Origin of the sequence: Variovorax sp. CF313, from assembly GCF_000282635.1 — a bacterium.
GTDB lineage: Bacteria > Pseudomonadota > Gammaproteobacteria > Burkholderiales > Burkholderiaceae_C > Variovorax.
The window spans coordinates 1-56,890 of record NZ_AKIW01000108.1 but is presented as its reverse complement, the minus strand read 5'-3'; the positions used below and the strand labels follow the sequence as shown (position 1 = coordinate 56,890).

At 67.3% G+C, this 56,890-nt stretch carries 49 protein-coding genes; 29 read left to right on the top strand and 20 right to left on the bottom strand.

From position 1 onward, the window contains the following. Positions 1 to 22: 22 nt before the first annotated feature. From upp to PMI12_RS24525, 3 genes are read right to left on the bottom strand one after another with little or no spacing between them, the layout of a single operon-like run. Entirely contained in the window at positions 23 to 652 is a 630-nt protein-coding gene (gene upp / locus PMI12_RS24535) for a uracil phosphoribosyltransferase (protein WP_007837874.1), read from the bottom strand. A 35-nt stretch (positions 653 to 687) separates the two neighbouring features. Further along, on the bottom strand, positions 688 to 2,097 hold the full coding sequence (locus PMI12_RS24530) for a URC4/urg3 family protein (protein WP_007837872.1): 1,410 nt from the start codon (positions 2,095 to 2,097) through the stop codon (positions 688 to 690). After that, positions 2,094 to 3,404 carry a GTP cyclohydrolase II gene (locus PMI12_RS24525; protein WP_007837869.1) on the bottom strand — a complete coding sequence of 437 codons (1,311 nt, stop codon included), beginning with the start codon at positions 3,402 to 3,404 and terminating at the stop codon, positions 2,094 to 2,096. Before PMI12_RS24525 ends, PMI12_RS24530 begins: the two co-directional genes overlap by 4 nt. Positions 3,405 to 3,517: 113 nt before the next feature. Between PMI12_RS24525 and PMI12_RS24520 the strand changes: the two genes are divergently transcribed. Together PMI12_RS24520 and PMI12_RS24515 are read left to right on the top strand one after the other, a co-directional pair. Beyond that, complete coding sequence (locus PMI12_RS24520) at positions 3,518 to 4,108, top strand: sigma-70 family RNA polymerase sigma factor (protein ID WP_007837861.1); 591 nt, start codon at positions 3,518 to 3,520, stop codon at positions 4,106 to 4,108. Then, positions 4,105 to 4,746: an NrsF family protein gene (locus tag PMI12_RS24515; RefSeq protein WP_007837859.1), complete on the top strand. Its 642-nt coding sequence runs from the start codon at positions 4,105 to 4,107 to the stop codon at positions 4,744 to 4,746. Before PMI12_RS24520 ends, PMI12_RS24515 begins: the two co-directional genes overlap by 4 nt. Before the next feature lie 20 nt (positions 4,747 to 4,766). Here PMI12_RS24515 and PMI12_RS24510 read toward each other — a convergent pair whose 3' ends face one another. Beyond that, entirely contained in the window at positions 4,767 to 6,281 is a 1,515-nt protein-coding gene (locus PMI12_RS24510; RefSeq protein WP_007837857.1) for a helicase HerA-like domain-containing protein, read from the bottom strand. 194 nt (positions 6,282 to 6,475) lie between these two features. On the opposite strand from PMI12_RS24510, the gene PMI12_RS24505 reads away from it, so the two are divergent. The 10 genes from PMI12_RS24505 to fabG all read left to right on the top strand — a co-directional run bounded on the left by PMI12_RS24505 (position 6,476) and on the right by fabG (position 15,982). Beyond that, positions 6,476 to 6,787, top strand: a complete 312-nt coding sequence (locus PMI12_RS24505; RefSeq protein WP_007837856.1) for a phosphopantetheine-binding protein — start codon at positions 6,476 to 6,478, stop codon at positions 6,785 to 6,787. Positions 6,788 to 6,857: 70 nt separating this feature from the next. Continuing rightward, positions 6,858 to 7,436: a hypothetical protein gene (locus tag PMI12_RS24500; RefSeq protein ID WP_235507914.1), complete on the top strand. Its 579-nt coding sequence runs from the start codon at positions 6,858 to 6,860 to the stop codon at positions 7,434 to 7,436. Between the two features lie 16 nt (positions 7,437 to 7,452). After that, entirely contained in the window at positions 7,453 to 9,168 is a 1,716-nt protein-coding gene (locus PMI12_RS24495; RefSeq protein ID WP_007837854.1) for an AMP-binding protein, read from the top strand. Continuing rightward, positions 9,168 to 10,190 (top strand): hypothetical protein, encoded by a 1,023-nt coding sequence (locus tag PMI12_RS24490; protein WP_007837853.1) that lies wholly within the window; start codon positions 9,168 to 9,170, stop codon positions 10,188 to 10,190. The genes PMI12_RS24495 and PMI12_RS24490 overlap by 1 nt, the downstream gene beginning before the upstream one ends. Further along, complete coding sequence (locus tag PMI12_RS24485; RefSeq protein ID WP_042674213.1) at positions 10,162 to 10,788, top strand: LolA-related protein; 627 nt, start codon at positions 10,162 to 10,164, stop codon at positions 10,786 to 10,788. The genes PMI12_RS24490 and PMI12_RS24485 overlap by 29 nt, the downstream gene beginning before the upstream one ends. Beyond that, entirely contained in the window at positions 10,788 to 13,181 is a 2,394-nt protein-coding gene (locus PMI12_RS24480; protein ID WP_007837849.1) for an MMPL family transporter, read from the top strand. Before PMI12_RS24485 ends, PMI12_RS24480 begins: the two co-directional genes overlap by 1 nt. Next, positions 13,181 to 14,020 carry a polysaccharide deacetylase family protein gene (locus PMI12_RS24475; protein WP_007837848.1) on the top strand — a complete coding sequence of 280 codons (840 nt, stop codon included), beginning with the start codon at positions 13,181 to 13,183 and terminating at the stop codon, positions 14,018 to 14,020. Before PMI12_RS24480 ends, PMI12_RS24475 begins: the two co-directional genes overlap by 1 nt. Continuing rightward, entirely contained in the window at positions 14,017 to 14,784 is a 768-nt protein-coding gene (locus tag PMI12_RS24470; RefSeq protein ID WP_007837847.1) for a class I SAM-dependent methyltransferase, read from the top strand. The genes PMI12_RS24475 and PMI12_RS24470 overlap by 4 nt, the downstream gene beginning before the upstream one ends. Continuing rightward, positions 14,781 to 15,254 (top strand): hypothetical protein, encoded by a 474-nt coding sequence (locus PMI12_RS24465; RefSeq protein WP_007837846.1) that lies wholly within the window; start codon positions 14,781 to 14,783, stop codon positions 15,252 to 15,254. The genes PMI12_RS24470 and PMI12_RS24465 overlap by 4 nt, the downstream gene beginning before the upstream one ends. After that, positions 15,251 to 15,982, top strand: a complete 732-nt coding sequence (fabG, locus tag PMI12_RS24460) for a 3-oxoacyl-ACP reductase FabG (RefSeq protein ID WP_007837845.1) — start codon at positions 15,251 to 15,253, stop codon at positions 15,980 to 15,982. Before PMI12_RS24465 ends, fabG begins: the two co-directional genes overlap by 4 nt. Positions 15,983 to 16,004: 22 nt before the next feature. Here the strand turns inward: fabG and PMI12_RS24455 are convergent, their stop codons facing one another. From PMI12_RS24455 to PMI12_RS24440, 4 genes are all read right to left on the bottom strand, one after another. Further along, on the bottom strand, positions 16,005 to 16,697 hold the full coding sequence (locus PMI12_RS24455; protein WP_007837844.1) for a hypothetical protein: 693 nt from the start codon (positions 16,695 to 16,697) through the stop codon (positions 16,005 to 16,007). A gap of 64 nt (positions 16,698 to 16,761) precedes the next feature. Further along, on the bottom strand, positions 16,762 to 18,054 hold the full coding sequence (locus tag PMI12_RS24450) for a type II toxin-antitoxin system HipA family toxin (protein ID WP_007837843.1): 1,293 nt from the start codon (positions 18,052 to 18,054) through the stop codon (positions 16,762 to 16,764). Beyond that, a complete protein-coding gene (locus tag PMI12_RS24445; protein ID WP_007837842.1) occupies positions 18,051 to 18,365 on the bottom strand; it encodes a helix-turn-helix domain-containing protein in 315 nt (104 codons plus the stop codon). Before PMI12_RS24445 ends, PMI12_RS24450 begins: the two co-directional genes overlap by 4 nt. 72 nt (positions 18,366 to 18,437) lie before the next feature. Continuing rightward, the gene (locus PMI12_RS24440) at positions 18,438 to 19,208 is read right to left on the bottom strand and encodes a hypothetical protein (protein ID WP_042674209.1); all 771 of its coding nucleotides are present in this window, start codon (positions 19,206 to 19,208) and stop codon (positions 18,438 to 18,440) included. A 113-nt stretch (positions 19,209 to 19,321) separates the two neighbouring features. Between PMI12_RS24440 and smc the strand changes: the two genes are divergently transcribed. From smc to def, 5 genes are all read left to right on the top strand, one after another. Further along, positions 19,322 to 22,837 carry a chromosome segregation protein SMC gene (smc, locus tag PMI12_RS24435; protein WP_007837838.1) on the top strand — a complete coding sequence of 1,172 codons (3,516 nt, stop codon included), beginning with the start codon at positions 19,322 to 19,324 and terminating at the stop codon, positions 22,835 to 22,837. A 14-nt stretch (positions 22,838 to 22,851) separates the two neighbouring features. After that, the gene (locus PMI12_RS24430; RefSeq protein WP_007837837.1) at positions 22,852 to 23,955 is read left to right on the top strand and encodes a cell division protein ZipA C-terminal FtsZ-binding domain-containing protein; all 1,104 of its coding nucleotides are present in this window, start codon (positions 22,852 to 22,854) and stop codon (positions 23,953 to 23,955) included. 25 nt (positions 23,956 to 23,980) lie between these two features. Next, complete coding sequence (gene ligA / locus PMI12_RS24425; protein WP_007837836.1) at positions 23,981 to 26,068, top strand: NAD-dependent DNA ligase LigA; 2,088 nt, start codon at positions 23,981 to 23,983, stop codon at positions 26,066 to 26,068. Between the two features lie 116 nt (positions 26,069 to 26,184). Beyond that, entirely contained in the window at positions 26,185 to 26,613 is a 429-nt protein-coding gene (locus PMI12_RS24420) for a hypothetical protein (RefSeq protein WP_007837832.1), read from the top strand. A 36-nt stretch (positions 26,614 to 26,649) separates the two neighbouring features. Beyond that, complete coding sequence (def, locus tag PMI12_RS24415) at positions 26,650 to 27,189, top strand: peptide deformylase (protein ID WP_007837830.1); 540 nt, start codon at positions 26,650 to 26,652, stop codon at positions 27,187 to 27,189. Between the two features lie 6 nt (positions 27,190 to 27,195). On the opposite strand, the gene PMI12_RS24410 is transcribed toward def, so the two are convergent. Then, entirely contained in the window at positions 27,196 to 27,591 is a 396-nt protein-coding gene (locus tag PMI12_RS24410) for a DoxX family protein (RefSeq protein WP_007837829.1), read from the bottom strand. A 173-nt stretch (positions 27,592 to 27,764) separates the two neighbouring features. Here PMI12_RS24410 and PMI12_RS24405 point away from each other — a divergent pair, with 173 nt between their 5' ends. From PMI12_RS24405 to PMI12_RS24390, 4 genes are all read left to right on the top strand, one after another. Then, positions 27,765 to 28,799, top strand: a complete 1,035-nt coding sequence (locus PMI12_RS24405; RefSeq protein ID WP_007837828.1) for an amino acid ABC transporter substrate-binding protein — start codon at positions 27,765 to 27,767, stop codon at positions 28,797 to 28,799. Further along, entirely contained in the window at positions 28,796 to 29,794 is a 999-nt protein-coding gene (locus PMI12_RS24400; RefSeq protein WP_007837826.1) for an amino acid ABC transporter permease, read from the top strand. The genes PMI12_RS24405 and PMI12_RS24400 overlap by 4 nt, the downstream gene beginning before the upstream one ends. Further along, positions 29,791 to 30,846 carry an amino acid ABC transporter permease gene (locus PMI12_RS24395; protein ID WP_007837825.1) on the top strand — a complete coding sequence of 352 codons (1,056 nt, stop codon included), beginning with the start codon at positions 29,791 to 29,793 and terminating at the stop codon, positions 30,844 to 30,846. Before PMI12_RS24400 ends, PMI12_RS24395 begins: the two co-directional genes overlap by 4 nt. 271 nt (positions 30,847 to 31,117) lie before the next feature. Beyond that, complete coding sequence (locus PMI12_RS24390) at positions 31,118 to 32,479, top strand: homoserine dehydrogenase (RefSeq protein ID WP_007837824.1); 1,362 nt, start codon at positions 31,118 to 31,120, stop codon at positions 32,477 to 32,479. Between the two features lie 72 nt (positions 32,480 to 32,551). On the opposite strand, the gene pgm is transcribed toward PMI12_RS24390, so the two are convergent. After that, positions 32,552 to 34,216: a phosphoglucomutase (alpha-D-glucose-1,6-bisphosphate-dependent) gene (pgm, locus tag PMI12_RS24385; RefSeq protein WP_007837821.1), complete on the bottom strand. Its 1,665-nt coding sequence runs from the start codon at positions 34,214 to 34,216 to the stop codon at positions 32,552 to 32,554. Beyond that, positions 34,213 to 34,890, bottom strand: a complete 678-nt coding sequence (locus PMI12_RS24380) for an HAD family hydrolase (RefSeq protein WP_007837819.1) — start codon at positions 34,888 to 34,890, stop codon at positions 34,213 to 34,215. Before PMI12_RS24380 ends, pgm begins: the two co-directional genes overlap by 4 nt. 187 nt (positions 34,891 to 35,077) lie before the next feature. Here PMI12_RS24380 and PMI12_RS24375 point away from each other — a divergent pair, with 187 nt between their 5' ends. Continuing rightward, positions 35,078 to 35,422 carry a hypothetical protein gene (locus PMI12_RS24375; RefSeq protein WP_007837817.1) on the top strand — a complete coding sequence of 115 codons (345 nt, stop codon included), beginning with the start codon at positions 35,078 to 35,080 and terminating at the stop codon, positions 35,420 to 35,422. A gap of 122 nt (positions 35,423 to 35,544) precedes the next feature. Then, positions 35,545 to 36,894, top strand: coding sequence for a putative bifunctional diguanylate cyclase/phosphodiesterase (locus PMI12_RS24370; RefSeq protein ID WP_007837815.1), 1,350 nt, complete (start codon positions 35,545 to 35,547; stop codon positions 36,892 to 36,894). A gap of 19 nt (positions 36,895 to 36,913) precedes the next feature. Here the strand turns inward: PMI12_RS24370 and PMI12_RS24365 are convergent, their stop codons facing one another. From PMI12_RS24365 to map, 3 genes are read right to left on the bottom strand one after another with little or no spacing between them, the layout of a single operon-like run. Continuing rightward, a complete protein-coding gene (locus tag PMI12_RS24365; protein ID WP_007837812.1) occupies positions 36,914 to 37,951 on the bottom strand; it encodes a sensor domain-containing diguanylate cyclase in 1,038 nt (345 codons plus the stop codon). Between the two features lie 43 nt (positions 37,952 to 37,994). Continuing rightward, on the bottom strand, positions 37,995 to 40,601 hold the full coding sequence (locus PMI12_RS24360) for a [protein-PII] uridylyltransferase (protein WP_007837810.1): 2,607 nt from the start codon (positions 40,599 to 40,601) through the stop codon (positions 37,995 to 37,997). 22 nt (positions 40,602 to 40,623) lie between these two features. Next, entirely contained in the window at positions 40,624 to 41,448 is an 825-nt protein-coding gene (gene map, locus PMI12_RS24355; protein WP_007837809.1) for a type I methionyl aminopeptidase, read from the bottom strand. Between the two features lie 156 nt (positions 41,449 to 41,604). On the opposite strand from map, the gene purL reads away from it, so the two are divergent. Then, positions 41,605 to 45,573, top strand: a complete 3,969-nt coding sequence (purL, locus tag PMI12_RS24350; protein WP_007837807.1) for a phosphoribosylformylglycinamidine synthase — start codon at positions 41,605 to 41,607, stop codon at positions 45,571 to 45,573. A gap of 161 nt (positions 45,574 to 45,734) precedes the next feature. On the opposite strand, the gene PMI12_RS24345 is transcribed toward purL, so the two are convergent. The 6 genes from PMI12_RS24345 to PMI12_RS24320 all read right to left on the bottom strand — a co-directional run bounded on the left by PMI12_RS24345 (position 45,735) and on the right by PMI12_RS24320 (position 50,437). After that, entirely contained in the window at positions 45,735 to 46,520 is a 786-nt protein-coding gene (locus PMI12_RS24345; RefSeq protein WP_007837804.1) for a peptidylprolyl isomerase, read from the bottom strand. 71 nt (positions 46,521 to 46,591) lie between these two features. Further along, a complete protein-coding gene (locus tag PMI12_RS24340) occupies positions 46,592 to 46,864 on the bottom strand; it encodes a BolA family protein (RefSeq protein WP_007837802.1) in 273 nt (90 codons plus the stop codon). Beyond that, the gene (locus PMI12_RS24335; protein WP_007837800.1) at positions 46,864 to 47,406 is read right to left on the bottom strand and encodes a septation protein A; all 543 of its coding nucleotides are present in this window, start codon (positions 47,404 to 47,406) and stop codon (positions 46,864 to 46,866) included. The genes PMI12_RS24340 and PMI12_RS24335 overlap by 1 nt, the downstream gene beginning before the upstream one ends. Next, on the bottom strand, positions 47,403 to 47,813 hold the full coding sequence (msrB, locus tag PMI12_RS24330) for a peptide-methionine (R)-S-oxide reductase MsrB (RefSeq protein WP_007837799.1): 411 nt from the start codon (positions 47,811 to 47,813) through the stop codon (positions 47,403 to 47,405). Before msrB ends, PMI12_RS24335 begins: the two co-directional genes overlap by 4 nt. After that, a complete protein-coding gene (locus PMI12_RS24325; protein ID WP_007837798.1) occupies positions 47,810 to 49,291 on the bottom strand; it encodes a protein adenylyltransferase SelO in 1,482 nt (493 codons plus the stop codon). Before PMI12_RS24325 ends, msrB begins: the two co-directional genes overlap by 4 nt. Positions 49,292 to 49,354: 63 nt before the next feature. Beyond that, the gene (locus tag PMI12_RS24320) at positions 49,355 to 50,437 is read right to left on the bottom strand and encodes an AraC family transcriptional regulator (RefSeq protein ID WP_007837797.1); all 1,083 of its coding nucleotides are present in this window, start codon (positions 50,435 to 50,437) and stop codon (positions 49,355 to 49,357) included. Between the two features lie 230 nt (positions 50,438 to 50,667). Here PMI12_RS24320 and PMI12_RS24315 point away from each other — a divergent pair, with 230 nt between their 5' ends. The 5 genes from PMI12_RS24315 to PMI12_RS24295 all read left to right on the top strand — a co-directional run. Next, positions 50,668 to 52,311, top strand: a complete 1,644-nt coding sequence (locus PMI12_RS24315; RefSeq protein WP_007837796.1) for a 3-(methylthio)propionyl-CoA ligase — start codon at positions 50,668 to 50,670, stop codon at positions 52,309 to 52,311. Between the two features lie 140 nt (positions 52,312 to 52,451). Continuing rightward, positions 52,452 to 53,681, top strand: a complete 1,230-nt coding sequence (locus tag PMI12_RS24310) for a branched-chain amino acid ABC transporter substrate-binding protein (RefSeq protein WP_007837795.1) — start codon at positions 52,452 to 52,454, stop codon at positions 53,679 to 53,681. A gap of 199 nt (positions 53,682 to 53,880) precedes the next feature. Next, positions 53,881 to 55,113, top strand: a complete 1,233-nt coding sequence (locus tag PMI12_RS24305) for a branched-chain amino acid ABC transporter substrate-binding protein (RefSeq protein WP_007837794.1) — start codon at positions 53,881 to 53,883, stop codon at positions 55,111 to 55,113. 79 nt (positions 55,114 to 55,192) lie between these two features. Then, complete coding sequence (locus PMI12_RS24300; protein WP_007837793.1) at positions 55,193 to 56,146, top strand: branched-chain amino acid ABC transporter permease; 954 nt, start codon at positions 55,193 to 55,195, stop codon at positions 56,144 to 56,146. A 4-nt stretch (positions 56,147 to 56,150) separates the two neighbouring features. Further along, a partial coding sequence (locus PMI12_RS24295; protein ID WP_007837791.1) for a branched-chain amino acid ABC transporter permease occupies positions 56,151 to 56,890 on the top strand: 740 nt, incomplete at its 3' end.

Below are 56,890 nucleotides of genomic sequence, written 5' to 3'. Positions count from 1 at the left end.
GCGCGCAGCCTGGGGGCGAGCCTTACTTCGTGCCGAAGATCCGGTCGCCCGCGTCGCCGAGGCCGGGCAGGATGTAGCCGTGGCTGTTCAGCTCGCGGTCGATCGCGGCCGTGTAGATCGGCACGTCCGGATGGGCCTTCTGCATGGTTGCGACGCCTTCGGGGCAGGTCAGCAGGCAGACGAACTTGATCGACTTGGGGTTCAGCTCTTTCAGGCGCTCGACTGCGGCCACGGCCGAGTTGCCGGTGGCCAGCATCGGGTCGACCACGATCACGTCGCGGTTCTCCATCTCGCCCGGCATCTTGAAGTAGTACTCCACGGCCGTCAGCGTCTTGGGGTCGCGGTACAGGCCGATGTGGCCGACGCGCGCGCCCGGCACCACGGTCAGCATGCCGTCCAGGATGCCGGTGCCGGCACGCAGGATCGACACCAGCACCAGCTTCTTGCCGTCGATGACCTTGGCCTGCATGGTCTCGAGCGGGGTCTCGACTTCGATGTCCTGCATCGGCATGTCGCGCGTGACCTCGTAGGCCATGAGCATGCTGATTTCATTGAGGAGCCGGCGGAAGCTGTTGGTGGACGCGTCCTTGCGGCGCATCAGGGTGAGCTTGTGCTGGACGAGGGGGTGGTTGACGAGGTGGACGTTGCTCATTGGAATTTTTTCTATCGTTGCTGAAAACCGGGAGTCTAGAAGACAGTGCCGTCGCTCTCGATCAGCAGAGGCGGAGCACCGTCACGCAAGCGCTGTGCCAGAGCCCGGCCCGCCGCCCAGGTGCCGCCTTCCAGAACGCAGGCCAGCGGCAATTCTTCCTCGGTGCGGTCGAGCACCTTGCGCACGCGCGGCGCTACTTCGTCGAGCAGCGCCACCGTGAGAGCGCGCCATTCGACGATGAACTCATCGCCCACCTTCCAGCGGCGCTCGAGGAAGGCGGGGTCCTTCGGCACGATCACGCCGCTGTCGATCAGCAGGCCGCCGTTGCGGTACTCGGGCAGGGCCGTGAGCGCGTCGAGGTGCCGCACCTTCACTCCGGCCCACTCGAAGGGCTCGAGCAGCGAGTACGTGAGCCACTGCGAAAGCTTGTGGAAGGGCATCCAGCCATTGGTGAGGCCGGGTCCGCGCACCGCGCTGTGGCGCCAGCAGTCGCCCAGCGCCAGCGCCGGGTCGCCCGAGCCGATGCCGCCTGCACTGTCGCTGCCGTCGGCGGCAATGCTGTCGACCGCGTTGGCCGCAGGCCAGATGCGCGAGAGCGTCTCCAGCAGCAGCGAAAGAATCTGGTGCGCGGTGATCTCGGCGGTGGGCGGCGTGGCGGCGCCGAAGGGCGCCACGAGGGCGTCGAACATGCCGGCGGGGCGGCCGTCCTCGCCGAAGGTCTCGGGCTGCTCGCTCATCGCTTCGCCAAGCCGGCGCAGCAGCACCGCGCGGCCCGCGAGGCCCACCAGCGGATTGACTTCGCTGACCTGGAACGCGTCGCCGAGCCGGTCGGTGACGAGGCCGCGCAGGCCGGCCGCATCGGCCTGGCAGGGATGGTCGGGGTTCGACGAGAAAAGTCCGCTGGTGAAGGCGTGGAAGCTCGCCACGCCCAGCCCTTCGGAACGCGTGAAGCGCGCGCCCGTGGCCGGCTCGGTGTAGCCCCAGTCGGGGCCTGCGCCGGCGTCGAGCAGCACGCTCACCAGCACGAGGTCGATGTGCGCGCGGGCGCGCTGCCGTGCATCGATGCGCGGACCGAGCAACTCGTCCAGCTGCTTCAGCCGGTCGGCGCCCCCCGCCTCGAAATGGCGCCAGCGGCTGTGGTACGGGATGGTGTCCCACGGATAACGCTCGCGCGTGACCTCCGCGACGGTGCGTGCGGCGTCTTCGAGCGTGTCGTCGCCGCCGATGCGGAACCACTGCGATTCGCCCCGGCGCGCGCGCGCCAGCAGGGCGCCCGCGCGCTGCCGGATGGCGGCTGTGGTGCGCAGCAGGCTGGCAGCGCCGGCAGGGTGCGCGGTGTCGGCCGTGAATTCGATGGACGGGTCGATCTCGCCCGCGCCGCCCGGCGGCAAGCTGCCCGATCCGTCGACCGGCATGTTGTCGAATTGGTCGTGACTGTTGCTCATTCGGCGAGTCCCCGGCCTTTGGCCTTCTTGAGTTCGTCGGCGTCCGGCACCGGGCCGGGCGTGAAATAGCCGGCGGCCATCTTCGCGTCCATCTCGACGCGGGCGTCCGCTGGAATCAGCTCGTCGGGAATGTTCACCCGCTCGCCGATCTCGATGCCCGAGCCGGTGATCGCGTCGAACTTCATGTTGCTCATCGACACGAGCCGATGGATCTTCTTGATGCCGAGCCAGTGGAAGACGTCGGGCATCAGCTCCTGGAAGCGCATGTCCTGCACCCCGGCCACGCACTCGGTGCGCGCGAAATACTGGTCGGCCGTGTCGCCGCCGACCTGGCGCTTGCGCGCGTTGTAGACCAGGAACTTGGTGACCTCGCCGAGCGCGCGGCCTTCCTTGCGCGAGTAGGCGATCAGGCCGACACCGCCGCGCTGCGCACCCTGGATGCACTCCTCGATGGCGTGCGTGAGGTAGGGCCGGCAGGTGCAGATGTCGGAGCCGAACACGTCGGAGCCGTTGCACTCGTCATGGATGCGCGCGGTGAGCTCAACGTCGGGATTGGCCAGGTCGCGCGGATTGCCGAAGATGTAGAGCGTCTGCCCACCGATGGGCGGCAGGAACACTTCGAGGTCGGAGCGCGTGACCAGCTCGGGGTACATGCCGCCAGTCTCTTCGAACAGCGTGCGGCGCAGGTCGGTCTCGGAGCAGCCGAAGCGCCGCGCCACCTCGGGCAGGTACCACACGGGTTCGATGGCGGCCTTGGTGACCATCGCGGCGCCACCGGCGGTGAGGAACTTGCCATCGGCCTTGAGGCGGCCGCTCTGCAGCGCCTCGATCACCTCGGGCAGGATCACGTGGGCCTTCGTGATCGCGATGGTCGGGCGGATGTCGTAGCCCGCCGCGAGTTCTGCAGAAAACACATCGGCCACCAGTGCGCCCCACGGGTCGAGTGACACGATGCGGCCCGGATCGCTCCACTGCGGATACGGGCCGATCACGTCGGTCGGCGCGGTGTTGGTCAGGTCGGCTTTGTGCTCGCGCTTGAGCGCCCCTGCCGCCACCGCCAACGCGCGGTACACGCTGTATGAACCGCTGTGCGTGCCGATGACGTTGCGGTGCGCGCGCTTGGTGGTGGTGCCGACGACCGGCCCTCGTTCGGTGGCGGTGGCCGCGCCCCACTGGATGGGCAGGGCACCGAAGCCGCCCGCGTGCGAGGTAAGCCGGATGTGGCCGGTCGACGTCGAGGGATGGAGCGGGGGGAGGGGCGTGACGCCGCCGGGGACGGAAGGGATCGTTGTACTGTCTGCAGACATTGGAGGCCCTCAAAAAACACAATGTACCGATGGCGTGTGGCGCTTGCAAGCGGATGGCTTGGGCACAATCAGCCGGAATCTTTTTTTCGACACGGCTGTAACCGGCCGGCCCGATGGCACGAAACACAATAAGCAGCAGGGTGAACCCGAGCGACGCGGAAGCGGCGCTGCGCAGCCTGTTCCTTCGCGGCCTCGACGGCGACGCGAAGGCCTACCGCGACTTCCTGCAGCGACTCAGCGCGCACCTGCGCGCCTTTCTGGGCAAGCGCCTCTTTGGCTGGCCCGATGAAGTGGAAGACCTCGTCCAGGAATGCCTGCTCGCCATGCACAACCAGCGCCACACCTACCAGAGCGACCAGCCGCTGACGGCCTGGGTGCATGCGATTGCGCGCTACAAGATGATCGACCTGCTGCGCGCCAAGTCGGTCCGCGAAGACCTGCATGACCCGTTGGACGACGACCTGGCTGTGTTCACCGAATCGGCCGAGGAGGCCAGCGATGCGAAGCGCGACCTCGGCGGCCTGCTCGAAACCCTGCCCGAGCGCCAGCGCCTGCCGATCGTGCACGTGAAGATCGAAGGCCTGTCGGTGGCGGAAACCGCGAGCCTGACCGGCATGTCGGAGTCGGCCGTGAAGGTCGGTATCCACCGCGGGCTCAAGGCGCTGGCGGCGCGGTGCGGCAGCAATTGGGGAAGTGCGGCATGAAGACCGACGATCTCGTCGCGATGCTGGCGAATGGTGAGGTGGCCGCGCCGCGCCGCCGCGCCGGCCGGCGCATCGGGCTGGCGGTGCTGCTGGGCCTGCCGCTCTCGTTCGCGATCCTGTTCGCCGGGTACGGCGTGCGGTACGACATCGTGCAGGCCATGTTCTGGCCGATGTTCTGGGTCAAGGTGCTGTTCCCGCTGTGCATCGCAGCGGCCGGCTTCGTGGCCGTGGAGCGGCTTGCGCGGCCGGGTGTGGCGCCGCGGCGCGCCTGGGTCGGCGCGGCGCTGCCGGTGCTCGGGGTGTGGGTGCTGGCGGTGGCCGCCTGGTTCACCCTGCCGATGGAAGCGCGCATGCCCTCTCTGATGGGGCAGTCATGGCGCATCTGCGCGCTGAGCATCGGGCTGATGGCGCTGCCGGTGCTCGCGGCCACGCTGGTGGCGCTCAAGGGGATGGCGCCCACGCGGCCGGCGCTGGCGGGGGCCGCGGCCGGGGCGCTGGCCGGAGGCGTTGGTGCCGCGATCTATGCGCTGCACTGCATGGAACTCACCGCGCCGTTTCTCGCAGTCTGGTACGTGAGCGGGATCGCGGTGCCGGTGCTGGCTGGCGCCGCGCTGGGGCCGCGCCTGCTGCGCTGGTAGGCGGCCCCGAGGGGGCATCCTCAGCGCTTCTTGCTGCCGAAGATCCCGCCCAGCACCCCGCGCAGGATCTCCTTGCCTACCGAGGTGCCCATCGTGCGCACCGCCGACTTGGCCATGGTCTGCACCAGCCCGTCGTGCTTCGCGCCGCGCGGCCCGGTGGTGCCGAAGAGCATGTCGTTGAGCATGCCGCCCATGCCGGAGCCGGACGATTCGGCCGCGGGCTTGCCACCCGCGCCAACCGCGGGCGCGTCGGGTGCGCTCTCGGCGCGGCCCTTGAGCTTTTCGTAGGCCGATTCGCGGTCCACCGTCTTCTCGTAGACACCCGCGACCAGCGAGCCCGTGACCAGCGCCTTGCGCTGGTCGGGCGTGATCGGGCCGAGCTGGCTGCCCGGCGGCAGCACGAATACGCGTTCGGTCACGCTCGGGCGGCCCTTTTCGTCGAGGAAGCTCACGAGCGCCTCGCCGACCGCGAGTTCGGTGATGGCGGTTTCGATGTCGAGGCCCGGCTTCTGGCGCATGGTGCTGGCGGCCGCCTTCACGGCCTTCTGGTCGCGCGGGGTGAATGCGCGCAGCGCGTGCTGCACGCGGTTGCCCAACTGGGCCAGCACCGTATCGGGAATGTCCAGCGGGTTCTGCGTGACGAAATACACGCCCACGCCCTTGGAGCGCACCAGGCGCACCACCAGCTCGATGCGTTCCACCAGCGCCTTGGGCGCCTCGTTGAACAGCAGGTGGGCCTCGTCGAAGAAGAAGGCCAGCTTGGGCTGCTCGGGATCGCCGATTTCGGGTAGCTGCTCGAACAGCTCCGACAGCATCCACAGCAGGAAGGTGGCGTACAGGCGCGGCGAGTTCATGAGCTTGTCGGCCGCGAGGACGTTGATGACCCCCTTGCCGCCCACGGTCTGCATGAAGTCGGCGATGTTGAGCATCGGCTCCCCGAAGAACTTGTCGCCGCCCTGGGTCTCGATCTGCAGCAGGCCGCGCTGGATGGCACCCACGCTGGCGGCGCTGATGTTGCCGTACTGGGTGGTGAACTGGCTCGCGTTCTCGCCCACGTACTGCAGCATGGCGCGCAGGTCTTTCAGGTCGAGCAGCAGCAGGCCGTTGTCGTCGGCGATCTTGAACACCAGGTTCAGCACGCCGGCCTGTGTTTCGTTCAGGTCGAGCATGCGGGCCAGCAGCAGCGGGCCCATGTCGGAGATGGTGGCGCGCACCGGATGGCCCTGTTCGCCGAACACATCCCACAGCGTGACGGGGCAGGCGGAGGGCTCGGGCAGATCGATGCCGCGTTCTTTCAGCGTGGCGGCCAGCTTGTCGCCGATAGTGCCCTTTTGGCTGACGCCCGTCAGGTCGCCCTTGACGTCGGCCATGAACACCGGCACGCCGATGCTGGACAGCTTCTCCGCGATGGTCTGCAGGGTGACGGTCTTGCCGGTGCCGGTGGCGCCGGTGATCAGGCCGTGGCGGTTGGCCAGGCTGGGGAGAAGATTGCACTCGATGGCTTCATGCCGTGCGATCAGAAGGGGGTCGGCCATGGGGCGCTCCGGGTCGTATCGAAGCGGGTAGTCTAGGGCCTGTGCACCCTGTGCAAGGGGGTCGCGAAGCTCGCCACAGCCAGCCCCTTTTCGAAGCAACGCGACCCCCTTGCACAGGGCGAACAGGCCCTAAGCGGCCCTCCTATAATCCACGACCCGCACGATAGTTCAGGCAAAAGTTTCAGGAGGTTTTTTTGTCATCGACTGCTCAGCCCCCCATTCCCGCCACTGGCGATGCCTCCGAACAGTCGCCGATCGAAAAAGAGCTGGCCGTGCTGCTCGTGAGCGCGCTGAATCTCGAAGTGGCCCCCGAGGACATCGTGCCGACCGAACCGCTCTATGGCGAAGGCCTGGGACTCGACTCCATCGACATCCTCGAAGTGGCGCTCGAAGTCTCGCGCCGCTATGGGTTCCAACTGCGTTCGGACGACGAACGCAACCAGCAGATTTTTCAGTCGCTGCGCACGCTCGCGACCCACGTCGCCCAGCATCGCGTAGCTTCCTGATCCCATGTCGCGATGGCGAATAGCACTCCTGTTGGTGGTGGGGGTTGCATATGCCGGCCTCTCTCACTGGATGACGCTGTTCCACGCCACGGAGCCATGGGCGGTGGTGGTGCTGCTCGGCCCGCTCTGGCTCGCCGCCATGGGCCTGGCCGCCAGCTGGTTCGGCCGCTGGGGCCTTGCCGCCGTGGCCGTGCTGGGCATTGGCGGTTTTTCGCTCGTCTTCCTTGGTGAGGCGGGCGATCCCAACCGGCTGTACGTGCTGCAGCACGTGGCCATCAACGCAGCCCTGTGCGGCTGGTTCGGCTCGACACTGCGCGGCCGCGGCCTGCCGCTGATCACCCAGTTCGCGCAGCGCGTGCATCCGCTCAAGGGCCACATGCTGGCCTACACCACGCAGCTCACGCGCATCTGGACCGGCTTCTTCGCACTGACGGTGCTGGCGTCGATCCTCATCTACCTGACACGGCCGTTCTCCGAGTGGTCGCTGTTCGCCAATGTGCTGTCGCCGGTGATGGTGACGCTGCTGTTCGTCGGCGAACACCTGCTGCGCTACCGGCTGCATCCCGAATTCGAACGCACGCGCCTCGTGGATGCGGTGCGCGCGTTCTACGGCACATCGTCGGTGGACACCAGCCCCGGCGGCCAATGACACAGGCGCTGCCAGCGTGACGACAGACCTTCGCTTCCTGCCACTGCTCGCGAACCGAGACCCCGACGCCCCCCTGGCCTGGCGCGCCGGTGTCCCCGTGAGCGCGCGGCAGTTCCTGGCCGACGTGGCCCGCTTCGCACCTGGGCTTCCGGGCGAGGGGCCGGCCGTCAATCTCTGTGCTGACCGATACGCCTTCGCCGTGAGCCTGGGCGCGGCGCTGGTGCGCGGCCATGCCAGCCTGCTGCCGCCCGACGCGCGGCCCGACACGCTCGCGCGCCTGCTCGAATCCGGCGGCCCGCATCTTTTTGCGCTCACCGATGACCCGAAGCTGCAGGCCCCGGGCATGCAGCGCGTGCTGTTCGAAAACCGCGCGAGTCCTGGCGACGGTGCCGATGCCGATGGCGCGGTGCCCGCGATCGACGCGGCCATGCACGCAGCCAGCCTGCTCACCTCGGGCTCGACCGGCGTGCCGCAACCGCACGCCAAGACCTGGCGCACGCTGGTGGGCGACGTGGCGGTGGCCGTCAAGCGCCTGTGCCGGGTGCTGGAGCGTCCCTCGCTCGAAGGCCTCACGCTGGTCGCTACCGTGCCAGTGCAGCACAGCTACGGGCTCGAATCGTCGGTGCTGCTCGCAATGCTCGGCGGCGCAGCATTCGAAAGCGGCCGGCCGTTCTTTCCGGCTGATGTCGCGAAAACTCTGGCCTCGGTGCCGCGGCCCCGCGCGCTGGTCACCACGCCGTTCCATCTCAAGACATTGCTGCTCTCGGGGATCGAGCTGCCGCCGGTCGACCTTATTTTGTCGGCCACCGCGCCGCTGTCGCCGCAGCTTGCGCAGCAGGCCGAGCAGGCCATGGGTGGCGTGCTGCTCGAAATCTACGGCAGCACCGAGTCGGGCCAGGTTGCCACGCGCCGCACCACCGACAGTGAAATCTGGGAGACCTTCGGCGAGATTCGCGTGCACGCCGAGCCCGCGGCCGACGGCGGCCCCGAGCGCTTCATCTTCAGCGGCGACTTCATGCCCGAGCCCACGCCGATGGCCGACGTGCTCGAACTGCTGGACGAACGCCGCTTCCGCCTGTTCGGCCGCGCCAATGACCTGATCCACGTGGCGGGCCGGCGCAGCTCGCTGGCGCACCTGAACTTTCATCTCAACAGCATCCCCGGCGTGGACGACGGCGCCTTCTGGCTGCCCGATGAGGTGGCCGACGGGGTCGTGCGGCCGGTGGCCTTCGTGGTCGCGCCCGAGCTCTCGGCGGGCGACATCATCGCGGCCCTGCGGCAGCGGCTCGAACCCGTGTTCGTGCCGCGCAGGGTGGTGCAGGTCAAGGCGTTCCCACGCGAAGGCACGGGCAAGCTCACAGTGCGTGCGCTGCGCGAATTCGCGCTGGCGCAACTCGCCGAAGATGACACACCAGTGCAGATGGCGCACATGGTGCCGGCGGATCACCCCGTATTCGCCGGCCATTTTCCCGGCCAGCCCCTGCTGCCTGGCGCGCTGGTGCTGGCCGAGGTCATGGAGTCGATCCGGCGCGTGCCGGCCCTGGTGGCGCGGCTGGGCGCACATCCCACGCTCGCCGCGGCGAAGTTCCTGTCGCCGGTGCGACCGGGCGCCGCGCTATCGATCGAATTGCACCCGGAGGCCGGACCCGGCCGCGGCGTACGTTTCGACGTTCGCTGCGACGGCGTGGTGGCCGTCACCGGCCGCTGGACGGCCGTGCAAGAGTCCGCGTGATGAAACACGCCGACGTTGAAGCGCGCGCCTTGAAAGAGGCTGCCCGGGCAGGGGAGGCGGCCCCGAATGGCGAGCGCGGTGAAAGTGGGGGCTGGGCGCATGCGCCAGAGCGCAGCAACATGCTTGCGCTGCGTTTCATCGTCGGGATGGCGCTGGTGTGCGGGCGCCACGTCACGCGCCTGCTGCTGCCGCCCATCGCGCTCTACTTCCTGCTGTTCGCACCGGCGCAGCGCCGGCACATCAAGCGCTATCTGTTCAGGGCCATCGGCCCGCAGGCGGGTTGGGTCGACGGTTTCCGCCTGCTGTACGCCTTCGCGTCGACAGTGCTCGACCGCGTCTACTTCCTGCGCGGGCGCATGGACCTGTTCAAGGTCAGCATCGAGGGCAACGTGTCGATCGAGTCGGAGATCGCACAAGGGCGGGGCGCCTTCCTGCTCGGCGCCCACGTCGGCAGCTTCGAGGCGCTGGGCGCCTGCAAGCAGCAGACGCACCAGCGCAACCTGCGCCTGGCGATGCTGATGTACCCGGACAACGCGCAGCGCATCACGGCCATCCTCAACGCCATTGCGGTGCCTGAACTGCGGCCGCACGTCATCGCGCTGGGCCGGCCGCATTCGATGCTCGAACTGCGCGACTGGCTCGACGGCGGCGGCCTGGGCGGCATGCTGGCCGACCGTACGCTGCCGGGCAGCGAAGACCAGCCCGCGCACCAGCGCGGCAACAACATCGTGCTGCCATTCCTCGGGCAGCCGGCGGTTTTCAACGACGGACCCTTCCGGCTGGCGGCTCTGCTGCGCCGCAAGGTGTTCTTCATGGCCGGGCTCTACGGCGGTGGTGCCCGCTACGATGTCCGGTTCGACCCGCTGGCCGACTTCGGCGAGGCGGTCTGCAGCCCCGCGGAGCGCGAAATGCGCATCCGCGCGGCCGTCGAAGCCTATGTGGCACGCCTGGAAGCGCTGTGCCGCGCGTATCCCTACAACTGGTTCAATTTCCATGATTTCTGGCTCGAAGATGCGGCTTGACTGGCTTTGCAGGGCATGCGTGCTCGCGCTGGCCTTCTGCGCCGTGCCGGCCTGGGCGGCGTTCGACCTGCCCGAGCTGATGACGCTGCTGGCCAAGCAGAAGAGCGGGGGGGCCCGCTTCACCGAACAACGCTTCGTGCACGGCCTCGAAGGCCCGCTCGACGCCAGCGGCACGCTGAGCTTCGACGCACCCGACAAGCTGGTGCGCCGCACGCTGTCGCCGCGCATCGAGACCATGGCTGTCGAGGGCAACACGCTGACGCTTTCGCGCGGAGGCCGCACCCGCACGCTGGCGCTGGACAGCATGCCCGAGCTGCTCGGCCTGGTCGAGGCCATGCGCGGCACCCTCACCGGCGACGGCGCCACGCTGCAGCGCTATTTCCGCAGCACCGTGTCGGGCTCGGCTGCCAAGTGGACGCTCGACCTCGTCCCGATGGACAGCCGATTGGCCGCGCAGGTGCGCAGCATGCGCATCAGCGGCCGCGCGAGCGACGTGCAGGGGCTCGAGATGGAGTTCGTCGGCGGTGACCGCTCGGTCATGAACATCACACCGGGCAACGCGGCTCCATCCAGCGCGCCCGGACGCACCACGCCGTGATGCCGCAACAGCAGGCAGGCGGTCCGCCGGGCTGGCGGCGCAGAGCGGTCGTGCTGCTGGCGTGGCTGCTGGTGCTGCTGTGCGGTGCCATCGTCATTGCGCGCACGCAGATCGGCGCGGATCTTTCCGCCTTCCTTCCCAAGAGCCCGGACGTGCGCCAGCGCGTGCTGATCGAGCAGCTTCAAAGCGGCGTCGCCTCGCGCACGCTGATGCTGGGCATCGAGGGCGGCAGCACCGAGCAGCGTGCCGCCGCGTCGCGTGCTGTCGCCAAAGACATGCGCGAGAGCAAGCTGTTCGATCTGGTCCAGAACGGCGACGTCGGCGACTGGAGCGAGGCGGGAGCCTGGGTGCTGCAGCACCGCTACCAGCTGTCGCCAGGCGTAGTGCCCGGGCAGTTCACCGCCGAGGGTCTGCGCGACGCCATCAACGAAACCCTGTCGATGCTTGGCACGCCGGCCGGCAACGTGATCAAGCCGTTTCTCGACCGCGACCCGACCGGCGAGACACAGCGCATTGCGATGGAGCTGGTGCCCGCCAGCGCGCCGCGCAGTGAAGACGGCGTCTGGATGTCGCGCGCCGCGCCGCGCGCGCTGATGATCGCCACCACGCGCGCCGCCGGCAGCGACCTCGACGCGCAGGCCGTGGCCATCGCACGCGTGCACGCCGCCTACGAGGCCGCGACGCGCGGCATGGGCGCAACGGCACCCAAGCTGCTGCTGAGCGGGCCGCCGGTGTTCTCGGTGATGAGCCGCGACAAGATCAAGACCGAAGCGATCCATCTCGCGGTGGTGGGCGGCATCGTCATGGGGGGGCTGCTGTTGCTGGCGTTCGCCTCGCCGCGTGCGCTGGTCATCGCCTTCCTGCCCGTGGCCACGGGCGTGGTGATCGGCACGGCGAGCGTGAGCCTCGTGTTCGGTTCGGTGCACGGCCTCACGCTGGGCTTCGGCAGCACGCTGATCGGCGAGACGGTCGACTACGCCATCTACTACCTCATTCAGGCGCGGGGCGCGGCCGTGGCCGGCACCGGCTGGCAGCGCTGGCGCGACCTGAACTGGCCGACCGTGCGGCTCGGCCTGCTGACCTCGGTGTGCGGCTTTGCGGCGCTGGTGTTCTCGGGCTTTCCGGGACTGGCGCAGCTGGGCGTCTTCTCCATCGCCGGCCTCGTCGCGGCCGCGCTGGCCACGCGCTACGTGCTGCCGGTGCTGGCGCCCGATGGCGCCACCGGCATGGGCATGCGCAGGTACATGGCGCAAATGGCCGGCGCGCTGGTGCGCGGCCTGCCGCGCCTGCGCTGGCCGCTGGCGGCGCTGGGCGTGGCCGCGCTGGCGCTGGTGCTGTGGCAGGGCGGTCACCTGTGGCGCGCCGACCTGGGCGCGATGAGTCCGGTGCCCAAGGCGGCCCAGCAGCTCGACGAGATGCTGCGCAACGACATCGGCGCGAGCGATGGCGGCGTGCTGGTGGTTGCCTACGGCGACGACGAACAGGCCGCCCTGCGCAACACCGAGGCGGCCGCGGCGCGGCTCGATGCGCTGGTGGAGCAGGGCGAACTCGTCGGCTACGAAACCGTGACGCGCGTGCTGCCGAGCGTGGCGGTGCAGACGGCGCGCATCGCGAGCCTGCCGAACGCCGAAACGCTGCGCGCCAATCTGGCCGAGGCGACCAAGGGGATGCCGCTGCCGGCTTCGCGCCTGGGGCCGTTCCTGGCCGACATCGAGGCGGCACGCAAGCTGCCGCCGGTGGAGCGCGCCGAACTGGCCGGTGGGCCGCTCGGTTCGATCCTGAACACGCTCATGTATCAGCGTCCGGGCGGCGGATGGGGCACGCTGGTCGTGCTGCACCCCGGCGCCAAGTTCGACCAGGGCCGCCTCGAAGCAGCCTTGGCCGGCCTGCCCGAAGTGCAGGTGGTCGACGTCGGCCGCGAACTCGCGGGCCTGTACCAGCGCTACCTGCACGAGGCCTTCGTGCAGGTGCTGCTCGGCGCGCTGGCGGTGGTGGTGCTGCTCGGCATCTACCTGCGTTCGTGGCGCCGGCTGCTCGCCGTGTGCCAGCCGCTGCTGTTCGCGGTGGTGCTCACGCTCGGCGGCATGGCCTTGCTGCAGGCGGCGCTCGGCATCCTGCATCTGGTGGGGCTGCTGCTGATCGTGGCGGTGGGGTCGAACTACGCGCTGTTCTTCGACCAGCTGCGCACGACCGGGCGGGCCGACGAAGACACGCTGGCGTCGCTGATGCTGGCCAATCTGACGACGGTGGTGTCGTTCGGTCTGATCGCGATTTCGGACATCCCGGCGTTGTCGTCCATCGGTCGCGTGGTTGCGCCGGGCGCGCTGCTGGCGCTGCTGCTGTCGGCGGCGTTTGCGCGGAGTGTGGCGCCTGCGAAAGCGGCGCGCCCCTGATGGGAAAATCGGCCCCCATGTCTTCCGTTCCTGCGTCCAAAGAATCCTGGCCCTGGCCGCCGGCCATTCGCGCCAGCGCGGCATGGCACGTCGCGGCCATCGGCGCGGGCGTGCTGGTGCCGGGCGCGTTGCCGTGGGCCATCGGCGCGATCGTGCTGAACCATGCGTTGATCACCGGCGCCGGCCTCACGCCGCGCAGCAGCCTGCTCGGCCCCAACGTCACGCGGCTGCCCGAAGCAGCTGCCGCGCGCCGCGAAGTGGCGATCACCATCGACGACGGGCCGGAGCCCGAGGTGACACCGCAAGTGCTTGACCTGCTCGATGTGCACGGCCAGCGCGCCACGTTCTTCTGCATCGCCGAGCGGGTGCTGGCGCATCCTGAACTGGCGCGCGAGATCGTCGCGCGCGGCCACAGCATCCAGAACCACACGGCGCAGCACCGGCACAACTTCTCTTTTCTCGGGCCGCGCGGCTTTGCAGCCGAAATTGCGCGGGCGCAGGACATCCTCGCCGACACCGTCGGCCAGCGCCCGACCTGTTTCCGCGCGCCGGCCGGCCTGCGCAACCCCTTCCTCGAACCCGTGCTGCACCGCCTCGGCCTCTCGCTCGTGAGCTGGACGCGGCGCGGCTTCGACACGCGCGAAGGCGACGCCGCCAAGGTGATGGCGCGCCTGAGCCACAACCTGCAGGCGCGCGACATCCTGTTGCTGCACGACGGCAATGCCGCGCGCACCGCCAAAGGACAACCCGTTTTGCTGGAGGTATTGCCCTTGTTGCTCGAACGTCTGCGCGCCGATGGATTGCGCGCTGTTACCTTGCCCGAAGGGCTGAAAGCATGAGCGCGGTGATGCCCTCGTCGTCGACCGACAACGCCTGGCGCGAGCTGCACGAGGCCGCGACCGTTCCCTACCAGAAGGGCGGCAGCTTCGCCTGGCACTTCGCACGCGGCAAGCTGGGTCGCGATCCGGTGTTTCGCGGCTTGCTCGAACATCGGCTGGTCGGCGCGCAGCACAGCCGCGTGGTCGACATCGGCTGCGGCCAGGGCCTGTTCGCAAGCCTGCTGGCGTCGATGAGCACGATGCAGAAGCAGGGCCGCTGGCCGTCGTCATGGCACGCCACCACGCACGGCGCAGACTACACCGGCATCGAGCTGATGCCGAAGGACGTGGCGCGCGCCGAGGCCTCCATCGGCCATCTGCAGCCTGCGCCGAAGCTGGTCTGCGCCGACATGTGCTCGGCCGCCTTGCCGGACTGCGACCTTGTCGTGATCCTCGACGTGCTGCACTACGTGAACCTTGAAGCGCAGGAAGGCGTACTGCTGCGCGTGCGCGACGCGCTGCGACGTGGCGCCAACCCGCAGGCGCGGCTGCTGCTGCGCGTGGGCGACGCGTCGAGCCGCCGCGGCTTCGCGATCAGCCAGTGGGTCGATCGCACCGTCACGCGCATCCGCGGCCACAAGGTCTCGCCGACCTGGGGCCGGCCGCTGGCCGACTGGACGGCGCTGCTGCGGCGCCTGGGCTTTCGCGTGCAAAGCATCCCGATGAGCGCGGGCACGCCCTTCGCCAACGTGCTGCTGGTGGCCGACCTGGAAGGGGCCGCATGACGGTGCCGCAGACGCTCGACCGTGCCGGCATTGCGCAGCGCATTCCGCACAGCGGCAGCATGTGCCTGCTGGAGCGGCTGGAGAGCTGGGACGCCGAGGCCATTCGCTGCAGCACCACCACGCACGCACAGGCCGACAACCCGCTGCGCACCGAGAGCGGACTGCTCGCGCCCAATGCCATCGAATACGCGGCGCAGGCCATGGCGCTGCATGGCGGCCTGCTGGCTGCCGAGGGCAGCACGCCGTCGGCGGGTTTCCTGGCGAGCGCGCGCAACGTGAAGCTGGCGGTGGCGCGCCTCGACGACGTGCCCGGCGCGTTGCAGGTGGGAGCCCGGCGCCTGTCGGGCGACGACCGCCAGATCCTCTACGAATTCACGGTGAAGGCGGACGATGGCCGCATGCTGGCCGAAGGCCGCGCCGTGGTGGTCCTGAACACACCGCTTGCTGCAGAAAGCATGACATCGCCATGAGTCTCGAAGGAAAACGCGCGCTGATCACCGGCGCCAGCGGCGCACTTGGCGCCGCCATGGCCGAACGCCTTGCGCGGGACGGCGCCACGGTCCTGCTGCACGCCAATTCGCGACCCGAGGCGGTCGAGCAACTGGCCGCATCGATCACGGCGGCGGGCGGCAAGGCGGAGTGCCACGTGTTCGACCTGTGCAGCGACGAAGCCTCGGCGGCGGCGTGCGCGCGCATCCTGGAAGGCGGGGCGGTCCAGATCCTCGTCAATAACGCCGGCGTGCACGACGACGCCGTGCTGCCGGGCATGCGCGCCGAGCAGTGGCACAAGGTGATCGACGTATCGCTTAACGGTTTCTTCCGCGTCACGCAGCCGCTGCTTCTGCCCATGATGCGCACGCGGTGGGGGCGCATCCTGAATATCTCTTCCGTGGCCGCGATTGCGGGCAACCGGGGGCAGGTCAACTACGCCGCGGCCAAGGGCGCGCTGAACAGCGCGACCAAGGCGCTGTCGCTCGAAGTGGCATCGCGCGGCGTGACAGTGAACGCGATTGCACCCGGAATCATTGCATCGCCGATGGCGGATGCGGTGTTCGATCCCGCGGTCATCAACCAGATGGTGCCGGTGAAGCGCGCGGGGACGCCCCAGGAAGTGGCTGCGCTGGCCGCCTTCCTGGCGAGTGACGAGGCGGCCTACATCACGGGCCAGGTGATCTCGATCAACGGCGGGATGATCTGAAGATCTGCCGCCGGGATTTCTTTTACAACGGCAAGGTGTCGAACGCCGCGTAGGCCGTAGCCAGCCAAGACTTCACGCGCTGCCGTTCCAGCAACCCCAGCGCATGCGGGCCTTCGCGGTCGTTCACGGCCTTCCAGAAGCTCGTGTTCTGCGCATCGATCTTGCGCATGCTCGCGTCGTGCAGGCGGGGCAGGGTGATCACGCGTGCGCCGTTCGCCGTCGCCTTCGAGAGCGATTGCGAGGCCAGCAGCATCCCGAAGTCGCTGCCGCGGCCGTAGTTCTGCACCACGATGTAGTTGGGCCGGTTGCCGAAGGTGTCGATGAGTGCGCCGAGCAGGTCGGTCGAGTCCTTGCCGTCGTCCAGCACGTGCCAGAAGTTGACGGTGACACCGATGTCGGCGAACACGTCGAACAGGTCCGACTCCTTGATCCAGCGCGACAGCGGTGCCAGCGTTTGCGCGGCAAGGTCGACGATCACGCTCTGCTGCGGGTTGGTCTCGAAGCCGTTGACGACCGTGTCGAGCCCTTCGAAGCTGTCGACCACCACCTGCGAGGCGAAGCCTTCGTAGAAGCGGGTGAACGAACTGTGCGAGCGGTCGGTGTCAAAGCCCGTGAAAGGGCGGCTGTGGTCGATGAAATACTGCGCCAGCACGCGCGCCGTGACAGACTTGCCGACACCGCCTTTTTCGCCGCCGATGAAATTGATGGAGCTCATGAGTTGCTGCTGCCTCGAATGGGTTGAGGGGTGGAGGGCGGATTCATTCTAGGGGCCAGTTTTTCTACCGGCCGCGTTTTGCCATGGCTTGCAGCAAGGGATGTGCCTGCAAGCGCTGCTGCAGCCGCTTCTTCCACGGCGCCGGCAGCGCCGAGGCGTCGATCATTGCAGGCCATCTGTCGCGGGCCAGCCGCGCGGTGTCGGCGACGACACGGCGCACCAGCGGCTCGTGCAGTCCCGTCGAGAAGCAGAAGGCGCGTACGCTGGCGGGCGTGAACAGGGCGGTGCGCCGGGCCGGGACCGCCGGCTCAGGCAATAGCGGCAGCGCGTGGCCGTCGACACCCTGCAGCGCGGCGTACGCGACGATGTCGTAGGCCGGCGCGAATCGCGGTGCAACGCCGTCGGGGTACAGCACGCCGAAGTTCTTGAGATGCGCGTCGGGGTTGCCGAGCAGGTCGTTTACTGCAAGGCGCCGCAGGAGCTCGAGCACCGCTTCGTCGCCCAGCGACGGAAACGCGCGCATCGCGAGCGCCATGTCGAGGTAGCTGCCGCCGTACTTGCGCATCGGGTCGATCGCCAGCACCTGCGCGAAGTCTTCGAAATGGATGCGGCGTGCGCCGTCGCGGTCGAAGCGCGTGACCGCCAGGAATTCGGGCTCGTCGGGCAGCGCATAGCTGTGCTCCGCGGCAATGGCCGAGAGCGGGGCGAGTTCCGCATGGCAAACCTCGACGCCCGCCGCGCCGGCCATCTGCAGCGACAGCATCTCGAGCTGCGGCATGTGCGGTCGGCCGGCGACCGGCAGCTTGGCGATCACCCGGGTGCTTGCGCCGGCCCGCGTGCGGGCCACGTACCGCCCGCCCTGGCGGCGCAGGCCCAGCTTGGGCTGTACGCCCGAGACCGATATGCCTTGCGGCATCGGCAGTTCGACCACGGACATCTCCAGCGCATCCTGGTCCTGCGTGATGAGGCGCTGCAGCGTGCCGCGGTCCACCGACACGGGCCGGGCACTCACTGCGCCGGGCAGGTCGCCGCCGCAGGCAGCGAGCAGTTCGAAATGATCGTTCTCGCGGCAGCCGCGCAGCTGCGCGATATGGCTGCGCAGCACGCCTTCGGGCAGCAGGTTCTGGAAAAAGCCCGGCAGCTGGCCCCCCTGGGCGTTGAACAGCGGGTTCTTGACGTCGCTCCAGAGTGCCGACTGGGCCGCGGGGTCGCTCGCCACCATCGAGAGCGACAGCACCTCGGCTGGCGGATTGGCGACCAGCTCGGGCTCCGCGACGAAGCGGCACAGGTCGGCGTACTGGAACAGCTTGCCGAAGCGGCGTGTGCCGAGCGAAATCTCGAGGATCTTGACGTTCATGGCGGCGAACGGCGCTTGTTGAGGGGCGCGCCGGGCGCCTGCGCCACTGCATGGCCTACGCGCGTGGCCACGGGGCGATAGCCGGGATCGGTGGCCGTGGTTTCGCCAAAGCCCTTGGGCGCAAGCTGCAGTTCGAGACCCAGCGCATCTACCAGCGCCAGCAGGGACGACAGCTGCGGGTTGCCCTGCAGGCTCAGGGCGTTGCGCACGGAGCGCTCGGTGAGTCCCGAGCGCAGAGCGATTTCAGCATTCGAGATGCCGGCGGCATCGCGGCGAGCGGCCAGGGCGATGATGAGTTCCTGTTTATTCACGGAAATATATTACCGCAAATGAAGTTTTAGGAAATATTTTTCCTAAAACCTTCACCGCTTCTTCCGTCGCTTTCACTTGGGTATCAGCGTGAAGAAGGGCATGACCACGCCCATCACCCAGTTCTGGCCGAAGTCGAGCGCCGCCCGGCGGTATTTCTCGTCGGCCTGCGCAGCCAGCAGGTCGAGCCGCGCCACGACCTTCGACAGTTCGCGGTCGGCCACGAGGTTGCGGCCGCGGTCGCTGATTTCGGTGGCCAGCAGCAGTGGCTGGCCATCGGGGCCGGTCTTGGAGGAAATGAGCCAGAGCGATATCTCGAAGTTGCGCGCGGCCCTGAAGCTGTTCTCGGCATTGATGCCGTCGATCATGGTCTGGTCCCAGGTGTCGCCGTTGGCCTGCTTGAGCATGGTGGCCCAGCCGTACACCAGCGCCGCGACGCGGTCGCCCTGGTAGCCCTGCGGCCCGGTATCGAAGGCCAGGCGGATCGCATCGATGCCGGTGGCGCCCTTCAATTCGGGCAGGGGCGGGCCCTTGAGCACGGCGTCCCAGGCGCGCTGGGCGGCCTCGTCCATGCTGACTGCCGACTTGCGCCATTCGCGCGGGTTGCGCTTGTAGAGTGTGCTTTGCACGCGACGCACCGACTGCAGGTTGTCGCGCAGCGACAGGTTGGCGATGCGGTTGGCGCCGGACTGCATCCATTCGTGGCTGCTGTAGGGCTCGGCGCGCTGGGTGTCGCGCGTCGACGAGCAGCCTGCAAGGCCAAGCAGAACAGCCGTGCCCGCCAAGATGCCTCCAAGGAGGCAGGTACGTCGCATGGCGAGGGGAGAAACCAGGGAATCGCTCATGCCCTGACGTTATCATCCACGGCTGGGGCGGCGGCCTGCTGCAAGCTGCAGGCCCGTGCAATTTTCCTTACAAATCAATACCTTGGCGCTAGAGCCAAGCAGGCCGACAAGTCGTGCGTCTTAATTCCATCAAGCTTTCGGGCTTCAAGTCGTTCGCCGAACCCACCAACTTCCTGCTGCCGGGCCAACTGGTGGGCGTCGTCGGGCCGAACGGTTGCGGCAAGTCGAACATCATGGACGCGGTGCGCTGGGTGCTCGGCGAGTCGCGTGCGTCGGAGTTGCGCGGCGAGTCGATGCAGGACGTGATCTTCAACGGCACGACCACCCGCAAGCAGGCCAGCCGTTCGAGCGTGGAACTGGTGTTCGACAACGCTGACCACCGCGCCGGCGGCCAATGGAACCAGTTCGGCGAAATCGCCGTGCGCCGCGTGCTCACGCGCGACGGCACCAGCAGCTACTACATCAACAACCAGCCGGTGCGCCGCCGCGACGTGCAGGACGTGTTCCTGGGCACCGGCCTCGGGCCGCGTGCCTACGCCATCATCGGCCAGGGCACGATCAGCCGGATCATCGAATCGAAGCCCGAAGAGCTGCGCCTGTTCCTCGAAGAGGCTGCGGGCGTGTCCAAGTACAAGGAACGCCGCCGCGAAACCGAAAACCGCCTGGGCGACACGCGCGAGAACCTCACGCGGGTCGAGGACATTCTTCGCGAGCTCAACGCCAATCTCGAAAAGCTCGAGAAGCAGGCCGAGGTGGCTGCGCGCTACAACATGCTGCAAGGCGACGCTACGAAGAAGCAGCACCAGCTGTGGTTCTTGAAGCGCAGCGAAAGCAACGCCGACCAGGCCAGGATCAAGTTCGATTCCGAAAAGGCGATCAACGACCTCGAATCGCGCACGGCCGACCTGCGCCACATCGAGGCCGAACTTGAAACGGTGCGCCAGGCCCACTACGGCGCCGGCGACCAGGTCAACCAGGCGCAGGGCAAGCTCTACGAGGCGAGCGCCGAAGTCGGCCGGCTCGAGGGCGAGATCCGCTTCGTGGTCGAAGGCCGCCAGCGCGTGGAGCAGCGCCTGGTGCAACTGCGCGAGCAGATGGGCCAGTGGGGCCGCCGCCGCGAAGAGGCCGAGGCCGAGATCGAAACGCTGGCCGGCGCCGGCGTGGACGCCGAGGAGCAGGCCATTTTGCTGGCCGCCCAGCTCGAAGAGCACGACGCGCGCATGCCCGAGCTCGAGGAAGCCGTGCAGCGCGCCCAGGACGAGGCCAACACCCAGCGCACGACCGTGTCGCAGGTACAGCAGCAGATCCAGGTGCTGGCTGCCGACCAGCGCAACATCGAAGAGCAGAGCCGCCAGCTCACGCAGCGCAGCGAGCGCCTGCGCGCCGACCAGAACGCGCTGGCCGCACCTGACGAAGCCCGCCTGCTCGAAATGCAGGAGCAGCACGCGATGGCGCAGGAGGCCGCGAGCGAAGCCGACGCCCGCCTGCATGAGCTGCAGGAAGCCGTGCCGCAACTCGACGACGACCGCCGCGCGAAGCAGCAGGCCGTCAACACCGAAGGCGCCCGCCATGCCGAGTTTTCGGCCCGCCTCGAAGCGCTGCGCGCGCTGCAGGAAAAGGTCAAGACCGACGGCAAGCTGGCGCCCTGGCTCGCCAAGCACGGCCTCGACGGCCTGCAGGGCCTGTGGAGCCGAATCCACGTCGAGCAGGGATGGGAAAACGCGCTCGAAGCCGCGCTGCGCGAACGCCTGGGTGCGCTCGAAGTCAGCCGCCTGGAGATGGTGCGCGCCTTCGGCAACGACGCGCCGCCCGCCAAGCTTGCCTTCTACAGCCCGCCCACCGCCGGAGCGCCCGAAGGCACGGCCGCGCTGCCGCGCCTGTCCAGCCTGCTTCGCCTGAACGATGCCGGCCAGCAAGCCCTGCTGAACGGCTGGCTGCATGGCTGCTACACCGCCGCGAGCTTCGAGGAAGCGCTGGCCCAGCGTGCTGCGCTGCAGCCTGGCGAAGTCATCTACGTGCAGAGCGGCCACGCCGTGTCCTCGCACAGCGTCAACTTCTACGCGCCCGACTCCGAACAGGCCGGCCTGCTGGCCCGCCAGCAGGAAATGGAAAACCTGGAGCGCCAGCTGCGCGCCCAGACACTCATCAACGAAGAAGCGCGTACTGCCTTGGTTCGCGCCGAAGCTGCCTACGCCGATGCCGCACAGCGCCTCGTGACCGCACGTCGCGAAGCCGCCGAGACCCAGTCGCGCGCGCACGAACTGCAGGTCGAGACCCTGCGCATGACGCAGCTCGCCGAGCAGACCCGCGCGCGCAGCCAGCAGCTGGCCGCCGACCTCGGCGAAGTCGATGCGCAGCTCGAAGAACTGCAGGAGAGGCGCATCGCAGCCGAAGGTCGGTTCGAAGAGCTCGACATGCAGCTGGCCGACAGCCAGGAGCGCCACGCGCAGCTCGACGAGCGCGTGATCGAAGCCGGCCGCGCGCTGAGCGCGAGCCGCGAGCAGCACCGCAGCCTCGAGCGCCAGGCGCAGGAAGCGACCTTCTCGCAGCGCACGCTCGAAGCCCGCCGCGGGGAGCTCAACCGCTCCATCGAAACCGCGGCGCAGCAGATCGTGGCGCTGACCGACGAAGACGAGCGCGCCCGGGCCGAACTGGCCCGGCTGTCCGATGCCGCTGCGCAGGCCGGCCTGCAGGATGCCCTGTCGCTCAAGCTCGAACGCGAAGCCGCGCTGGGCTCGGCGCGCAGCCAGTACGACGACCTCACGCTCAAGCTGCGCGCGAGCGACGAGCGCCGCCTGCAGCTCGAACGCGAGCTCGATCCGCTGCGCCAGCGCATCACCGAGTTCCAGTTGAAGGAACAGGCCGCGCGCTTGGGTGTCGAGCAGTACCAGCAGCTGCTCGACGATGCCGGCGCCGACCTCGAAGCCATCGAGCAGTCGATCGAAACCGAAAAGGTCAAGCTCACGGGCCTGCAAGGCGAAATCGACCGCCTCAACCGCGAAGTGGTCGCGCTCGGCGCGGTGAACCTGGCGGCGCTCGACGAACTCGCCATCGCGAGCGAACGCAAGACCTTCCTCGACGCGCAGTCGGCCGACCTGAACGAGGCCATCGGCACGCTCGAAGACGCCATCCGCAAGATCGACGCCGAAACGCGCGACCTGCTGGGCGGCACCTTCAAGGTCGTCAACGAGCACTTCAGCCGCATGTTCCCCGAGCTGTTCGGCGGCGGCAACGCCAAGCTGATGATGACGGGCGACGAAATCCTCGACTCCGGTGTGCAGGTGATGGCGCAGCCCCCGGGCAAGAAGAACCAGACCATCCACCTGCTGTCGGGCGGCGAGAAGGCGCTCACGGCCATTGCGCTCGTGTTCGCCATCTTCCAGCTCAACCCGGCCCCTTTCTGCCTGCTCGACGAAGTGGACGCGCCGCTGGACGACGCGAACACCGAGCGCTATGCCAAACTCGTGACAGCCATGAGCCGCGAAACCCAGTTCCTCTTCATCAGCCACAACAAGATCGCCATGGAAATGGCCGAGCAGCTGATCGGCGTGACGATGCAGGAACAGGGCGTGTCGCGCATCGTTGCGGTCGACATGGAGTCGGCGGTCTCGATGGTCGAAGCCGCGTAAGCCGAGCGGCACCCATGAGCAGCCTCACTCTCGCCCTGACCATCCTCGGCGGCCTCGTTCTCGCGGCCGTCGTTGCCTACAACACGCTGATGTCGCGCCGCAATGCGCCGCGCCAGCCCGACGCGATCGACATTGCGCTCGATGAAGCCGAGCGCGCTTTGGCGGAGAGCGGCGGCGGCATGGAGCCCATGCTGCATGCCGATCCGCACCAGATACAGGGGGCAGACCGCCACGAGCCCCTGTTCGACCCCGATCTGCCGGCGCCCAGCGGCCTGCCCGTGGCGACCGGTGAACGCCGCGGCGGGCTCGACCCGCTGATCGACGTGATCGCACCGATCTCGCTCGACGGCCTCGCCTCGGGTGATGCCGCCATCGCCGCCATGCCGCCGACACGGCGCGCGGGCAGCAAGCCGGTGGCCATCGAAGGCCTGAACGAACACACTGGCCAGTGGGAGCCGCCCGTGGCCGGCCAGCGCTACAGCGCTTTCCAGGTCGGCGTGCAGCTGGCCAACCGCACGGGTGCGCTCAACGAGATCGAGTACTCCGAATTCGTGGTCAAGGCCCAGGCCTTTGCCGACGCCGTCAACGGCGCGCCCGAGTTTCCCGAGATGCTCGACGAAGTGGCGCGCGCGCGCGAACTCGACCAGTTCGCCAGCGCGCACGACGCGCAGCTGGGTTTTGTCCTGCGCGCATTGCATGCGGCCTGGAGTCCGGGCTATGTGCAGCAGAACGCGGCGCGGCTCGGCTTCGTGGCCGGCATCATCCCGGGGCGCATGGTGCTGCCCACCAGCGAAGCCGGCCTGCCGCCGATCCTCGGGCTGGCCTTCGACACGCAGGCGGCGCTGGCCGACGACCCGGCCCAGTCGGCCATCCGCGAACTCAGCCTGAGCCTCGATGTGCCGCAGGTCGACCGCGGCGAAGAGCCGTTCCGCCGCATGCGCGAAGCTGCCGCCACGCTGGCGCGCGAGATGGACGGCGTGGTCACCGACAGCGACGGCCAGCTGCTGCGCGACGAAACCATGGACGTGATCGGCGCCGACCTCGAGCAGCTCTACGACACGCTCGATGCGCGCGACCTCGCTGCGGGCTCGCCGCTGGCACGGCGCCTCTTCAGCTAACAACTCCGACCTCCGGGAGACACCCATGACGACGCGCGACGAAGCGGCACGCGAAGCCGCCGCACTGAGCGAACAGCTCCACCGCCACGCCCATCTCTACTACGTGCTCGACACGCCCGAACTGCCGGACGCCGAGTACGACAGGCTCTTCCAGCGCCTTCAGGCCATCGAAACCGAGTTTCCCGACCTGCGCACGCCCGATTCGCCGACACAGCGAGTGGGCGGCAAGGTGCTCGACGGTTTCGTCAAAGTGCGCCACAGGGTGCCGATGCTGTCGATCCGCACCGAGACCGACATCACGCCCGGCGGCGCGAGCGCCTTCGACGCGCGCGTGCGCAAGGAACTGGGTCTGCCCGAGGACGGACCGCAGGTCGCCTACGTCTGCGAGCTGAAGTTCGACGGCCTTGCCATGAACCTGCGCTACGAGAACGGTGTGCTGGTGCAGGCCGCCACGCGCGGCGACGGCGAGGTGGGCGAAGACGTCACGCAGAACATCCGCACCGTGCGCGAGATTCCGCTGCGCCTCAACGGTACGGCGCCGCCCGTGGTCGAGGTGCGCGGCGAGGTCTACATGAAGCGCGCCGATTTCGACGCGCTCAACGAGCGCCAGCGCCAGAGGATCGCGGATGGGCAAAAGAACGAGAAGGTGTTCGTCAACCCGCGCAATGCCGCCGCCGGCGCGGTGCGCCAACTCGACCCGGCGATTGCCGCGGCGCGGCCCCTGAGCTTCTTTGCCTACGGGCTGGGCGAGGTGACGCCAGCGGCCGAGGGCGGACCCGACTGCCCGACGCAATTCGACTGGCTGCAGCAGTTCGATGCCTGGGGCTTTCCTGTGGCCAGGCAGACGGCGCGCGCGACAGGTGCGATTGAACTCATAGCTTTCCACGAGAACATCGGCCGCCAGCGCGATGCCTTGCCCTATGACATCGACGGCGTCGTCTACAAGGTCGACAGCATCGAACTGCAGCGGCAACTGGGCTTTGTCTCGCGCGAGCCGCGCTGGGCCGTGGCCCACAAGTACCCGGCACAGGAGCAACTGACCGAGGTGGTCGGCATCGAGATCCAGGTCGGCCGCACCGGCAAGCTCACACCGGTCGCCAAGCTCGCGCCGGTGTTCGTCGGCGGCGTGACGGTGACGAATGCCACGCTGCACAACGAAGACGAGGCGCGCCGCAAGGATGTGCGCGTGGGCGACACGGTGATCGTGCGCCGTGCCGGCGACGTGATTCCCGAAGTGGTCGGCGTGGCACCGGACAGCCTGGCCAGGCCCGACGATCAGCGCGGCGCAGTCTTCACCATGCCGCACAAGTGCCCCGTGTGCGATTCGGAAGCCGTGCGCGAGGAGGGCGAGGTCGATTACCGCTGCAGCGGCGGCCTGTTCTGCGCGGCGCAGCGCAAGGAAGCCATCCTGCACTTCGCGGCGCGGCGTGCGGTGGATGTCGACGGACTGGGCGACAAGCTGGTCGAGCAACTGGTCGATGCCAACCTGATCCGCACCTTGCCTGATCTCTACAAGCTGGGTTTCACCACGCTGGCCGGGCTGGATCGCATGGCCGAGAAGTCGGCGAAGAACCTCGTCGACGCGCTCGAGGCCTCGAAGAAGACCACGCTGCCGCGCTTCCTGTTCGGTCTTGGCATCCGCCACGTGGGCGAAACCACCGCGAAGGACCTGGCCAAGCACTTCGGCAAGCTCGACGCGATCATGGACGCGAGCGAGGAGCAACTGCTCGAGGTGAACGACGTGGGTCCGGTGGTGGCGCAAAGCCTGCGCACCTTCTTCGATCAGCCGCACAACCGCGAAGTGGTCGAGCAATTGCGCGCCTGCGGACTGAGCTGGGAGGAGGGCGAGCCCGCCGCCAGGGCGCCGAAGCCTTTGGCGGGTCTGACCTTCGTCATCACCGGCACGCTTCCTACGCTGAGCCGCGACGAAGCGAAGGATAAATTGGAGGCAGCCGGAGCCAAGGTTTCCGGCTCGGTCAGCAAGAAGACCCATTACCTCGTGGCCGGCGAAGAGGCCGGGAGCAAGCTCGACAAGGCGCGTGAAAACGGCGTCGAGATCATCGATGAGGCGCGTATGCTGGAGATACTCGCCAACGGTGTTCCGGCGGAGTAAGCCGCAGAGGTGCCGGACAGGCCCTTTACCGGCCGTTACGCGACTTCATCTGAGCGCAGTCAACAGGGTCTACAACCTGACGTTGAAAACTAATCGAAGGCCACAAGGAGTCCCTCATGCAAAAAATTCGTGTTCTTGGTGCTTGCGCCGCGCTCGGCGGCGTTGCGTTGCTGAGCGGCTGCGTGGGCGTGCCCGCCGATCCCTACTATGGTGGCTACTCGTCGGGGCCTTACTACAGCGAGCCCGCGCCCGTGGTGGTTTCGCCCGCGCCGGTCTACATCCAGGGTGGCGGCTACTACGAGCAGCGGCGTCCGTACTACTACGACCGTCCGTACTACGGCCGACCGGGCTATCCGGCCGTGCGCCCTGTCTATCCGAGTCCCGGCGTGGTCGGACGACCGTCAGGCAACTGGGGCGGTGGCCACCCGGGCGTCGCACCGCGCCCGCCCATTGCCGGTGGAGGACCGGGCTCCATCCCGACGCCGCCGCGCGGCAATGCGCGCCTGTGGACTTCGCCGGACTCCAAGACCCAGACGCCTCCCTGATCGCGGCGGTTGCGGGCCTGTCGCGATAATCCCGCCATGGCCATCCGCGAAATCCTGAAAATGGGCGACCCCCGGCTGCTGCGCGTTGCGCAGCCGGTCGCCGCCTTCGACACCGACGAACTGCACCTGCTGGTGCGCGACATGTTCGAAACCATGCATGCAGTCAACGGTGCTGGCCTCGCCGCACCGCAGATCGGCGTGGACCAGCAGCTGGTGATCTTCGGCACCGATGTCGTGAATCCCCGCTATCCCGATGCGCCACCGGTGCCGCGTACCGTGCTGCTCAATCCCGTCATCACGCCGCTGGACGACGAAGAGGAAGAGGGGTGGGAAGGATGCCTGTCGGTGCCGGGCCTGCGCGGCGTGGTGCCGCGATTCGCCAACATCCGCTATACCGGGTTCGACCCCTACGGCGACCCGATCGACCGGGTCGCCACCGGCTTTCATGCGCGCGTGGTGCAGCATGAAGTCGATCATCTGCTGGGCAAGCTGTACCCGATGCGGGTGCGCGATTTCTCGCGCTTCGGCTACACCGAAGTCCTGTTTCCGGGCCTCGATGCGGCCGATGACGATTGAGCCCGCTCAGTTGTATTTGCTGCTGAGCGCGAAGCGGCCGCCGCCCATGAAGGCGAGGGCGAGCGCCGCGAACAGGAACATGCCCTGCGTTTCCAGCGCCCAGCCGCCTTGCTTGCCGAGCGAGGTCAGGTCCTTCGCGTGGACCAGCGTGAAAGCCACGAGCATGTTGATCGCGACGATCCATGCCGCCGGCCGCGTGTAGAGGCCGATGATCAGCAGCACGGGCGCCACCACTTCCCCGATATAGACCAGATAAGCCAGCGCGCCCGGCAGCCCGTGCTGGGCCAGCATGCCGGAAATGAAGCCGACGCCGCCCTGGAGCTTGGCGATGCCGTGCAGCAGGATCAGGACGCCAAGCGCGACGCGCAGGATGAACTTGCCGGTGTCGTCGGATTTGACCATTTGTGTGGATTCCAGTTGAAGTGATTCGAGGGCCGTATGGTAGTGAACCCGCAGCGTCTTCGGGCACCGGATTTGCGTCGGGCTACGCGCATATGCATCAAACCCGTGGTTCTTTGGCAGAGTCTCGTGTCGGCCCGTACACTGCCTTTTGCCTACTGTTGAGGAGAACACCAATGAACAATCGTTTCCGCCCGGCATTGCTTGCCGCCGCCTCCGTCATCGCACTCGCCGCTGCCGCGCCGGCCTTCGCCGGCAAGACACTCGACGCGGTCAAGCAGCGCGGCACCGTCAAGTGCGGCGTGACCAACGGCGTGGCGGGCTTCTCCGCACCGGACACCCAGGGCAACTGGTCGGGCCTCGACGTCGACACCTGCCGCGCCATCGCGGCCGCCGTGCTCGGCGACGGCAAGAAGGTCGACTTCGTGCCGCTCAATTCGCAGCAGCGCTTCTCGGCCCTGCAGGCCGGCGAGATCGACATCCTCGCGCGCAACACGACCTGGACGCTCACGCGCGACGCCTCGCTGGGCTTCAACTTCACCACCATCACCTACTATGACGGCCAGGGCTTCCTGGTGCCGAAGAAGCTCAAGGTAACGAGCGCCAAGCAACTCAAGAACGCCACCATCTGCACGCAGTCGGGCACCACCAACGAGAAGAACGTGTCGGACTACTTCCGCGCGCAGAACATCCCGGTAAAGACCGTCGTCTTCGAAAGCTTCGAGGCTTCGTTCAAGGCTTTCTTCTCGGGCCGCTGCCAGGCCTTCACGACCGACGCCTCGGCGCTGGCCGGCCTGCGCAACAAGGAAGCGCCGAACCCCGACGACTATGTCATCCTGCCCGAGCTGATCTCCAAGGAGCCGCTCGCGCCGCTGGTGCGCCGTGGCGACGACGAATGGTTCGCCATCGCCAAGTGGGTGCCCAATGCGCTCATCGAGGCCGAGGAGTTCGGCGTCACGCAGGCCAATGCCGACGAACTCAAGGCCAGCAGCAAGGATCCGGCGCAGCAGCGCCTGGTCGGCACCGGTGAAGACCTCGGCAAACTGCTGGGCCTCGACAAGGACTGGTCGTTCCGCGCAATCAAGGCCGTGGGCAACTACGGCGAGATGTTCGAGCGCAATGTCGGGCCGAAGTCGGTGCTCAAGCTGCCGCGCGGCTCCAACAACCTCTGGAACAAGGGCGGCCTGATCTACGCACCCCCGGTTCGATGAGCGCCAGGGCCTCGCGCCGCGGGGTCTGGCTGGCATGGGCCATCCAGGCGCTGCTGGTGCTGGCCGTCGTGGCCGGCGCGGTCTGGGTGGTTCACCATGCACTCGAGGTGCTGCGTGCACGCGGCGTGCGCTCCGGCTTCGACTTTCTCACCGAGCCCGCGGGCTTCTCGATCAGCGAAGGCTGGCTGGACTTCGACGCGGACCAGCCGTTCTGGCGCGCGTTTCTCGCGGGGCTGATCAACACGGTGCGCGCGGCGGTGCCGGCGGCCATCTTCTCGGTCGTGCTCGGCACGCTCATCGGCATCGGCCGGCTGGCGCCGCACGTGCTGCTGCGCGGCATCTGCACCGCATACGTCGAGTTGCTGCGCAACGTGCCGCTGCTGGTGCAGCTGCTGATGCTGGCCTTCGCGATGGCCAACCTGCTGCCCGATCCGACGGAGCCTGTTCGGTTGCTGCCCGGCGTGTGGCTCAGCAAAGGGGGGCTCAGCGTGCCATGGCCCGTGGCAGGCGAGGGCGGCTGGTGGCCCACGCATTTCGAGTTTCCCGAGCGTGGCGATTTCGGTGTGAGTGGCGGCGCTGCGCTGAGCCCCGAGTACGTGACCATCGTGGCGGGCCTGACCTTTTATTCGGCCGCGTTCGTGGCGGAGATCGTGCGCGCGGGCATCCTGTCGGTCTCGCAGGGGCAAGTGCTCGCGGGGCAGGCGCTGGGCCTGTCGCCGGTGCAGCAGCTCCGCATCGTGATCCTGCCGCAGGCGCTGCGGGTGATCGTGCCTTCGCTCACCAACCAGCTGCTGAGCCTCACCAAGAACTCGTCGCTTGCTGTGGCCGTGGGCTATCCGGAGCTGGTGTCGGTGGCCAACACCACCATCGGTTCGAATGGCCGGGCCTTCGAGTGCATCGCGATCATCATGGCGGTCTATCTGCTGTTGTCACTGCTGATTTCGTTCGGCATGAACCGCTACAACGTGCGCGTTGCATTGCGAGGCTGGCAATGAGGAGCGCCACGCAGGAACCCATTGCGTGGCGCAGCGAACTCTGGGGTTCGCCGATGCGGGCACTGGCGACGGTGCTGCTGCTTGCGCTGCTCGCGTGGGGCGGCTTCCACGCCGTCGAGTGGGGCATCGTGCATGCGGTGTTCCGGCCCGACGCCGAGGCCTGCCGGGCCGTGCAGCATGGCGCCTGCTGGGGTGTGGTGGCCGAGAAGTGGCGGCCGATGCTGTTCGGACGCTTTCCGTATGAAGAGCAATGGCGCCCGGCCATCGCGGTCGTCGTGCTGTCCGCCGTCACCGTGCTCAGCGCCTGGCCGCGGAGCTGGCGCTGGTGGCTCGTGCCGCTGTGGATCGGTGCGCTGCTGCTGTTCGTGCTGCTGATGCGTGGCGGCGTCCTGGGACTGAGCCATGTACCGACGAGCCGCTGGGGCGGCCTGCCGCTGACCATCGGGCTCGCGGTGGTGGGGCTGGCGCTGGCCTTTCCGCTGGCCTTGTTGCTGGCGCTGGGCCGCCGCTCGGGCTGGCCCGTGGTGCGCACGCTGAGTGCGAGCTACATCGAGCTGGTGCGCGGCGTGCCGCTGATCTCGGTGCTGTTCATGGCCTCGTTCCTGTTGCCGCTGCTGTGGCCGGCCGGATGGCAGCCCGACGTGCTGGTGCGGGTGCTCGCGGGGCTCACGCTGTTCGTGGCGGCGTACCTGGCCGAGATCATCCGCGGCGGCCTGCAGGCCGTACCGCGCGGGCAGACCGAAGTGGCGATGGCGCTGGGCTTCGGCCGCTGGCCGGTGCAGCGCGACATCGTGCTGCCGCAGGCGCTGCGCCTCGTGGTGCCGGCGCTGACCAACAGCGTGGTCGGTACGCTGAAAGACACCTCGCTCGTCACCGTGGTCGGCCTGTTCGAGCTGACCGGCGCGCTGGGCCTGGCGCTGGGCGGTGATCCGACGTGGCGGCCGTTCTATCTCGAGGGCTATCTCTTCATCGCGGCTGTGTACTGGGTGCTGTGCTTCGGGCTCTCGCGCTACAGCGTGTGGCTCGAAAAGCGGCTGTCGGCCGCGCGCTGAGCCGGGCACGGCTGGGGTCCTGTACACTCCGGGCCTTCATGTCGAGCCACGATTTCCACCCCGCATCCCACGCAGCCCTGATGGCTCGCATGATGCCGCCTGCCTCCGCGCAGGCGATGGTCGTTGCTCGAATGATTACCACCATTACCACCGCGGCCACCTGAGCACGCGCAGGTGGCCGTTCCGGCAGCCACCTGGTGTATCGCTCTCTCCCCGAACGAATGAACCCAGCTCTGGCAGCTGGGTTTTGTTTTTTCGTCTGGAGATGTCCATGTACCGCGATCCCGTTGAATCCCTCGAGCCCCTGCACAGCCGCCCTGCGCTGAACCGTACCCTGCGCGTGGGGATGATCGGTATCGGAACCGTGGGCTCGGGCACCTTCCGCGTGCTCGTGCGCAACCAGGCCGACATTGCGGCGCGGGCCGGCCGGGCTATCGAACTCGTGATCGTTGCCGCGCGCAACCTGGCGCGCGCCGCCGGCATCGTGGGAGAGGGCGTTGCGCTCACGGCCGACCCGATGCAGGTCGCCGCGCATCCCGACGTCGACGTGGTCGTGGAGGTGGCCGGCGGCACCGGGCCCGCACGCGACTGGGTGCTGGCCGCCATTGCGCATGGCAAGCACGTGGTCACGGCCAACAAGGCATTGCTCGCGGTGCACGGCGCCGAGATCTTCGCCGCCGCGCGAAAACAGGGCGTGGCCGTGGCCTACGAGGGGGCGGTGGCCGTGAGCATTCCCATCGTCAAGGCGCTGCGCGAAGGCCTGGCGGCCAACCGCATCGAGTGGGTGGCCGGCATCATCAATGGCACCACCAATTTCATCCTGAGCAAGATGCGCGATGAAGGCCTCGACTTCGCCGCCGCGCTCGCGCAGGCCCAGGCGCTGGGCTATGCGGAGGCCGATCCGAGCTTCGACATCGAAGGCATCGACGCCGCGCACAAGCTGTCTTTGCTGGCCGCCAACGCCTTCGGCATGCCGCTGCGCTTCGCCGATGTGCAAGTGGAGGGCATCACCGCCCTGCAAGGGCTGGACGTGGCCTGCGCCGAGCAGCTGGGTTACCGCATCAAGCTGCTGGGCGTGGCACGCCGGCAGGCGTCGGGTGTCGAACTGCGCGTGCAGCCCGCACTCGTGCCCGCCACGCATCTGATGGCACAGGTGAACGGTTCGATGAACGCCGTCATGGTCAAGAGCGATGCGGCGGGCCTGACGATGTACTACGGTGCGGGTGCCGGCTCGGAGCAGACGGCCTCGGCGGTGATCGCCGATCTCGTGGACGTGGCGCGGCTCGACGGCGTGAATGCCGCGCAGCACGTGCCGCACCTCGGCGTGCATGAGCACGCGACGAACGCGTTGGCGGTGTTGCCGCGTGCCGCCGTGCACACCTCGCACTACCTGCGGGTGCCGGTGCGCGCGGTCAGCCAGATCCAGGCGGTCACGGCCTGCCTCGCAGAGCAGAAGGTGCCGGTGCGCCAGGTCGCGCTGGCGGCCGAACGCCCCGGCATCGGCCCCCAGGTCTTGGTGCTGACGGGGCCGGTAGCGCAGGGCACGCTGGACCTTGCCGTGCATGCGTTGCAGGCGCGTTCCGAGGTCGCAGGCGTGGTGGCGACGCTGTGCGTGGAACTGCTGGAAGGTTGAGCCACGAACGCCGCTAGCGAAGCGCGCAGAACGTCGCCCGGGGGCGGCCGCAGCATCGGCGCCTGCATTCCTTCAGGGCGCAGAGAGGGCCCCGTCCACCACATGCTGCGCTTCTTCAAGAATGCGCGCGAGGTGGTCTTTGCCCTTGAAGCTCTCGCCGTAGATCTTGTAGATGTTCTCGGTGCCCGATGGCCGCGCGGCGAACCAGCCGTTGTCGGTCACGACCTTTACGCCGCCGATGGCCGCGCCGTTGCCCGGCGCATGGCTCAGCACATTGACGATCTTGTCGCCCGCCAGCTCGGTCGAGCGGATCTGTTCCGGCGAGAGGCTGGACAGCCGCTTCTTCTGCTCGACGGTGGCGGCCGCATCCACGCGGTCTGACGCCGGCTGGCCCAGCGCCTGCGTCAGCTCGGTGTAGCGCTCGCCCGGGTCACGCCCGGTGCGCGCGGCGATCTCGGCCGAGAGCAGGGCGGGCACCAGGCCGTCCTTGTCGGTGGTCCACACCGAGCCGTCCTTGCGCAGAAAGGTCGCGCCCGCGCTTTCCTCGCCGCCGAAGGCCAGCGAGGCATCGACCAGCCCGTCTACGAACCACTTGAAGCCCACCGGCACCTCGTACAGCCTGCGGCCGAGCCGTGCGGTGACGCGGTCGATCATCTGGCTGCTCACCACCGTCTTGCCGACGGCCGCCTGCGCCGGCCATTGCGGGCGGTGCGTGTAGAGGTAGTCGATCATCACCGCGAGGTAGCTGTTGGGTTGCATCAACCCGGTGCTGCCCGAGACGATGCCGTGGCGGTCGTGGTCGGTGTCGCAGGCGAAGGCGATGCCGAAGCGGTCCTTCAATTCGATCAGCTTGTGCATGGCGTCGGGCGACGATGGGTCCATGCGGATGCGGCCGTCCCAGTCGAGCGACATGAAGCGGAAGGTCGGGTCGACTTCCTGGCTCAGCACGTTCAGGCGCGTGAGCTTGTAGCGCTCGGCAATCGCGGGCCAGTAGCGCACGCCCGCGCCGCCCAGCGGGTCGACACCCAGGTTGAGGTTCACGTCGCGGATCGCGTCCATGTCGAGCACCTGCGCCAGGTCTTCGACGTAGGTGTTCAGATAGTCGTGCCGGTGCGTGGTCGATGCGCGCAGCGCCTGCGCGAGCGGCATGCGCTTCACGCCTTCGAGCCCGTTGGCCAGCATCCTGTTGGCGGCCGTCTCGACGGCCGAGGTGATGTCGGTGCCTGCCGGTCCACCGTTCGGCGGGTTGTACTTGAAGCCGCCGCTCTCGGGAGGGTTGTGCGAGGGGGTGATGACGATGCCGTCGGCGAGCCCCCCAGCGCTGCTGCTGCGCCCGCGGTTGTAGACGAGGATCGCGTGCGACACGGCCGGCGTCGGCGTGTATTCGTCGTCCTTCGAGATCATCAGCTCGACCCCGTTGGCCGCGAGTACCTCGACCGCGCTGTTGAAGGCCGGTGTCGACAGCGCATGCGTGTCGATCCCGAGGAACAGCGGCCCGTCGATGCCTTTCTGCTTGCGGTAGTCGCAGATCGCCTGGCTGATCGCCAGCACGTGCCATTCATTGAACGCATCGTCGAACGAGGAGCCGCGGTGCCCCGAGGTGCCGAAGGCCACGCGCTGGCTCGGCACCGACGGGTCGGGCCGTCCGGTGTAGTAGGCGGAGATCAGGCGCGGTATGTTGACCAGCAGTTCGATGGGTGCGGGCTGTCCCGCGAGAGGGTTGGTTGCTTGGCTCATGCGGGTGGAAAGTCGAGGTTGATGATGTCGCCGATGCGCTCGATGGCGATATCGGCGGGCGCATAGGCGGCGTTGGCCTGCGTGTCGAGCGCATAGTGCCCCTGCCGCACGAAGACCGTCGTCAGGCGCGATCCCCAGATGGCCTTCATGGCCGAGAGGATGCGCAGCTTGTCGTCGATCATCACGTAGTGCCGCGCGGGGTAGCACTGCTCGACGGCGTCGAGCATCTGTTCCTTGTGCACGTAGATCAGCACGCGGCCCTCGGTGGCGTCCCAAAGGCCGGAGCGTTGCACCTTGCGCGGCTGGAACACGACGTCGCCGTCGGACAGGATCACCGTGGGCCCGCGCTGGCGCAGGTGCTTCAGCGTCTCCAGCGCGCCGGGGTAGAGCCGGTCGGCAAAGGGGTAGTCGATGAGAAATTCCGACATCAGCAGCAGCCGCGAATCGCTCATGCCGCGGCTGCTTTCCTCGGCGCGGTAGCGCTGCAGGGCGCCGAGGTAGTCGACATAGCCGAGCTCGTTGCGCAATTGCTCGAAGGCCGTCCAGTAGCGGCTGGCGCTTTCGGCGCCGAAGGTCTGTTCGAGATGGGTGCGAAGGTCGGCGATGATGCCGTCGTTGTCGAGCAGGGTGTTGTCGACGTCGATCAGGAAAACGGTGGCAGGGGGCGGTGTCATGGTGTGTGGCGGGTGGGCCAGAACTGCGCGCGTCGCTTCCAGCATACGCTTCGAATGCGACCCCGGACGGCCGCAGCGCGATTTTGTCGAGGCTCCGAGATCCATTGGCTTGAGCCGTGCCGGGGATCGGCCTCGGAATTGAATAAGCTCCTGCTCAGGGTTGCAGTTTGAAGAAGGAGCAAGACAGATGCGCATCACCAACGGTCGCCACTGGATCGGCCTGCCGGCCATGGCCATGGGCCTTTTGCTGGCTGGCTGCCAGGCGCCACCGGCCGACCGCCCCCTGACATCGGAAGTCCCCGAACCCCCGAGCTTCGTCACGCCGCCCGAAACCTGCCAGGCTGCTGCCGTGCGGTTTGGCCTGGGCCTGCGCGTCAGCCAGCAGTTGCTGGAAGAGATGCGCCAGCGCGCCGGCGCCCGCCTGGCACGTACGGTGCCCGCCGCGGAAAAAGCCGATCCGATGCAGGACACGGCGAGGCTCAACGTGCAGGTCGAACCGACCGGCCGCGTGGTGGGTGCCTATTGCGGCTAGGAGACGCGGCGTGGGCCCGGGTGTTGTGTGAATGCAGCGCTCATGTAACTAATATTAGCTAATAGGCACGCAATCGCCCCAATTGGGGGAACAATAGCCCGCGACCTCCGGAGCCCAGTCTTTTGTCGAACAAGCAACCCACAGTCTCTTTGCCGTCGTACTACGACGGGTCGGCACGTCTCCCGCCGGACGAGGTGCTGCGCCCGTTGATGGACGACTGGGCCCGTGCAGGCAAGCGCCTGGCTGCCGTCTGCTACATCGACGTGGACCGCTTTGCCTTGCTGAATGACCGCCTTGGCATGGTGGCGGGCAATGTCGCCCTCAAGGAGGTGGCCCGCCGCATCAAGGCTCAGCTGCCGCGCGAGAGCGTGATGGCCCGCGTGGGCGGCGACGAATTCGCGGCCCTGTTCGCCGGCCTCGGAACCTCGCAGTGCACCCAGGTGCTGGAACGCATCCAGGCTTCCCTCGCCGAGCCCTGGAGCTGGCATGACCAGGCGGGCAGCATCGACGCGAGCATCGGCGCCATGCTGCTCGACAGCAATGGCCCGCCCCCTGAAACCGCGCTGCGCCAGGCGCAGCACGCCGCCTTCTTCGCCAAGCGCGCGGCCGACGGCAAGGTGCATTACTTCGACGCGCCGCAAGCGCGCGCCGACGAGCAGGTGGTGCGCGAGCGCCAGCGGATCCAGGAAGGCCTGCTGCAGGGCGAGTTCTTCCTAGTCTACCAGCCCAAGGTCGACATGCAGCGCGGCGTGGTGGTCGGCGTCGAGGCGCTGTTGCGCTGGCAGCACCCCGAGCGCGGCCTGCTGCCGCCGGCCCAGTTCGTGCCGCTGATCGAAGACGACGCGCTGGTCGAGCAGGTCGGCGACTGGGCCATCGCCACGGCCCTTTGGCAGGCGCACCAGTGGCGCCTGGCGGGCCTGCAGATGTCGGTGAGCGTGAACGTGGCACCGCGCCACATGATGCGCTGGGACTTCGTCGAACGGCTCGCGCGGCACCTGTCGCAGTTTCCAAAGCTGGGTGCGGGCATGCTGGAGCTCGAGATCCTGGAAACCACGGCGATCAGCCAGTTCGCGAACGTCGCGCTGTTCGTCGAGGCTTGCAAGACGCTGGGCGTGGGCGTGACCATCGACGACTTCGGCACCGGTTACTCCTCGCTCACCTATCTGCGCCAGCTGCCGGTGTCGACCGTGAAGATCGACCAGTCGTTCGTGCGCGGCATGCTCGACAACGGCCAGGACCACGCCATCGTGCAGGGCATCATCGCGCTGCTCCACGCGCTCGGACTCACGGCGGTGGCTGAAGGCGTCGAAACGGTGAAGCAGGGCGAAGAGCTGCTCGCCCTGGGCTGCACGCTCGCCCAGGGCTACGGCATTGCCATGCCGATGGCGGCCAAGGACATCGTGCAATGGGTGGCGCAGTACGAGCGGGCTCCCCTGTGGGGTACCCGCGCGGCGGCGCTGCCCGGCGCCTGAGCGCTGCGGCGGCGTCCGTTCAGCTGGACGCAGGAACCACGGCGTCGCGGACCATGGCCCGGCGGCTTTGCTTGACGGCGCGCATCGCGGTGTCGGCCTGGCGCAGGGCGGCCTCGGCGGAGACGGTGCGGGGGTCGACGGCCACCACGCCGACACTGGCGCCGCCGTAGTCGATCGTCAGGTGCCGCAGCTTCAGCTCGAAGATGGTGTTTTCCGCCAGACGGTCGGCCATGGCCCGCGCGCCCGTGCGCGGCGACTCGTCCAGCGCGGGCCCGAGGCCGATCACCACGAATTCGTCGGAGCCGAAGCGCGCCAGCATGTCGCTCGCGCGCACCGAGACCGAGAGCTGTTTCGCCATGGCCGACAGGAACTCGTCGCCGACCTCGTGGCCGTGCGTGTCGTTGATCTTCTTGAAATTGTCCATGTCGATGAAGCCGACCAGCACGCTCTGGCCGCCGCGCGCGCCCTGCGCCAGCATGCGCTGCAGTTCGTCGGTGAGCGCGCGGCGGTTGGGCAGGCCGGTGAGGGCGTCGGTCGCGGCGTGGGTGGCGAGCTGGGCCTGGGCTTTCTTGAGCTTTGCGACGAGCAGCTCGCGCTCCACCTGCTGGCCGATCAGCCGCGCGAAAAGCCGCAGCACCGGCTCGGCATGCGGCGGCAGCGGCAGCTGTTGTGAGCTGGCACCGCACAGGACACCGAAGAGGTCGCCGCTTCCGGCCGTCACCGGTGCGCTCACACAGGTCTGGATGCCGAGCCGGCGGGCGGCGTCGGCATCGCCCCAGCAGCCGCCGGCGTCGTCCGTATAGATGCGGCCTTCCTCCATGGCATGCCGGCAGAGCGTGTCGGCCCAAGGCACCGGCGCACCCTCGGGCAGGGACAATTCACCGGCGTTGTGGGCGAACAAGATGTGCTGTCGGCCCTTGTCGAGGTCGATGGTCGTGAGGTAAGCCGACTCCAGGCCCGTCGCCGTCTCGAGCATTTCGAGCATTGGGCGTGCGAGGTCTTCCAGCGTCTTGGCCGAGGAGACGGAGTCGGAAAGCTGTTCGATCAAGGATTCCATGGCCGACATTCTGATGGCATCGGTTGCGTTCGGGAGGGCAATTTCAAGAGGCCAGAGCTTCCATCAGCTCGGTTTCGATGGCCAGTTGCGTTTTTTGGCCCTGGAGTTCGGGGCCGCTGATCAGGAAGGTGTCTTCCACCCGCTCGCCCAGCGTCGTGACCTTGGCGAGCTGCAGGTTCAGGTGATGGCGCGCCAGCACCCGGGCCACCGAGTACAGCAGGCCGGCACGGTCGCTGGCCGAGATGTTGAGCAGCCAGCGCTGCGCCTTGTCGTCCGGCAGCAGGCTGATGCGCGGCTTGATCGGAAAGCTGCGCACCCGGCGCGAGACCCGGCCCATGCTGGGCGGGGGCAGGGCACCGGCCTCGGTGAGCGTCTGCGCCAGGCCCGACTCGACCATGCTGATCAGGTCGCGGTAGTGGTCCGGCACGAAGGTGGTCACCACCTGGAAGGTATCGAGCGCGTAGCCGTTGCTCGCGGTGTGCACCTTGGCGTCGAGGATGCTGAAGGACGCCTGGTCGAAGTAGCCGCAGATGCGCGCGAACAGGTCGGGCTGGTCGGGCGTGTAGACCACCACCTGCAGGCCTTCGCCCACCGGCGACAGGTGCGCGCGCACCACAGGCGGCGCCTTCGGGTCGACCGGCACGTTACTGGGCGGCACGAAGCGCGAGAGCTGCTTGGCGTGCCAGGCGATCTCGGTGGCGTCGTGGCGCATGAAGTAGCCCACGTCGAGCGTGTCCCACAGCGCCTTGTGCGCCTCGAAGCGCTGCGCGTGCAGGGCCAGTTGCACGAGCGCCTCGCGCTTGCGCGACTCGACCTCGGCATCCGGATCGGGCATGCGTCCGCCCAGTGCGCGCAGCGTGTAGCGGTACAGGTCTTCGAGCAGCTTGCCTTTCCAGGCATTCCACACGCGCGGGGAGGTGCCGCGGATGTCGGCGACGGTCAGCAGGTAGAGCGCCGTCAGGTAGCGCTCGTTGCCTACTCGCTTGGCGAAAGCGCCGATCACCTCGGGGTCGCTCAGGTCCTGCTTCTGCGCGACTTGGCTCATCACCAGGTGCTCGGCCACCAGAAACTCGATGAGCCTGGAATCTTCGCGGGCGATGCCGTGCTGCTTGCAGAAACGCTGAACGTCGCGCGCGCCGAGTGTGGAGTGATCGCCGCCGCGGCCCTTGGCGATGTCGTGGAACAGGGCGGCCACGTACAGGATCCAGGGCTTGTCCCATCCGGCCGCCAGCTGCGAGCAGAACGGGTATTCGTGCGCATGCTCGGCGATGAAGAAGCGCCGCACGTTGCGCAGCACCATCAGGATGTGCTGGTCCACCGTGTAGACGTGGAACAGGTCGTGCTGCATCTGCCCCACGATGCTGCGGAACACTCGCAGGTAGCGCCCCAGCACCGAGGTCTGGTTCATCAGCCGGAACGCATGCGTGATGCCGTAGGGCTGCATCAAGATCCGCATGAATGTGTCGTGGTTGACCGGGTCGTTGCGGAACTTGCTGTCCATGACGTGGCGCGCGTTGTAGAGCGCGCGCAGCGTGCGCGCCGACAGGCCCTGCACGCCGATGGTCTTCTGGTACAGCAGGAAGGTTTCGAGCACCGCATGCGGCTCGCGCTCGTAGAGGTCGTCGCTGGCGATCTCGATCAGGCCGGCACGTTCGTAGAAGCGCTCGTTGATCGGTGTGTGCTGCTCGTCGATGGGCTGCAGGCGCTCGGCAATGTTGAGCAGCAGGATCTGGTTGAGCTGCGACACCGCCTTGGCCGCCCAGTAGTAGCGCCGCATCAAGGCCTCGCTCGACTTGCGCTGCGACTCGCCTTCGTAGCCGAAGCTTGCCGCCACGGCCGTCTGCAGGTCGAACACCAGCCGATCTTCGCGCCGGTTGGCAATCACGTGCAGCCGGGCGCGGATCAACGAGAGCAGCGCCTCGTTGCGCTTGATCTGCTGCGCCTCGAACGGGGTGGCCAGGCCGTTCTTGGCGAGGTCGTCCCAGCGGCCGCCGTAGCCGGCGGCCTTGGTCATCCAGAGGATGGTCTGCAGGTCGCGCAGGCCACCCGGCGATTCCTTGCAGTTGGGCTCCAGCGCGTAGGGCGTGTTGTCGAACTTCTGGTGGCGATGCCGCATTTCCTGCGACTTGGCCACGAAGAAGGCCTGCGGGTCGATGGCGCGGGTGAAGCGGCGGCGGAAGGCGGTGAAGAGCTTCTTGTCGCCCACGATCAGGCGTGCTTCGAGCAGCGAGGTCTGAACGGTGACGTCCTTCTCGGCCTCGGCCAGGCATTCCTCGACCGTGCGCACGCTGGAGCCGATCTCGAGGCCCGCGTCCCAGCAATGGCCGATGAAGGCCTCGACGCGGGCCGGGTCGATTTCGCTCTCGTGGCCCTCGGGCGGCAGCAGCAGGAGCACGTCGACGTCGGAATACGGAAACAGCTCGCCGCGCCCGAAACCGCCCACGGCAGCCAGCGTGAGCGAGTCGCCGAAGCCGGCCTCGCGCCACAGGGTGCAGAGCGTCTCGTCGGCGAGCGCCGAGAGCTGGCGCAGCACCGCGTGCACGCTGCGGGTCGGCGCGCGCGCAAAGCGCAGGGTGTCGAACAGGGCGAGCTTCTTGGCGCGATAGGCTTCGCGCAGCGTCGCTACGTCGATCTTGGCTGCTTCGATCACGGCCGGGGAGCGCGTGTGCGCGTCAGGTTTTGGTCGAGGTGACGAAGGAGGGCGGCGGCGGGCTGCCCGCGGACAACGTCAACACCTCGTAGCCGGTCTCGGTGACGAGCACCGTGTGCTCCCACTGGGCCGACAGCGAATGGTCGCGAGTGACGATGGTCCAGCCGTCGTATTGGCCGCCCTTGAAGTCTTCCTTCACGTCGCGCTTGCCGGCGTTGATCATCGGCTCGATGGTGAAGATCATGCCGGGCTTGAGTTCTTCCATGGTGCCCGGGCGGCCGTAGTGCAGCACCTGGGGCTCTTCATGGAAGCGCTGGCCCACGCCGTGGCCGCAGAACTCGCGCACGATCGAGAAGCCCTGGCCTTCGGCGAACTTCTGGATCGCGTGGCCCACGTCGCCCAGATGCGCGCCGGGGCGCACCTGCAGGATGCCGTGCCACATGGCTTCGTAGGTGATGCTGCACAGGCGCTTGGCGGCGATGGAGGCGTCGCCGATCACGAACATGCGGCTGTTGTCGCCGAACCAGCCATCCTTGATGACGGTCACGTCGACGTTCATGATGTCGCCCTTCTTCAGGGGCTTGTCATTGGGAATGCCGTGGCAGACCACGTGGTTCACCGAGGTGCAGAGCGACTTCGGGAACGGGACGCTGCTCGCGCCCATGTAGCCCACCGTGGCGGAGGTGGTGCCCTGCTTGACCATGTACTCGGCGGCCAGCCGGTCGACATCGTTCGTTGTGATGCCGGGCTTGATGAAGGGGGTGAGGTAGTCCAGCACCTCGGAGCCAAGGCGGCAGGCGACCCGCATGGCTTCGATGCCCGCAGCGTCTTTGTAGTTAATGCTCATGCCCGAATTATCCCATTCACCAAGCTAAAATTCCGGGTTAACGCGGATGACCCCAGTCAGCGGCCATCCGCCTCGATTCCTTGAATTCCAACGCGGCCCCCGAGGCCCCCATCGACCGTGACGCAGCCCGCACCTCAAGCCCTTCCTGTCGTAACCATGTTCGAGGGCGGCAGCGCGCTCAGCGACTTCCGCGCGCGGCAGCTGCTGCCGAAGCTGCAGGCCATCGAGCCGCGCATCGAGGGCATTTCGGCCCGTTTTGTGCACCTCGTGGTCACCGATGCGGCGCTGGATGCGGCCGGCCGCGAGCGCTTTGCCGCGCTGCTGGCCTACGGCGAGCCCTTCGAGGCGCCGGCCAAGGCGGGCACCTCGGTGGTGGTCACGCCGCGCCTGGGCACCGTGTCGCCCTGGGCTTCCAAGGCCACCGACATCGCCCACAACTGCGGCCTGGCATTGCGCCGGGTCGAGCGCGTCACGCAGTACCACCTGAAGCTCAAGGCCCCGTTGATCGGCAAGGCCCCCGTGCTCGAGGGCGACGCGCTGGCCGCCGTGGCCGGCCCGCTGCACGACCGCATGACCGAATCGGTGCTGGCCACCGTCGAGCAGGCGGCCAGTCTGTTCAGCGAACTGCCGGCCCAGCCGATGGCGCAGGTCGACGTGCAGAGCGGCGGTCGCGCCGCGCTGGTGGCGGCCAACACCGGTTTCGGCCTGGCGCTGGCCGAGGACGAGATCGACTACCTCGTCGACGCCTTCACTCGCCTCGGGCGCAACCCCAGCGACGTCGAACTGATGATGTTCGCGCAGGCCAACAGCGAGCACTGCCGCCACAAGATCTTCAACGCCCAGTTCACCATCGACGGCAAGGCCCAGCCCCAGAGCCTGTTCTCGATGATTCGCCACACCGAGAAGCAGAACCCGCAGCACACGGTCGTCGCCTATGCCGACAACGCCTCGGTGATGGAAGGCGCGACCATCGAGCGCTTCATTCCGGCACACGGTTCGCAGAGCTATCAAAAAGATAGCGCCCTGAACCACGTGCTGATGAAGGTCGAGACGCACAACCACCCGACCGCGATTTCCCCGTTCCCGGGCGCCTCGACCGGCGCGGGCGGCGAGATCCGCGACGAAGGTGCCACCGGCCGCGGCTCCAAGCCCAAGGCGGGCCTGACCGGCTTCACTGTGTCCAAGCTCTGGCCGGAAGAGGGCCACTACGGCAAGCCCGAACACATCGCGAGCCCGCTGCAGATCATGACCGAGGGCCCGCTGGGGGGCGCCGCGTTCAACAACGAATTCGGCCGGCCCAACCTGCTGGGCTACTTCCGGGAATACGAGCAGGCCGTGGCGAGCGACCTTGATACCGTGCAGCGCGGCTACCACAAGCCCATCATGATCGCGGGCGGCCTCGGCAGCATCGACGCCACCCAGACGAAGAAGATCCAGTTCCCCGCCGGCTCGCTGCTGATCCAGCTCGGCGGCCCCGGCATGCGCATCGGCATGGGCGGCAGCGCCGCCAGCTCGATGGCCACCGGCGCCAATGCGGCCGAGCTCGACTTCGACTCGGTGCAGCGTGGCAACCCCGAGATCGAGCGCCGCGCGCAGGAGGTCATCAACCACTGCTGGCAACAGGGCCCGGCCAACCCGATCCTGGCGATCCACGACGTGGGCGCGGGCGGCCTGAGCAATGCCTTCCCTGAACTGACCAACGACGCCGGCCGCGGCGCGCGTTTCGACCTGCGCGCCGTGCCGCTCGAAGAGTCGGGCATGGCCCCCAAGGAAATCTGGTGCAACGAAAGCCAGGAGCGCTACGTGCTGGCCATCGCGCCGGAATCGCTCGCGCAGTTCAAGGCTTTCTGCGAGCGCGAGCGCTGTCCGTTCTCGGTGGTCGGTGTGGCGACCGAAGCGCGCCAGCTGCTGGTGGCCGACGAAGGCGCCGAGGTGCAGCCTGTCGACATGCCGATGGACGTGCTGCTGGGCAAGCCGCCCAAGATGCACCGCGACGTGAAGAGCGTGGCGCGCACGTTCAAGCTGCTCGACCTCACGGGCGTCGACCTGCAGAAGGCCGCCATCGACGTGCTCTCGCACCCGACCGTCGCCTCCAAGCGCTTCCTGATCACCATCGGCGACCGCACCGTGGGCGGCATGAGCCACCGCGACCAGATGGTCGGTCCGTGGCAGGTGCCTGTGGCCGACTGCGCTGTGACGCTGGCCGACTACAAGGGCTTTGCCGGCGAAGCGATGAGCATGGGCGAGCGCACGCCGCTGGCCGCGCTCGACGCGCCGGCTTCGGGACGCATGGCCGTGGCCGAGGCCATCACCAACCTGCTGGCTGCGCCCGTCGAGCTCTCGCGCGTCAAGCTCTCGGCCAACTGGATGGCCGCCTGCGGCGAACCCGGCGAAGACGCTGCGCTGTACGAGACCGTCAAGGCCGTGGGTCTGGAACTGTGCCCGGCGCTGGGCGTGTCGATCCCGGTCGGCAAGGATTCGCTGTCGATGCGCACGCAGTGGAAGGACAACGGCGAAGCCAGGAAGGTCACCTCGCCCGTGAGCCTGATCGTCACCGCCTTCGCCTCGCTGGCCGATGTGCGCGGCACGCTCACGCCGCAGCTCGACGCCGAAGAAGCCGACACCACGCTGGTGCTGATCGACCTGGGCCGCGGCCAGCACCGCATGGCCGGCAGCATTCTGTCGCAGACGCTCAACCAGAGCGGCGACACCGTGCCCGATCTCGACGACCCGGCACAATTGGTCGCGCTGGTCGATGCCGTGAACGCGCTGCGCGCCGAGGGAAAGATCCTCGCGATGCACGACCGCAGCGACGGCGGCCTGTTCGCCACCGCTTGCGAAATGGCCTTTGCCGGCCACGTCGGCGTGGCGCTGAACGTCGACATGCTGGTCACCGAAGGCGATGGCATTTCCGACAGCCGCATGGAAACCGGCGACGCCAAGAACTGGGCGCAGCAGGTCAGCGCGCGGCGCGAAGAGCTCACGCTCAAGGCGCTGTTCAACGAAGAGCTGGGCATGGTGCTGCAGGTGCGCACGGCCGAGCGCAACGACGTGATGCAGGTGCTGCGCGCGCACGGCCTGAGCGCTCACAGCCACTTCGTCGGCAAGACCCGGCCTGCGAGTTCCACGATGGATGCCGGGAAGGGCAAGCTCGAAGTCTGGCGCGATGCCAAGTCGGTGTTCAGTGCGAGCCTGCACGACCTGCACCAGGTATGGGACTCAGTCAGCTGGAAGATCGCCCGCGAGCGCGACAACCCCGCCTGCGCCGATGCCGAGCATGCCGCGGCAGGCGTGCCTTCGGACCCCGGCATGCATGTGTTTCTGCCGAATGCGCAGCCCGCGGCGCCGGCCATCCTGCAATCGCGCCCCAAGGTCGCCATCCTCCGCGAACAAGGCGTCAACTCGCATGTCGAGATGGCCTACGCCTTCACCGAAGCCGGCTTCGAGGCCTTCGACGTCCACATGACCGACCTGCAAACGGGCAGGGCAGACCTCGCCAATTTCAAGGGCGTGGTCGCCTGCGGCGGCTTCAGTTATGGCGACACGCTGGGCGCCGGCATCGGCTGGGCGCGCAGCATCACCTTCAACCCGAAGCTGGCCGAGCAGTTCAAGACCTTCTTCGGCCGCGCCGACACCTTCGGGCTCGGCGTGTGCAACGGCTGCCAGATGTTCGCCGAGCTGGCCGACATCATTCCGGGTGCCGAAGCCTGGCCGCGCTTCACCACCAACCAGAGCGAGCGCTTCGAGGCCCGCCTGTCGATGGTCGAGGTGCTCGAATCGCCGAGCATCTTCTTCCAGGGCATGGCCGGCAGCCGCCTGCCGATCGCGGTCGCGCACGGCGAGGGCTATGCCAACTTCAAGCACCGCGGCGACGCCGCCAAGGCCATCGGCGCGATGCGTTTCGTGGACAACCACGGCCAACCGACCGAGCAGTACCCGTTCAACCCGAACGGCAGCGCGGGCGGCCTGACCTCCGTGACCACGCCGGACGGCCGCTTCACCGCCGTGATGCCGCATCCGGAACGCGTGTTCCGCAACATCCAGATGAGCTGGACGCCGGGCGACCGCAGCGAGTTGAGCCCGTGGATGCAGATCTGGCGCAATGCGCGCAAGTGGGTCGGCTGATCGGCGCAGCAAGCCCGTTCGGCGGGCAACAAAAAAGCGGCCCACGGGGCCGCTTTTTTTATTTCCAGAACACCGCGGAACCGGCTTTGCCGGGCCGCAGGCGTTGCCCCCTGCAAGGGGTGGCGTAGCGACGCGAAGTGCGCGAAGCTTGGGGGTGTGCCTTATTCCACCTTTGCCTTCGCGCGCAATTCTTCCTGATACTTCTGCAGGCGCTGCTGCTGCAGCTGCTGCGTGATCTGCGGCTTCACTTCTTCCAGCTTCGGCAGCTGGGCCTGGCGGATGTCGTCGACGCGGATGATGTGCCAGCCGAACTGGGTCTTGATCGGAGCGGGGGTGGTCTCGCCCTTCTTGAGCTTGATCATCGCTTCCGAGAACTCGGGCACGAAGCCCGCGGGGTTGGACCAGTCGAGGTCGCCGCCGTTGGCGCCCGAGCCCGGGTCCTTGCTCTGCTTCTTGGCGATGTCTTCGAACTTGGCGCCCTTCTTCAGGTCGGCCATGATCTTCTTGGCCTGGTCTTCGGTCTCGACCAGGATATGGCGCGCCTTGTATTCCTTGCCGCCGTTGGCAGCAACGAACTTGTCGTACTCGGCCTTCACGTCGGCGTCCGAGATGGGGTTGGTCTTGCGGTAGTTCTCGAACAGTGCGCGGATCAGGATGGCTTGGCGGGCGAGTTCGAGCTGGTTCTTGTAATCCTCGCTGGCGTCCAGGCCTTGCTTCTGGGCTTCCTGCATGAACACTTCGCGCGCCACGATTTCCTCACGCAGCTGGCTCTGCATCTCGGGCGTCACCGGGCGGCCTGCGGCGGCCAGCTGCTGCGCCAGAACTTCCATGCGGGCCTTGGGCACCGGCTTGCCGTTCACGATGGCTGCGTTCTGCGCCAGAGCCGCCACCGGAATGGCACCGATCAACGCTGCGGCCGCAACGGCCTGCAAGATGTGTTTTTTCATGAAATGAATATCAGGCTGGAGAAGAAATGCGCGTGTAGGAATAAGCGCGTGAAAGAAAGCGGGCAGAGGGCTCAAAGCACCTCGATGGCGATGGCGTGAAGGCCCTGCGCGATAAAAACCTGGAGGGCATCATACACAAGCCGATGCCGCGCCACGCGGGGCTTTCCGGCGAACAGCGGCGAGGCGATGCGCACTCGGAAATGGCTGCCCCGTCCTTGCGCATTGGCTCCGGCGTGGCCCGCGTGGGCGCTGCTTTCGTCTATCACTTCAAGCTGCGTCGGGGCCAGCGCCTCGCGCAACGCGGCTTCGAGGTCGGCGGCGGTGGGGAGGGAGGCGGTGCGCATCAGGCGGTCGGCTTGTCGTCGCCCTTGATGTGCGGCGCAATATAGAGACCCTGCGCCACCAGGAAGACGATCGGGAACACATAGCCCCAGAGCTTGAAGTTGACCCAGGCCTCGGTCGTGAAGTACGCCGCCACGTAGCCGTTGATGAGCGCCATGAACAGGCAATAGCCGATCCACGCCACGTTGAGCCGGCCCCAGATGCGGTCGGGCAGCTCGAGCTGCGAGCCCAGCAGCATCTTGAGGAAGTTCTTCTTCAGCGCCCAGAGCGCCACCGCCAGCGCGATGGCCATCGCGCCGTACAGCACCGTCGGCTTCCACTTGATGAAGCGGTCGTCGTGCAGCACCAGCGTGAGCGTGCCGAACAGCAGGATCAGCACCAGCGTGGCCTTCTGCATCGCCTGCAGCTTGCGCTCCATGGCATAGATGATGGCCATCTGCACCACGGTGGCGGCCATGAGCACGCCGGTGGCGGTGTAGATGTCGGCGAGCTTGTAGGCGCCGAAGAACAGGAGGATGGGAAAGAAGTCGAGGAGCAGTTTCATTTTTTATGGAAGTCGAGCGACGCCGAGTTCATGCAATAGCGCAGGCCGGTTTCGGTCGGGCCGTCAGGGAACACGTGGCCCAGGTGGGCGCCGCAATTGGCGCACACGTTCTCGGTGCGCACCATGCCGTGCGATCGGTCGACGATGTTCCTGATGGCACCGGGCACCGCTTCTTCAGAGAAGCTGGGCCAGCCGCAGCCGGCATCGAACTTGGTCGATGATTCGAACAGCTTGGCGCCGCAGCACACACAGTGGTAGGTGCCGTCGTCCCAGTGCGCTTCGTACTTGCCGGTGAAGGGGCGTTCGGTGGCCGCGTGGCGCGTCACCTCGAAGGCCGCGGGCTCGGCGCCTTTTTCAGCGAGCAGGGCTTTCCATTCGGCGTCGGTCTTCTGTACGGGAGTGGTCATGATGAGCAGCTGATTTCGATCGTGGAGGCCCAGTCGGGCGGGAAGCCGGCGAGTGCGTCGGCGTCGGGATGTTCTTCAAATGGGGTCTCGAGCACAGCCAGCAAGGTTGCCACACCCGAGTGGTCTTTTTGCTGACTTGCTTCGATCGCTTGCTGCCCCAAGTGGTTGCGCAGCACGAACCTGGGGTTGGATTTGAGCATCAGATCGGCGGCTTGCGTACGTCCAGTGGTCGTATGGCGCTCCGAAAACGCTAGCAGCCACGCGTCGAAGCCCTCGCGGTCCAGGAACAGGTCGCGCACCGGCTCGACGTTGCCGTCGGCCATGTGGGTCGAGAGCCGGCGCCAGAAGATGGTGTAGTCGACCTTGCCGGCGGCCAGCAGCTTGAGCACGCCTTCGATCAGCGCGCGGTCGCCTTCGGCCGGGCTCGCGAGCCCGAGCTTGGCGCGCATGCGGCCCTCGAACTCGTTCGGGAACACGGTCTTGTACGACTCCAGGGCGGCCACCGCGACTTCCTGGTCGCCGATCAGCGGCAGCAGCGCCTGTGCGAGGCAGAACAGGTTCCAGTAAGCCACGTTGGGCTGCTGGTTGAAGGCGTAGCGCCCGCTGGTGTCGCTGTGGTTGCAGATGTGGCGCGGGTCGAAGCCATCGAGGAACTGGAACGGGCCGTAGTCGATGGTGAGCCCGAGGATGCTCATGTTGTCGGTGTTCATCACGCCGTGGCAGAAGCCCACGGCCTGCCATCGGGCGAGCAGGGCGGCGGTGCGCTCGCTCACGGCTTCGAGGAAGGCGGCATACGCGTTGCCACCGAAGCGCCCGGTGGTGCGGCACGCCGGGTAGTGGCGGTCGATGACGTAGTCGGCCAGCGCGCGCAACTCATCTTCGCGCTGGTTGGCCGCGAAGTGCTCGAAGTGGCCGAAGCGGATGAAGCTCGGTGCGACGCGGGTCACGACGGCCGCGCTTTCCGGCTCCTCGCGGTACACGCGGGCGTCGGACCCCGTCACGCACAGCGCGCGGGTGGTCGGGATGCCGAGGCCGTGCATGGCCTCGCTGCACAGAAACTCCCGGATGCTGGAGCGCAGCACCGCGCGGCCGTCGCCGCCGCGCGAGTAAGGCGTGCGGCCCGCGCCCTTCAGCTGCACTTCGAGCCCGCCTTCGGTCTCGCCGACCGTGATCGCACGTCCGTCGCCGAGCTGGCCTGCCCACACGCCGAACTGGTGGCCGCTGTAGACCGTCGCGAAGGGGCGGCTGCCGGCGACGGGCAGGTTGCCGGTCAGGGCAGCGAGCGTGCCGTCCGACGAATGCCAGCCGGCCGGCAGCCCGAGTTCGCGTGCTACGGCTTCGCTGCGGCCCACCCAGTACGGATCGGGCAGGGGCGTCGGCCTCAGTTCAGTGAAAAATGCCGGGCCCAAGGCGGCGAAACCGGGTTTCCAGCGCAACCCCAGGTCCGCGACCTCGGTGTCTTCAGCAAGCAAGCTCATGCCCGGATTGTCCGGCACAGCGCGTAACCCCTTGCCGAACGGGCCATCGCGGCCCGCGCGCCCTCAGGCCGCGAGTGCGGCAGGCCCATTCCAGATGCGCGCCCGGTATTGCGCTGGCGGCACGCCGAACCAGCGCTTGCAGGCGCGAAAAAAGTTGCTGCTGTCGACGAAGCCCAGCCTGTCGGCTACTTCGGTCAATGTATGTCGGTCGTCGGCAAGGTACTGCTGCGCCAGCTCGCGACGGGTGCGGTCGAGCAGCGACTGGAACGACACCGACTCCTCCTGCAACCGCCGCTGCAGCGTGCGCTCGGCCAGGCCCAGACCCGAGGCCACGTCCTGCCGGCGCGGCTCGCCGTGCTGGAGCCGGCGCGCGATCTCGGCGCACACCAGGCTGCTTGTGGTGGCCTGACCCAGCAGATCGAGTTGTTCGTCCAGCAGATGCTCCTGCATCTCGCCGAGCGTCTCGTGGTAGGTGGGCAGCGGCATTGCCATGTCGGCGCTCGACAGCAGCAGGCGGTTGGCCGCTGCATTGAAGCGCACCTCGCAGCCGAAGGCCTCCCGGTGCAGCCGGTCGCTGGTCGGCGCGGGATAGACGAACTCCATCGCCAGTGGCTGCAGTTCGCGCCGCGTGAGCCACTGGCACTGCATCAGCGTGGTCAGCAGGGCGTATTCGACGCGCTGGCGCGGAATCGGCAGGCTGCCGCCGGTGTGTTCCATTGACAGCCAGCAGCCGCGCGGCTCGGGATGCAGCGAGAAGCCGGTCGCATCCGAAATCACGGCCATGTAGCGCGCCAGCCGCGCGAGCGCCGCCCCGAGCGTGGCGCTGCACGACATCGCATGGCCCACCGTTCCCAGTTTGCTGTGCGTGGCGGCCAGGTCGCGTTGCAGGCCCAGCGTGGGCTTGCCGGCGCGGGCTACCGCGAGCTGCCACATCACCGTGACCTCGTCGACCGGGATGCGCGTGTTCTGCCGGTGCAGCGAATCGGGATCGAAGCCGGCGTCGCGCAGCAGCGAGGGCACGTCCAGCCCCTCGGCCTCGAACATCGAGAGCACGCCTTCGAGCCAGGCGGCCGAGCTGGTACGCAGCTCAGGCTGCGGGATGCCGCCGGTCGGCCGGCGTTGCGGCCCACGCTGGCGGTGCGGCACGGAGGCTCCTGAAGTCATTCGTTTGGCTTCCTTGCGATAGGGGTGAAAACGGCGCCGGTTCCTAGAATTTTCCGCGTGCTCGGCGGCCGGAAGTATGGGGGGCGCGCACCGGGCCAGGAATTCGAGGCCAGATTCCGCAGTGCGGGTTTGTGTCATTGTGAAAGTCGCCGAAGCTTGCGTGAATCCGATGTCCGCAAGTTCATGAAGTCATTTCTTTCAGGAGTCCGTAGATGCTGGGTTTGATGCAAGACCAACCGCTTTTGATCTCGTCGCTGATCGAGTTTGCCGAGCGCCACAACGGCGACGGCGAGATCGTCTCGCGCCGGGTCGAGGGCGACATCCACCGCACGACGTGGGGCGGTATCGCATCGCGTGCCCGGCAGGTGGCCAATGCGCTGGACGGCGAGCAGCTGCTGTTCAGCGACCGCATCGCCACGCTGGCCTGGAACGGCTACCGCCACCTGGAGCTGTACTACGGCGTGAGCGGCAGCGGCCGCGTGCTGCACACCATCAATCCGCGCCTGCACCCCGACCAGATCGCGTGGATCGCCAACCATGCCGAAGACCAGATCCTGTGCTTCGACCTGAGCTTCCTCCCGCTGGTACAGGCGGTGCACGCCAAGTGCCCCACGATCCGGAAATGGATTGCACTCTGTGATGCCGACAAGCTGCCCGCCGACAGCGGGATTCCCAACCTCGTGAGCTACGAGGGCTGGATGGGCGCGCAGTCCAATGACTACGAATGGCCGACTTTCGACGAGAACTCAGCGTCGAGCATGTGCTACACGAGCGGCACCACGGGCAATCCGAAGGCCGCGCTCTACAGCCACCGATCGACCATGCTGCATGCCTATGCCGCGGCCCTGCCAGACGTGATGCGCCTGTCGGCGCGCGACTCGGTGCTGCCGGTGGTGCCGATGTTCCACGTCAATGCCTGGGGCATTCCGTATTCGGCCGCACTGGTGGGCTGCAAGATCGTGTTTCCCGGCCCCGCGCTGGATGGCAAGTCGGTGTACGAGCTGATCGAATCCGAAGGCGTGACCTTCGCGGCCGGCGTGCCCACCGTGTGGCAGATGATGCTGGGCCACATGCAGGCGAATGGCCTGAAGTTCTCGAAGCTCAACCGCACCGTCATCGGCGGCTCGGCCTGCCCGCCGGCCATGATCAAGGCGTTCCAGGACATCTACGACGTCGAGGTGCTGCACGCCTGGGGCATGACCGAGATGAGCCCGCTGGGCACGCTGTGCACCCTCAAGAACAAGCACCTGTCGTTGCCGGCCGACGCCCAGCTGCAGATCCGCATGAAGCAGGGCCGTGCCATTTTTGGCGTCGACATGAAGATCGTCGATGGCGACGGCAACGAACTGCCGTGGGACGGCAAGGCCTATGGCGACCTGCTGGTCAAGGGCCCGTGGATCGTCAAGGAATACTTCAAGGGCGAGGGCGGCAACCCGCTTATTCCCGATGCGCGCAATCGCGGCTGGTTCCCCACCGGCGACGTCGCCACCATCGATGCCGAGGGTTACCTGCAGATCACCGACCGCAGCAAGGACGTGATCAAGTCCGGCGGCGAGTGGATCAGCTCCATCGAGATCGAGAACATCGCCGTTGCGCACCCGGCCGTGGCCATGGCCGCGTGCATCGGCGTGTTCCATCCCAAGTGGGACGAGCGGCCGATCATCGCGGTCGTGAAGAAGCCCAATGCCGAGGTCACGCGCGAGGAACTGCTGAAGTTCTATGAGGGCAAGACCGCCAAGTGGCAGATCCCGGACGACGTGGTGTTCGTCGAAGCCATCCCCATCGGCGCCACCGGCAAGATTTTGAAGACCAGGCTGCGCGAACTGCTCAAGGACTACAAGCTGCCGACCCTTTGAAGACCCGCGCGAGCCCTGCCGCGCTGTCGCGCAGGCGATAGGAATTCCGCCTCGGCGGTCAAGCTTGCGGGCAATCCCTGTGCGGCGAAAAAAAGGGCGCTTGTAGGCTGGCACTCCGCCTTACAAACTGGAGACTCTTCATGCAATTTGCTATCAAGTCAGTAGCTGCCTGTGCAATGTTGGTGAGCCTGACCGCTGCATTCGCTCAAAAGGGCGAGACCGTCAAGATCGCCTGGCTCGACCCGCTTTCCGGCCTCATGGCGGCGGTCGGCACCAACCAGCTCAAGACCACCCAGTTCCTTGCAGAAGAGTTCAACAAGAAGAACCAGTCGGGCGTGAAGTTCGAGATCATCGCGCTCGACAACAAGCTCAGCCCGCAGGAAACCACCGCCGCGCTGCGCTCGGCGCAAGACCAGGGCGCGCGCTACATCATGCAGGGCAACGGCTCCGGCCCCGCGCTCGCGATCATCGACGCCATCGAGAAGAACAACGCGCGCAATCCGGGCAAGGAGCTGCTGTACATGAACTACGCGGCCGTCGACCCCGACCTGACCAACAGCAAGTGCAGCTACTGGCACTTCCGGCTCGACGCCGACACATCCATGAAGATGGAGGCGCTCACCACCTGGATGAAGGACCAGCCCGACATCAAGAAGGTCTACATCCTCGGCCAGAACTACGCCCACGGCGTGCAGGTGTCCAAGTTCGCCAAGGAAGACCTGAAGGTCAAGCGCCCCGACATCCAGATCGTCGGCGACGACCTGCATCCGCTGGCCCAGGTGCGCGACTTCTCTCCCTACATCGCCAAGATCAAGGCCTCGGGCGCCGACACCGTCATCACCGGCAACTGGGGCTCCGACCTGTCGCTGCTCATCAAGGCCGCCAACGACTCGGGCCTGAACGTCAAGTTCCTGACCTACTACGCGCCGGGCGCCGGCACGCCTACGGCCATGGGCGCCACGTCGGACGGCAAGGTCTACACGGTCGCCTACGCCCACTACAACATGGGCGGGGAGATCCAGAGGCTGCTCGGGGGCTACAAAAAGCGCATGAACGACGACCTCACGCAGTCCTCGATCTACCACGTGTTCGCGTTGCTCGACGCGGCCTTCGCCGCCACCAAGTCGACCGACCCGGTCAAGGTGGCCGCGGCGCTGGAAGGCATGAAGATCAAGAGCTTCAACGGCGAGGTCGAGATGCGCAAGGCCGACCACCAGCTGCAGCAGGGCCTGTACATCGCGCGCTGGGAGAAGGCCAGCGCCAAGTACCCGTACGACGCGGAGAACACCGGCTACACGAATGTTCCCGTGAAGTACTACGAGTCGTACGTGGCGAGCACGCCCACCACCTGCCAGATGAAGCGCCCGTGAGCATCTTTGCGAGCGCGTTTCCTACCCGCGGGTAGCAGATGTCTACCCGTGGGTAGCAGCTTGGAGAAACGCGGTGTCGCATGCGCGATAGAAACGGGCCTTTGCGGCACCCTTCTTACGGGCATTCCCTGAGGGGAGGGGCTGCAAACGCTTGTACTCTCGTGCGGCGTTTCGAATCGGTTTGACCAGGAGATATAAATTGAATTTCGCTCTGAAAATCGCCGCCGCAGCCGTCATCGCTGCCACCGCCACCGGCGCCCTTGCCCAGAAGGGTGAAACCGTCAAGATCGCATGGCTCGACCCGCTGTCGGGCCTCATGGCCGCGGTCGGTACGAACCAGCTCAAGACCTTCCAGTTCTTCGCCGAAGAATTCAACAAGAAGAATGCGGCGGGCGTGAAGTTCGAGATCATCGGCATCGACAACAAGCTCAGTCCGCAGGAAACCACCAGCGCACTGCGCTCGGCCCTCGACCAGGGCGCGCGCTACATCGTGCAGGGTAATGGTTCCGGCCCCGCACTGGCCATCATCGACGCGCTCGAGAAGAACAACGCGCGCAATCCCGGCAAGGAAGCGCTGTACCTCAACTACGCCGCGGTCGACCCCGACCTGACCAACAGCAAGTGCAGCTACTGGCAGTACCGCTTCGACGCCGACACGTCCATGAAGATGGAAGCGCTGACCACGTACATGAAGGACCAGCCGGAGATCAAGAAGGTCTACCTGCTCAACCAGAACTACGCGCACGGCCAGCAGGTTTCCAAGTTCGCCAAGGAAGACCTGAAGCACAAGCGCCCCGACATCCAGATCGTCGGCGACGACCTGCACCCGTTGGCCCAGGTGCGCGACTTCGCGCCCTACGTCGCCAAGATCAAGGCCTCGGGCGCCGACACCGTCATCACCGGCAACTGGGGCTCCGACCTCGCCCTGCTGATCAAGTCGGCCAACGATTCGGGCCTGAACGTCAAGTTCTACACCTACTACGCCGTGACCACGGGCACCCCGACCGCCATGGGTGCCGCGTCCGACGGCAAGGTTTATCAGGTCAGCTATGCCCACTACAACATGGGCGGCGACATGCAGAAGTACGCCGAAGAGTTCAAGAAGAAGTTCAACGACGACCTCTACACCTCCGACATCTACACCGTGTTCCAGGCCCTGACCGAAGCCTTCGTGAAGACCAAGTCGACCGACCCCGTCAAGGTGGCGGCCGCGATGGAAGGGCTGAAGTTCAAGAGCTTCAACGGCGACATCGAGCTGCGCAAGACCGACCACCAGGCGCAGCAGGGCCTGTACATCGCCAAGTGGGAGAAGGCCAGCGCCAAGTATCCGTACAGCCCGGAGAACACCGGCTACACGCTGGCGCCCGTGAAGTTCTACGACGCCTACGTGGCCAGCACGCCGACCTCGTGCCAGATGAAGCGTCCCTCCTGAGTACGGGAACGCGCCAAAGCGGTCGAGGCCCGACTTCAACACTCGGGCCTTTTTCTTTTCTTACTGACACGAAAGACCGATGAACGTCGAATTCTTCGTCATCTCGCTGCTCAATGGCGTGAGCTACGGCTTGCTGTTGTTCATGCTGAGCTCCGGCCTCACGCTGATCTTCAGCATGATGGGTGTGCTCAATTTCGCGCACGCCAGCTTCTACATGCTGGGCGCCTACTTCGCCTACACGCTGTCGGGCATCGTCGGCTTCTGGCCGGCGCTCTTCATTGCGCCGCTGCTGGTGTTTGCGCTGGGTGCGGCCTTCGAGCGCTACTGCCTGCGCCGGGTCCACAAGTTCGGCCACGTGCCCGAGCTGCTGGTGACCTTCGGCCTTTCGTACCTCATCCTCGAACTGGTGCAACTGGTGTGGGGCCGCTCCACGGTGCCGTACGGCCTGCCGTCGGCGCTGCAGGGGCCGCTCTTCACGCTCTACGGCACGCAGTTTCCCAAGTCACGCTCGTTCATCATGCTCGTGGCGGTCCTGATGCTGGTGTCGGTGTGGCTGCTGCTCACGCGCACGCGCATCGGCCTGGTCATCCAGGCGGCGCTGAAGCACCCCGACATGGTCGAGGCGCTGGGCCACAACGTGCCGCGCGTGTTCATGCTGGTGTTCGGCGGCGGTGCCGCGCTGGCGGGCCTCGCGGGCGTGGTCGGCGGCAACACCTACGTCACCGAGCCGGCCATGGCGGGTTCGGTCGGCTCCATCATCTTCGTGGTGGTGGTGGTCGGCGGCATGGGGTCGCTGGCGGGAGCCTTCCTGGCCTCGCTGATCATCGGCATCGTGCAGACCTTCGCCGTGGCCATGGACCAGTCGCTCGCGACCGGCCTGCAGGCCTTTGGCGTGGTAGTGAGCGACCAGACCTTCGGCTACGAACTGCTGAAGCTCACCATCTCGCAGGTGGCGCCCATTCTTCCGTACCTGTTCCTGGTGCTGATCCTCATCTTCAGGCCCAAGGGCCTCCTCGGAACGCGGGAGGACTGACGCCATGAACACCGCAACGACAACCACACCAGCCGCTTCAGCCAAGGCGCCGACCCGGTATTACCGCTTCAAGCCGCTGAACATCGGCCGCATCCTGATCTGGTCATTCTTCGCGCTGCTGCTGATCGTGGCGCCGATGATCTTCACCAGCAGCCTGGCGCTGACCATGCTGTCGCAGATCGGCTATCTCATCATCATCTGCCTGAGCTACAACATGCTGCTGGGGCAGGGCGGCATGCTCAGCTTCGGACATGCCGTGTACGTGGGCCTGGGCTCCTTCATCGCCATCCACGCGATGAACCTGGCCGGCGCCGGCAAGCTGCCGATTCCGCTGGTGTTCATTCCGCTCGTGGGCGGCTTCGGCGGCATGTTCTTCGCCATGGTGTTCGGCTATGTGTCGACCAAGAAGTCGGGCACCACCTTCGCGATGATCACGCTCGGCCTCGGCGAACTGGTGGCCGCCATGGCGCTGATGTTCCCGAGCTTCTTCGGCGGCGAGGGCGGCATCACCACCAACCGCGTGTACGGCGCCTCGTTCTTCGGCATCAACTTCGGGCCGCAGAACCAGGTGTACTACCTGATCGCCGTGTATTGCTTCATCTGCACCGGGCTGATGTTCGCCTTCACCGGCACGCCGCTCGGGCGCATGCTGAACGCGGTGCGCGACAACCCCGAGCGCGTGGAGTTCATCGGCTACAACACGCAGCGCGTGCGCTACTACGCCTTCATCATCGCGGGCTTCTT

What these genes read in the sequence shown, in the direction of transcription:
- upp (WP_007837874.1), bottom strand. Translation starts at nt 652, where the DNA reads ATGAGCAACGTCCACCTCGTCAACCACCCCCTCGTCCAGCACAAGCTC.
- PMI12_RS24530 (WP_007837872.1), bottom strand. Translation starts at nt 2,097, where the DNA reads ATGAGCAACAGTCACGACCAATTCGACAACATGCCGGTCGACGGATCG.
- PMI12_RS24525 (WP_007837869.1), bottom strand. Translation starts at nt 3,404, where the DNA reads ATGTCTGCAGACAGTACAACGATCCCTTCCGTCCCCGGCGGCGTCACG.
- PMI12_RS24520 (WP_007837861.1), top strand. Translation starts at nt 3,518, where the DNA reads ATGGCACGAAACACAATAAGCAGCAGGGTGAACCCGAGCGACGCGGAA.
- PMI12_RS24515 (WP_007837859.1), top strand. Translation starts at nt 4,105, where the DNA reads ATGAAGACCGACGATCTCGTCGCGATGCTGGCGAATGGTGAGGTGGCC.
- PMI12_RS24510 (WP_007837857.1), bottom strand. Translation starts at nt 6,281, where the DNA reads ATGGCCGACCCCCTTCTGATCGCACGGCATGAAGCCATCGAGTGCAAT.
- PMI12_RS24500 (WP_235507914.1), top strand. Translation starts at nt 6,858, where the DNA reads ATGACGCTGTTCCACGCCACGGAGCCATGGGCGGTGGTGGTGCTGCTC.
- PMI12_RS24490 (WP_007837853.1), top strand. Translation starts at nt 9,168, where the DNA reads ATGAAACACGCCGACGTTGAAGCGCGCGCCTTGAAAGAGGCTGCCCGG.
- PMI12_RS24485 (WP_042674213.1), top strand. Translation starts at nt 10,162, where the DNA reads ATGATTTCTGGCTCGAAGATGCGGCTTGACTGGCTTTGCAGGGCATGC.
- PMI12_RS24480 (WP_007837849.1), top strand. Translation starts at nt 10,788, where the DNA reads ATGCCGCAACAGCAGGCAGGCGGTCCGCCGGGCTGGCGGCGCAGAGCG.
- PMI12_RS24475 (WP_007837848.1), top strand. Translation starts at nt 13,181, where the DNA reads ATGGGAAAATCGGCCCCCATGTCTTCCGTTCCTGCGTCCAAAGAATCC.
- PMI12_RS24470 (WP_007837847.1), top strand. Translation starts at nt 14,017, where the DNA reads ATGAGCGCGGTGATGCCCTCGTCGTCGACCGACAACGCCTGGCGCGAG.
- PMI12_RS24465 (WP_007837846.1), top strand. Translation starts at nt 14,781, where the DNA reads ATGACGGTGCCGCAGACGCTCGACCGTGCCGGCATTGCGCAGCGCATT.
- fabG (WP_007837845.1), top strand. Translation starts at nt 15,251, where the DNA reads ATGAGTCTCGAAGGAAAACGCGCGCTGATCACCGGCGCCAGCGGCGCA.
- PMI12_RS24455 (WP_007837844.1), bottom strand. Translation starts at nt 16,697, where the DNA reads ATGAGCTCCATCAATTTCATCGGCGGCGAAAAAGGCGGTGTCGGCAAG.
- PMI12_RS24450 (WP_007837843.1), bottom strand. Translation starts at nt 18,054, where the DNA reads ATGAACGTCAAGATCCTCGAGATTTCGCTCGGCACACGCCGCTTCGGC.
- PMI12_RS24440 (WP_042674209.1), bottom strand. Translation starts at nt 19,208, where the DNA reads ATGAGCGATTCCCTGGTTTCTCCCCTCGCCATGCGACGTACCTGCCTC.
- PMI12_RS24430 (WP_007837837.1), top strand. Translation starts at nt 22,852, where the DNA reads ATGAGCAGCCTCACTCTCGCCCTGACCATCCTCGGCGGCCTCGTTCTC.
- ligA (WP_007837836.1), top strand. Translation starts at nt 23,981, where the DNA reads ATGACGACGCGCGACGAAGCGGCACGCGAAGCCGCCGCACTGAGCGAA.
- PMI12_RS24420 (WP_007837832.1), top strand. Translation starts at nt 26,185, where the DNA reads ATGCAAAAAATTCGTGTTCTTGGTGCTTGCGCCGCGCTCGGCGGCGTT.
- def (WP_007837830.1), top strand. Translation starts at nt 26,650, where the DNA reads ATGGCCATCCGCGAAATCCTGAAAATGGGCGACCCCCGGCTGCTGCGC.
- PMI12_RS24410 (WP_007837829.1), bottom strand. Translation starts at nt 27,591, where the DNA reads ATGGTCAAATCCGACGACACCGGCAAGTTCATCCTGCGCGTCGCGCTT.
- PMI12_RS24405 (WP_007837828.1), top strand. Translation starts at nt 27,765, where the DNA reads ATGAACAATCGTTTCCGCCCGGCATTGCTTGCCGCCGCCTCCGTCATC.
- PMI12_RS24400 (WP_007837826.1), top strand. Translation starts at nt 28,796, where the DNA reads ATGAGCGCCAGGGCCTCGCGCCGCGGGGTCTGGCTGGCATGGGCCATC.
- PMI12_RS24395 (WP_007837825.1), top strand. Translation starts at nt 29,791, where the DNA reads ATGAGGAGCGCCACGCAGGAACCCATTGCGTGGCGCAGCGAACTCTGG.
- PMI12_RS24390 (WP_007837824.1), top strand. Translation starts at nt 31,118, where the DNA reads ATGTACCGCGATCCCGTTGAATCCCTCGAGCCCCTGCACAGCCGCCCT.
- pgm (WP_007837821.1), bottom strand. Translation starts at nt 34,216, where the DNA reads ATGAGCCAAGCAACCAACCCTCTCGCGGGACAGCCCGCACCCATCGAA.
- PMI12_RS24380 (WP_007837819.1), bottom strand. Translation starts at nt 34,890, where the DNA reads ATGACACCGCCCCCTGCCACCGTTTTCCTGATCGACGTCGACAACACC.
- PMI12_RS24375 (WP_007837817.1), top strand. Translation starts at nt 35,078, where the DNA reads ATGCGCATCACCAACGGTCGCCACTGGATCGGCCTGCCGGCCATGGCC.
- PMI12_RS24365 (WP_007837812.1), bottom strand. Translation starts at nt 37,951, where the DNA reads ATGGAATCCTTGATCGAACAGCTTTCCGACTCCGTCTCCTCGGCCAAG.
- map (WP_007837809.1), bottom strand. Translation starts at nt 41,448, where the DNA reads ATGAGCATTAACTACAAAGACGCTGCGGGCATCGAAGCCATGCGGGTC.
- purL (WP_007837807.1), top strand. Translation starts at nt 41,605, where the DNA reads ATGTTCGAGGGCGGCAGCGCGCTCAGCGACTTCCGCGCGCGGCAGCTG.
- PMI12_RS24345 (WP_007837804.1), bottom strand. Translation starts at nt 46,520, where the DNA reads ATGAAAAAACACATCTTGCAGGCCGTTGCGGCCGCAGCGTTGATCGGT.
- PMI12_RS24340 (WP_007837802.1), bottom strand. Translation starts at nt 46,864, where the DNA reads ATGCGCACCGCCTCCCTCCCCACCGCCGCCGACCTCGAAGCCGCGTTG.
- PMI12_RS24335 (WP_007837800.1), bottom strand. Translation starts at nt 47,406, where the DNA reads ATGAAACTGCTCCTCGACTTCTTTCCCATCCTCCTGTTCTTCGGCGCC.
- msrB (WP_007837799.1), bottom strand. Translation starts at nt 47,813, where the DNA reads ATGACCACTCCCGTACAGAAGACCGACGCCGAATGGAAAGCCCTGCTC.
- PMI12_RS24325 (WP_007837798.1), bottom strand. Translation starts at nt 49,291, where the DNA reads ATGAGCTTGCTTGCTGAAGACACCGAGGTCGCGGACCTGGGGTTGCGC.
- PMI12_RS24315 (WP_007837796.1), top strand. Translation starts at nt 50,668, where the DNA reads ATGCTGGGTTTGATGCAAGACCAACCGCTTTTGATCTCGTCGCTGATC.
- PMI12_RS24310 (WP_007837795.1), top strand. Translation starts at nt 52,452, where the DNA reads ATGCAATTTGCTATCAAGTCAGTAGCTGCCTGTGCAATGTTGGTGAGC.
- PMI12_RS24300 (WP_007837793.1), top strand. Translation starts at nt 55,193, where the DNA reads ATGAACGTCGAATTCTTCGTCATCTCGCTGCTCAATGGCGTGAGCTAC.